Consider the following 57,671-nt stretch of genomic DNA (forward strand, 5'->3'; position numbering starts at 1 on the left):
TTCAAGACTTTAGTCTGCTGGCCGCGCAGCGGCCAGCTTTAAACCACCCGCTACGCGGGTGGAGACAAACGGCTTTACAAAGCCACCCCTCCGACCGATATTGACGATTGTTCAGGCCGTCAAGAATTCGAGTCGAAGGGGTGGTCGCCATGGCCCAGAAGGCCTACAGCCTTTCCCACACGAAGTGGATGTGCAAGTACCACATCGTGTTCACGCCGAAGTATAGGCGCAAAGTGATCTACAACCAAATCAGGAGCGACATAGGGGAGATCCTCAGGAAGCTGTGCGAGTACAAGGGGATCGAGATAATCGAGGGGCACCTGATGCCCGACCACGTGCACGTGCTGCTGGCGATCCCGCCGAAGTACAGCGTCGCGAGCGTCATGGGCTACCTGAAGGGGAAGAGCTCGCTGATGATATTCGACAGGCACGCCAACCTCAAGTACAAGTTCGGCAACAGGAAGTTCTGGGCGGAGGGCTACTACGTGTCCACCGTCGGCCTGAACGAGGCGACGATCGCCAAGTACATCAGGGAGCAGGAGTCCCACGACATCGCGCTGGACAAGCTGAGCGTGAAGGAGTACGAGGACCCCTTCAAGAGGGGGTGATGCTGCCGGTTCGACCGGCGCGCCACGGGTCAAGATGCACTAGGCCTGGACGAAGTCCGGGCCCGCGCCTTTAGACGCGAGCCCGGGGCCCGTGGGTTATACCCTAAGAGCAAACCACCCTTTTTAAGGGTGGTTCTGATTCGATGCGCTGTTTTGCAAGCCGGCTTTCGCAAGGCGCGAACCTGCGAAAATCGCCGCGCGGCAACGCGGGGCGATGAGCTCGGTCGGGGGATAGGGCCCGCTTCGCCCGCCGGCCCGTAAATTGTATCATCCAGTGTGGAACGAGGGTGCCCGTTGCCACGTGCGATGGGCTTGCAATAAGAGGAGAGCCATGTCGAAGCAAGCGGTCGTTGGAATCTTGGCGCATGTCGATGCCGGCAAGACTACGCTGGCCGAGGCCATGCTGTTCAACGCAGGTCGCATTCGCAAGCGCGGCCGTGTGGACGACGGCGACTCGCACCTGGATACCAACGCTATCGAACGCGAGCGCGGCATCACGATTTTCTCGTCGCAGGCCGTGTTCGACCACGGAGATGCCCACGTCATGCTCGTGGATGCACCGGGGCATGTCGATTTTTCTGCCGAGGCAGAGCGCACATTGCGCGCGCTCGACTACGCGATTTTGGTTGTGGGCGCCAACGACGGCGTGCAGGGACACACCGAAACCCTGTGGCGCCTGCTTGCGCGCTATGACATCCCGACGTTCGTCTTTATCAACAAAATTGATTTGGAGAATCCCGGCCGCGATGTTTTGCTGGCGCAACTTGGGCAGCGTCTTTCCGAGGGCTGCCTGGATGCCAGCGAACTGCTGGCGGGCGGTGCCGCTTGGGAGGACGCTGCCGCGTTGGACGAGGCGGCGCTCGAGGAGTTTCTTGAGACGGGTGAGCTTTCCGTTGCAACGCTGTCGCGCATGGTTGCCGAGCGCAGGCTCTTTCCCTGCTTTGCCGGCTCGGCGCTCAAGGACCAAGGCGTGGGCGAGCTGCTGGATGGCATGTGTACACTGATGCGTGAACAGGCGTGGGCCCCGGAGTTCGCCGCGCGTGTCTATCGTGTCAGCCGAGGCGTTCGTGGCGAGCGCTTGGCTTGGGTTAAAGTGACCGGCGGCGCGCTACGTGCAAAACAGATGATCGAGGGGCGCTCCGGTGCCGAGGTATGGGGGCAGAAAGTCGATCAGGTGCGCATCTATAACGGAGAGAAGTACGAGCTCGCCCAGGAAGTTGCTGCTGGCGGTATTTGTGCCGTGACGGGTCTTGCGCACGTTCGCCCGGGGGATGCCTTGGGTGCGGAGCCCGGGTGCGATGCACCCGTCATTGCGCCGGTCCTCACCTATACGGTGCTACCGGGCGAACATGATGTCCATGCGGTGTTTAAAGCGCTGATCGAGCTGGCGGACGAAGACCCCATGCTCGGCGTAAGCTGGAACACGCATCTTGAGCAGATTCACTTGCAGTTGATGGGCGCCGTGCAGCTTGAAGTCGTGCAGCGGGTGTTGGCCGATCGCTTTGGCCTTGCGGTCGAGTTTGAGCCTGGCGGCATTCTCTATAAGGAGACTATTTCGCAGCCGGTCGAGGGCGTGGGCCACTTTGAGCCACTGCGCCACTATGCCGAGGTGCATCTGCGCCTGGAGCCGTTGCCAGCGGGTTCGGGCGTGCAGTTTGGGACCGTGACCTCGACCGACGAGCTCGATCTTAACTGGCAGCGTTTGGCACTCACCAACGCCATGGAGCGCGATCACCTGGGCGTGCTGACCGGCTCGCCCATCACCGATGTGCGCATTGCGCTCACGGGCGGCCGTGCGCATGCCAAACATACCGAGGGCGGCGATTTTCGCCAGGCCACGTACCGCGCGATTCGCCAGGGTTTGATGCAGGCGCGTGAGGCCGGCGCGGCGGTGCTGTTGGAGCCGTGGTACCACTTTGAGCTCGAGGTGCCGGGGGAGTGCGTGGGCAGGGCGTTGTCAGACGCTACGCGCATGGGTGCCGAGTACGAGCCGCCGACGATAACAGGCGACCGGGCGAAGCTTGTGGGTCGCGTGCCGGCATCCGAAGTGCAGGATTATGCGCTGGAGGTGGCTGCCTACACGAGCGGTCGCGGTCATCTGTACCTGGAGTTCGCCGGCTATTCGGCTTGCCATGATGCCGAGCGCGTAATCGAGACGGCCGCCTATGAGCCCGAGGCCGATCTGCCCAACACGCCCGACTCGGTCTTTTGCTCTCACGGCGCCGGTTACACGGTCAAATGGTACGACGTGCCCGCCGCGGCGCACGTAAAGGTCGATCCCGCCACCTTCCGTCCCTATCGCCCCGCCGACGCGGAATTTTTCGGCTACATGTGACAAAGGGACAGTCCCTTTGTCACATCGATAATTGAGAGGTTGAAACGTGGTGATTCATACTGAGCGCTTGGTGCTTCGTCCGTGGCGCGAGACGGATGCGGCGAGCCTGTTTGCATACGCGAGCGACCCGGACGTGGGGCCGGCTGCGGGCTGGCCACCCCATCGAAGCATTGAGGAAAGCAGAGAGATCATTCAGACGGTCTTTACGGCGCCCCATACCTTTGCCATTTGCCTGCCCGAGACAGACGAGCCCGTGGGCAGCATTGGACTCATGCCGCCGCGCTGCGAATCGAACGGCCAAAGCGTTGGACTTGAGCTCGAGGTGGGGTATTGGATCGCCAAGCCGTTTTGGGGTCGAGGCTTTGCTCCGGAAGCAGTGCGAGCTATGCAACGCTATGCGTTTGAAACGCTTGGCTGCAAGGCGCTTTGGTGCGGATACTATGAGGGCAATAACAAGTCGTTACGCGTCCAACAAAAATGTGGGTTCGTGCCACATCACGTTGAGCGCGACGTGCCCTGCGAGCTTATGGGCGATGTGCGTACCGAGTACTTTACCTATTTGACCTGCGAAGACTGGCGCGGGCGAGCACAGTGCGAGTAACGTGACAAAGGGACAGTCCCTTTGCCACGTTCGGCTAACAGGAAGGGGAGCGATGACGGTGTCGCAACAACCAAGTGCTATCGAGGTACGCGGTGCGCGCGTCCATAACCTCAAAGACATCGATATCGATATTCCGCTGGGAAAGCTGGTGGGTATTGCCGGCGTATCGGGTTCGGGCAAGAGCTCGCTGGCGCTGGGGGTTCTTTATGCCGAGGGCTCGCGTCGCTACTTGGAGGCGCTCAGCACCTATACTCGACGTCGCCTGACGCAAGCCGAGCACGCCCAGGTGGACGAGGTGCTGCACGTGCCGACGGCGCTCGCATTGCATCAGCGCCCCAGCGTGCCGGGCGTGCGCTCGACCTTTGGCACCATGACCGAGCTCAACAACAGCCTGCGTCTGCTCTTTAGCCGCTGCGCCCATCACGTTTGCCCGCACTGCGGGACGCGCGTGGAGCCGAGCCTTAACGTCGCCGCGGGCCTGTCGCTCGCGTGCCCCGCATGCGGCCGTGAATTCTACGCGCCGAGTGCCGAGGACCTTGCCTTTAACAGCGGCGGCGCGTGTCCTACCTGCGGCGGTACCGGCGTCATGCGCGAGGTGGACGAGGCGAGCCTGGTGCCCGACGAGTCAAAGACTATCAACGAGGGCGCGGTGCTTCCTTGGGGCACACTCATGTGGGATCTGATGAAGCAGGTAGCCGGCGAGATGGGCGTGCGTACCGACGTGCCGTTTAGCCAGCTCACGCCTCAAGAGCGCGATATCGTGTTCCATGGTCCGGCGGTTAAGAAGCACATTCTCTACGTTCCCAAAAACGGCGAGGGTGCCACGCCGCTCGACTTTACCTATTACAACGCCGTCTATACCGTTGAGAATGCGCTCGCCAAGGTTAAGGACGACAAGGGGCTCAAGCGCGTTGCACGCTTTTTGCACGAGGGGCCGTGCCGCGACTGCGGAGGCACGCGTCTTTCCGAAGCCGCGCGCCAGTCTCAGGTGCGCGGTATCAATCTGGCGCAGGCGGCGGCCATGACGCTGGGCGAGGCGATTGAGTGGGTGCGTGGGGTGCCCGCATCCTTGCCGACCGAGATGCGGCCCATGGCGACGGACATCTGCGATTCGTTTTTGAGTACGGCTCGCCGCCTGGTTGACCTGGGCCTCGATTACCTTTCGCTCGACCGCGCCGGTGCCACGCTCTCCACGGGTGAGCGCCAGCGTGTGCAGCTAGCCCGTGTGGTGCGCAACCGATCGACGGGCGTGCTGTATGTGCTGGACGAGCCTTCGATCGGCTTGCATCTTGCCAATGTCGACGGCCTGGTGGGCGTAATGCGCGATCTGGTGGATGACGGCAACACCGTGGTTGTTGTCGACCACGATACACGTGTGCTGGTGGAGGCTGATTATCTGGTCGAGATGGGCCCCGTTGCCGGAGCAGGCGGCGGCAACGTAATCGCCGCTGGTACGGTAGACGAGGTCGAGCAATCGCAGGACAGCCGTATCGCGCCGTTTTTGCGCGCCGAGCCCAAGCGCTTGCGTCCGCAGGTGACTGACGACGAAATGTTCGACCAGGGTCATATCCGCATGGCGACCGATACCATCCATACCGTCAAGCCACTCGAAGTCGATATCCCGCGCGGCCGTCTCGTCGCGGTTACGGGTGTTTCGGGTTCAGGCAAGACGACGTTGGTACTCGAGACGCTCATCCCGGCACTTAAGGCGCAGGCAGCCGGCGAGCGCCTGCCGCGCCACGTGCGCTGGATCGATGCCGAGGGCATTGCACGTGCCAACCTGATTGACGCCACGCCCATCGGTGCCAACGTGCGCTCGACGGTAGCGACCTATGCCGACATCCATGATGAGCTGCGCCGCGCCTTCGCCCGTACGCCCGAGGCCAAGGCAGCCGGCTACAAGGCGGGCGCCTTTAGCTACAATACCGGCGCCTTGCGCTGCCCTACGTGTGATGGCACGGGCTCGATATCGCTCGACGTGCAGTTTTTGCCCGATGTCGAAATCGTCTGCCCGGCATGTCGCGGCTCACGTTATGCAGACGCGGCTTCGCATATCCATCGCGAGGGCAAGGACGGGAGTCTGCTTACGTTGCCGCAGCTCATGGACATGAGTGTGGACGAGGCCATCGACGCCACGGTGGGGCTCAAGAAAGTTCAGACGCGCTTGCAGACCTTGCACGACCTGGGCCTGGGTTATCTTACGCTCGGTGAGCCCACACCGGCGCTTTCGGGCGGCGAGGCGCAGCGCCTTAAGCTCGCGAGCGAGATGGGCCGCGTGCAGGATGATGCCGTATTCGTATTTGACGAGCCCACGATCGGCCTGCATCCGCTCGATGTTCAGGTGCTGTTGAACGTGTTTGACGGCCTCGTTGCCAAGGGCGCCACGGTTATCGTGATCGAGCATGACCTCGACCTTATCCGTAACGCCGATTACGTGATCGACATGGGCCCGGGCGGTGGCGACGCCGGCGGGCAAATCGTCTGCGCCGGCACGCCGGACGACATCGCGGCCTGCCCCAAGAGCATTACCGGCCGCTACCTCTAACCGAATGTGACAAAGGGACGGTCCCTTTGTCACATTCCGGGAAAGTCTGTCTGACGCAGGGCCTCGTAGAGGACGATGGCGGCGCTGTTGGAGAGGTTGAGTGCGCTGATACGGTAGTCGGCCGGGTTGACGAAGTTGCCGCAGATATCCTGCTGAAGGATGGCCTCGTGGCTGTCCTCGGTATGCCCGAGCGATTCCTCGTGGGCTTCCCAAACCTCGGCATTATCGAGTGAGTCACAATCGCGCAGCATCGGGATGCGCTCGCAGCGCTCAGGCGCCGCGGCAAGCAGTGGCTCGGGAATGCCCGAGCTCTCGCTGCCAAAGACCAGATAGTCACCGTCGCGGTAGGTGCTTTGCGCATAGGTGCGGCGCGCTTTTTTGGTCAGCAGGTGCAGGCGCTCGTCGGCGGGGGAGAGACCGTTGCGCGCAAGGAAATCCTCCCAGCTGGCATATGTCGTCACGTTCAGGTTTTGCCAGTAGCCCAGGCCGGCTCGACGCACCGTCTTGTCGTCGAGCGAAAAGCCCAGCGGCTCTACCAGGTGCAAGCGAGTGCCAGTGACCACGCAGGTACGGCCGATATTGCCTGTATTGGCCGGAATCTCGGGCGCGTATAGCACGATATTGAACATGAATCTCCTTGGCTCAGAATGAAAAACCACCACGAAGGGGACAGGCACCTTCGTGGTGGTTTGGCGGTAACGTGGGCGGTAAATGCCCGCTCGATAACTCTAGGCGCGGTGCCAGTCGGTCAGGCAGGCATCGAGGGCGGCGATGAGCGCGTCCTTGTCCATGTGACGGCCGATGATGCACAGGCTCGTCATGCGATCGCCCGTCTCGTCGTCCCAAATCTGCATGATCTCGGGGTTCTCGTCGATAATCTTCTGCTTCTCATCCTCTGGTGCAGAATCGACAAACAGACCGTTCTCCATCAGGCGCATCTGGTGGCCGGCCTGCTCAAACATGTAGCACATGTCCGGATCGCCGGTCTGCCACAGCGGGCCCTTGACGCGAATGACCTCGTCGGGCCACTCCTGCTCGACAAAATCGGTGAACTTCTGCAGGTCAAATGGCTTGCGGCGCGAGTACACAAAGGTCTCGATGTCGTACTCGAGCACCTCGGGGTCGTCGTGCTCCTCGGGATGCTCCATGGCCTCGATCCAGGCGGCGGAGTTGTAGGCGCGCATAAAGTCGAAGCGGTCGGTGTCGAGCAGCTCCTCCATGGGGACCTCGCCGTTTTGGGCCTCGACAATCACGGCGTCCTTCTGCAGGCTGCGCACGATGGCCTTGAGCTCGGCGATCTGCTCAGGCGTCACGGTGTCGGTCTTGTTGAGGACCAGCGTGGAGCAGAATTCGATCTGCTGGATGAGCAGACTCTCGATGTCGTCCTCGTCGATATCCTCGGCTAGCAGGTCGCGACCGCCGTTGAACTCGTCGTACATGCGGGCGCAGTCGACCACAGCCACGATGTTGTCGAGCGCAAGCTTGGGCTCGCCGCTCACCTTGGCCTCGTCGCAGAAGCTCGAGATGGTGTAGGCGATGGGGATAGGCTCGCAAATCCCCGAAGCCTCGATGATGATGTAGTCGAACTTGCCCGAATCGGCGATGCCCTGCAGCTGGTTGGCCAGGTCGTCCGAAAGCGTGCAGCAGATGCAGCCGTTGGTGAGCGGGATAAGGTCGTCGGTCTCGGAAAGGCCGCCGTCGGCGATGAGGCTGGCGTCGACGTTGATCTCGCCGATATCGTTGACGATCACGGCAGCGCGGATGCCACCGTCGTTGGCGAGGATGTGGTTGAGCAGCGTGGTCTTGCCGGCACCGAGGTATCCGGTAAGCATGATGATCTTCACGGGTTTGTTGGGCATGTGCCCTCCTTTGTTAGACATGGCTTACAGCTGAATCTTATGCCAAACGCCTGCTCTTATACCCACGCACGGGCAAATAACACAGGCTACTCCCAGGCTCCCCATACGTCGGGACAATAGCCGACGGTGGCCTTTTTGCCGTTGCGCACGATGGGTTCGGCCAGAACCTGCTGGTTCTCGAGCAGCTTATCAAAGCGCTGACTGGGGGTGAGATGCTGGATGAGCGCGAGCGTCTCCTCGTCCTTGGCTTTGGGGTTGAGCAGCTTGTCGATGCCGCCGACCGCCTGCATCACGCTCGTGAGCTCGCCCTTGCTCATCTCCTTTTCCTTAAGGTCGATAAACTGCACCTTAATGCGGCGCTCCTTAAAATAGCGCTGGGCCTTCTTGGTATCGAAGGACTTTTTGGTACCGAAGATCTGCACGTTCATTGTTTGGTTCCGCCGTTCTACCTGATGAAGTTGGTCCTAGCGCGATCGGCCTGGGGGGCTTCGATGCCGGCGGCCTTTCCCGCCTCGATGCAACGCAGTAGCCAGGCCATGTTATTGCCGATGTTTCGCATGGTGGCGAGGCCCTCGGCGTCTTGGGTGGCCTCACCCGGCATGGCACCAAAGACGTTGTTCCAGTAGGTGGATGCTACCACGGGCATCTGGTTGATGGTGAAGTACTTGTTGAGCACGTCGAAGGTGGTCGACGTGCCGCCGCGGCGGGCAACGGCGACAGCGGCGCCCGGCTTGTGCGCAAAGGCCTTGCTGCCTGCATAGAATGCGCGGTCGAGTGCCGAGAGGATGCGTCCGCTGGGATGTGCGTAGTAGACGGGCGAGCCAAAGACAAAGCCGTCTGCCTGCTCGGCAGCGGCAATCAGCTCGTTGACCACATCGTCGTCAAAGGTGCAACGGCAATCGAGCTTGCCGCACTGGCCGCAACCGATGCAATCGCGAATAGGCTTGGCGCCCAGCTGAAACATCTCGGCCTCGATGCCCTCGGCGTTGAGCTGCTCGGCGACCTCGGCGAGTGCGCGGGCCGTGTTGCCGTTTGCCTTGGGGCTGCCATTGACCAAAAGAACCTTCATCACAAACTCCATCTGCTATCGGTGAATTCTGCTGAGAATTATCTCACGTTGTGTGCGACGGCGTTGGCACGGTGCAGGCGATGTTTATTTCGCAACGTTCTTAAGGGCGTTCATGCCCAAGGCCATCTAGGGGCATTGCGGTGCGGCATGGGGATACATCGGGAAACGTTCGATAAATGCTTATAAACACGTTTTTGACGGCATACGTTGACAGATATACTTGTTTAGTTCAAAAGCATGAGAACGGAGATGGTTGCATGGCACAGCCAGATACGACGCGCACGGTGGGGCTTGCGCTCGAGGGAGGCGGCTACCGTGGTATGTATACGGCGGGCGTGCTCGACGTATGGATGGAGCACGGCTTGACCTGCGACCATATGGTGGGAGTCTCGGCGGGCGCGGCGTTTGGCTACAACTTTAAATCGCGCCAGATCGGCCGCGCCATTCGCTACAACAAGGCCTATTGCGCCGACAAGCGCTATGCGAGCGTGACGAGCTGGTTGCGAACCGGCGATATGTTCAATGCCGAGTTTGCCTATCATGAGGTACCCATCGAGCGCGATCCCATCGATCTGGAGGCATATCGCGCCTGCCCCATGCGGTTTACGTGCGTATGTACCGATCTTAAGACGGGGCAGGCCGTCTACCATGACCTGCCCTATGGCGACGAGCGCGATATTGAGTGGATCCGGGCGTCGTCGGCGATTCCCGTAGCGACGCGTCCTGTTGCCATCGAGGGTCGTAAGTACTTGGATGGCGGTGTTGCCGATTCCATTCCCAGCACTTGGCTGTTTGAGCAGGGTTATGACCGCAACGTGGTGGTGCTGACGCAGCCGGCGGGCTTTGTAAAGCAACCCAATAGCGTGATGCCCATGCTGCGTCGCGTGTATCGTCACTATCCGGAGTTTGTCGCGGCTCTTGAGCATCGGCACGAGGTCTACAATGCCACGCTCGATGACCTGGCGCGCCGCGAAGCCGCTGGCGAGATCTTTGTGGTGCGGCCGAGCGAATCGGTGAAGGTGCCGTCGCTGTGCCGCGAGCCCGATGAGCTCGAGCGCATCTATCAGATCGGCCGTCGCGATGCGGAGGCGACGCTGCCGGCGCTGGAAGCGTATCTGGCGGGGTAGGGGCCACGGCGGAAAGCGCATCCCAAAATGGACGTCCAAACTGGGATGCGCTTTCCGCTATTGAAGATATGGGGCTGCGGAGCAGCTGCTTGGCATGGGCCTATGCCTGCTGCCAGGTATCGACGAGCTCCTTGGCTGCGGCGTAGGGGTCGTCGGCACTGCAGACGGCGCTCACCACAAAGAAGCCGTCGACGCCGGTGGTCTTGAGCTGCGGAAGATCGGCCGTTTTGACGCCGCCGCCCACCACGATGGGCACGGGGCTTGCCGCATGGAGGGCAGCCAGGTCCTCAAAGCTCTTGGTGATGATGGAGCCGTCGGCAGCACGTCCGCAGTCGCGCTTGGTCTCGGTCTCGTGGAGCGGGCCTACGCCCAGGTAATCGACCAGGCTCATGTCGGCGGTCTTGACGTACTCGAGCATCTCCTCGCAGCGGGCCGAAAGGCCCACGATGGCATCTGGGCCCAAAAGTTTGCGGCAGACCTCGACGGGGATGTCGCTCTGGCCAACATGCACGCCGTCGACAGCGATGCCCTGCTCGCGTGCGGCGAGTACGCAGTCAAGACGGTCATCGATCAGCAGAGCGACCTGTCCGGTTTTGCCGGCCTGAGCGATGGCCTGTGCGGCATCGCCCGTCAGTGCGATGATCTCGCGGGCACTTGCCACCTTGGAGCGCACCTGGATGCAGGTAAAGCCGGCATCGAGCGCCTGGGTCACCACATCGCTCACGGGGCGTCCGAGGGTGTTTTCGGGGCCGAGTACCAGGTAGGCCGAGATATCAAGGTTGTCGCGGATGCTCATCGTGCTTCCTCCTGCTTTTTGATCTGCGCTTCCATGCGCTCGAGTTTGCCGGTCATGGTGTCGGTAAATCCGGGTCGAATATCGGCTTTGAGCACGACTTCGGTGCGGATGCCCTTGCTCGCCAACACGAAGGTCGCGTCGCGCACGACCTGCATGACCTCGTCCCAGTCGCCCTCGATCTCGGTGAACATCGAGGTGGTGCGGTTGGGAAGGCCGCTCTCGCGAATGACGTGTACGACCTCGGCGACTTCGGCAGATAGCTCGTCGCCGGTGCCGCACGGGGCGATGGCCACAGCGACGAGTGTGTTCATGCCGGCATTGGTTGCGGGCTTGGACATGGCTTATGCCTCCTCGAGCTCGAGTTGGTTATCGGCAATGTCCTGGGCGGTTGCGCGGTAGAGCTCGTCGATAAAGGCGACCTTAAAGCTTGCCGGGGCATCGGCGACGGCGGCGGCACGCGTGCCGGCAACGTTGTAGACGGCGGTGCCGCAGATGGCCGCCGTAAACGGGTCGGTGGCGCAGGCGTACACGGCCAGCACGCCGCCCTGCGAACAGCCGCAGCCGGTGATCTTGGACATGAGTGGGCTGCCGCCGTGGGACTTGGCAACGGTCGTGCCGTCGGTAATCAGGTCGACTTCGCCCGAGACCACTACGGCGCCGCCGGTGTAGCGGGCGAGCGCCACGGCGGCATCACGGGCGGCGTCTACCGTGTCGGTGGTATCGACGCCACGCACGCGGCTCAGATCGGCCGCTTCGCCCTCAAGGCCCCACAGACCGGCGAGCGCGATAATCTCGGAGGCATTGCCGCGCACGATGGCGGGCTTGTACTGCTTGAGTTCGTTTACCAGTTGGGTGCGCAGGCTGCCGATGCCCAGGCCCACCGGATCGAGCACCCAGGGCTTGCCGGCGTCATGTGCCGCCTTGGCCGCGCGGGGAATCGTCTGCTCGTAGATGGGGAAGAGCGTGCCCATGTTCAGATAGATGGCGCCGCCGCCGGCAACGAGTGCCTCGCCCTCGTCGGGCAGATAGACCATGGCGGCCGAACCGCCCACGGCGAGCTGCGCGTTGGCGACAAAGTCAATCGTTACCGTGTTGGTGATGGAGCCGGCCATGGGATTGGTGCCACGAATCTCCTCCACGGCCTTGACCACGTTTTGCTTAAGCTGTTCCGAATCGATCACTGCACATGCCTCCTTGGCATAGAAAAGGGGCGCTGTGCATAGACAGCGCCCCTAAAAAGGCGGCATGCTCCCTACGCCAGCATTAACTGACAGGTTCAAAGGATTGGGCCCCATGCCCTCTCAGCCTTGTGGTTTGCACCGCCGGCACTCCCGCATCGAATCTGTTGTTCCCTATACTAGCGCATCGGTACAATGGTTAGGATGAAAACGACTGGGGGACCTTATGATCAAACTCGTGCTGACCGATATGGACGATACGCTGATTCCGGCCGGGCATGACGGCGCCAGCGACTATGCCATCGAGGGCATTCATGCCATGCAGGCGGCGGGTCTGCACTTTGGTCCGGTTTCGGGTCGCCAACCGTCTGCGATGGGCTGGATGTTTAAAAATCATTCCGAGTGTTTTTCGACCGGTGCATTCTGCAACGGTCAGGTCATGTTTGTCGATGGCGAAGTGGTCGCCTCGCGTGCGACCGATAACGATGCGCTTATGCGCTTGGCCGCCTATCTGGAAGAAGAAACCGACGATACCTATCTGAAGGTATACAGCTTGGGTGATGGCTTTTGGGATAACGATGCCTATTGCGTGACACGTGATGCCGAGCGTGTGCGCCGCGCTATGGAATCGGGCGGCAATGCGTGGCTCAAGGGCGAAGAGGCCCCGTGCCGCCCTGTCGTCGATGATGCGCCGGTGTTCAAGGCGAATATCTGGAGCGCCCGTTCGCGTGAGGAACTCGCGGAGCTACGCGAGCACGTTGCCGCCGAGGTGCCGGAGCTCTCGCTTGTGTTTCCCAACAACCGTGTGCGCCTGTTCGACATCCTTCCGGCTGGTTGGGACAAGGGCTGCGCTGCGCTGGAGCTGGCGCGCGCTTTGGGCCTAACGCCCGACGAGGTGGCCGTATTTGGCGATTCCGATAACGACCTGCCCATGATCGATGCCGTTCCCAACTCCGTTGCGGTCGCCAATGCCAACGAGGCCGTCACGGCTGCCGCACGCTGGCATATCGGCGCTGCGGCAGATGATGCGGTTGCCGCAGCGCTGCATCAGATTGCCGCCTGCGCCGCGACGGGTGAGATGCCGTCATTTATGCGTCAGATGAACGCGGCAGACTTCGGCATCGCGAACGTCTAGGGAGAAAGCCATGAAGCTTCAGCAGCTCAGGTACGTTGTAAAGGTTGCCGAATGTGGCAGCATCACCGAGGCCTCGCGTCGCCTCTATGTGTCGCAGCCTTCGATTACCGCGTCGATTCGCGATCTCGAAAACGAGATGGGCGTGCATATCTTTGAGCGCACCAACAAGGGTGTCATTGTGTCCGATGAGGGCGAGACCTTCTTGGGCTATGCGCGCCAAGTGCTCGATCAGGCTGATCTGCTCGAGGACAAGTACAAAGGGGCATCTGAGCAGGTGCCGCATTTTAGCGTGAGCTGCCAGCATTACTCCTTTGCCGTCAACGCGTTTGTCGATGTGATCCGTGAGTTCGATGCCGCGCGCTACGACTTTACCCTGCGCGAGGAGCAGACCCACGAGATTATCGAGGATGTCGCGCACATGAAAAGCGAGTTGGGCATCCTGTACTTATCCGAGCACAACCGCGAGGTTATTGAGCGTATGCTCGCTGCCAATGAGCTTGTGTTTGAGGAACTCTTTTGTGCCGCGCCGCACGTTTTTGTATGCGCCGACCATCCGCTGGCGACCCGCTCCAGCGTGACGCTCGAGGACTTGGAAGATTATCCGTTCCTGTCCTACGAGCAGGGCAGCTACAACTCGTTTTACTATTCCGAGGAGCTGACCTCGACGTTTGAGCGCCGCAAGAATATCCGCGTGCGCGACCGTGCGACGTTGTTCAATTTGGCCATGGGCCTCAACGGCTACACGGTGTGTTCGGGCGTGATTAGCCACGAGCTCAACGGCCCCGGCATTATCTCGATTCCGCTCGACGTGGACGAGTACATGGAGATTGGCATCATCACGCGCAAGAACACGACGCTCACGCGCTACGGTCGGGCCTATATCGACGCGATTCGTCAGCATATCTAGGCTGCTGTGCTCCCCACGGTTCAAGTCCCTTTATGGTAGTCCAGAGTGACATAGGAAGCATCTATATCAAACTGTTATAAACGTATATTTTACGATGGCCATATGAACGCTCATACTCTGTCCCGGTAAAGCAACCAATGCAAAAGGGAGATATCTATGAGCACTTCGATTCAACCGAACGCACCGTTTCGCGCCGATATCGTCGGCAGCTTTCTTCGTCCGCAGGCCGTAAAGGACGCTCGTGCTGCCTATACGGCAGGCACGCTTGATGCCGAGGGGCTTAAGGCCGTCGAGGACGATGCCATCCGCGATTTGGTGGCAAGGCAAAAGGCCGCCGGCCTGCAGGTCATCACCGATGGCGAGTTTCGCCGCAGCTACTGGCACCTCGATTTTATGTGGGGGCTGAACGGCGTCGAGCGTCGCACCTCGCGTACAGGCTATATGTTCCACGATGAGGAGACTACCGCCGACACCGCCGTGGTAACCGGTCCCATTAGCGGCGAGAATCATCCGTTCGTCGAGCACTTCAAATTTGTCAAGGCGCTCGAGGGGGAGGGTCAGGTCGCGCGACAGACCATTCCGGCGCCGATCCAGACGTTCTCCGAAGTCACGCTCGACCGCTGCGATGGCCAGCAGGAGAGCCTGCGCGCCGTCTACAAGACCGACGAAGATCTCGCCGATGCCATCGCCGCAGCATACCGCACCGTTATTGCCGACCTGTATGCCGCAGGCTGCCGCAACATTCAATTTGATGACTGCACCTGGGGCATCTATTGCGATGCCGACTTTGTGTCCAAGACCGGTATGAGCCCGGTTGACCTGCAAAAGGTGAGCGAGCTGGGCGTGGCGCTCAACAACGCCGCAATCGAGGGCAAGCCCGATGACCTTGTCATTAACACGCACGTGTGCCGCGGCAACTACCACTCTACCTATGCTTTTGAGGGCGGCTATGGCCCCATCGCGCCGTACCTGTTCGCACACGAGAACGTCGATGCGTTCTATCTTGAGTTCGATACGCCGCGTGCCGGTGGCTTTGAGCCGCTCAAGTACGTTGCCCCCGGCAAGAAGGTCGTGTTGGGCCTGGTGACCACCAAGGCGGCAGAGCTCGAGAACGAAGACGCCATCGTCGAGCGCATCCGCGAGGCGACAAAGTACGTGCCGCTCGAGAACCTGTATCTGTCTCCGCAGTGTGGCTTTGCCAGCTGCGAGATTGGCAACAAGCTGACCGAGGACGAGCAGTGGGCAAAGATTGCGCTGGTCAAGCGTATTGTGGAGCGTGTCTGGAAATAACGATGCCGTTCGCAGGCAGCGGCGCGTGCGAGGCGCTGCGTATCGCGTACAATGGTTCGGATCGTATCGTTCGGGCAGTTTATCCGATATGCCCGATCGCCCTTCCATTCGAAAGGACATCAATGTCCCAGTCCTCGACGCCCGCCGTTAGCGATGCCATCTACGACGCATTGTCGCTCGGCCGCCCGCGCATGTTCCTGCTCGGTCTGCAACACCTGTTTGCCATGTTTGGCGCCACGGTGCTGGTGCCCGTGCTCACCGGTCTCTCGGTGTCGGCAACGCTTTTGTTTGCTGGCTTGGGCACGCTACTGTTCCACTTCCTATCGCGCGGTAAGGTGCCGGCATTTTTGGGCTCATCGTTTGCCTTTATTGCCGGTTATGCCGCAATTGCGCCCAACGGCGAGGCCGAGTTTTTGCCCTACGCCTGCCTGGGCGTTGCCTGCGCCGGTCTGCTCTATCCGGTGCTGGCAGCGCTGTTCCGCGCATTTGGCGCCAAGCGTGTCATGCGCTTCTTTCCGCCGGTGGTGACCGGCCCCATCGTCATTTCCATCGGCCTGATCTTGGCAAGCTCTGCTATCGCCAACTGCCAGACTAATTGGCTTGTTGCCGTTGTCGCTGTGGCCGTCATCGTCATCTGCAATATTTGGGGCCGCGGCATGGTCAAGATCGTGCCGATCCTGCTGGGCGTCGTGGTGAGCTATACCGTCGCGGCTGCGTTGGGTGAGGTCGATTTTTCGGGCGTTGCCGCCGCTCCGTGGGTCGGTCTGCCCATCGTGTGGGACAACACCGTGTTTGCGCTCTTTGGCCCGCAGTTCGATAGCGGCCTTGCCACGACGGCCATCATTACCATTATGCCGCTGGCCTTTGCGACCATGATCGAGCATATCGGTGACATCTCGGCTATCGGCTCCACTTGCGAGCGTAACTACATCGCCGATCCTGGTCTGCATCGCACGCTGCTCGGTGACGGCCTTGCCACGATTCTGGCTTCGCTCTTTGGCGCTCCGGCCAACACCACCTATGGCGAGAACACCGGCGTGCTCGCCCTGACGCGCGTGTTCGACCCGCGCGTGATCCGCATTGCCGCGTGTTGCGCCATCGTGCTTTCGTTCTGCCCCAAGTTCGCTGCGGTCATCGCAGCCATGCCGGCATGCGTTATCGGCGGCGTGTCGCTCGTGCTCTACGGCATGATCAGCGCTGTGGGCGTCCGTAACCTCATCGAGAACCAGGTCGATTTCCAGAACAACCGCAACGTGCTGGTGGCCGCTCTGGTGCTTGTGCTTTCGCTCGGTATTGCGTACAGCACCGCCGGCGCCATCGTGCTGGAGCTGGGCGGCGTGACGATTTCGCTTTCCGGTCTTGCCGTGGGCTCGCTGGTGGGTATCGTGCTCAATGCGATTCTGCCCGGCAATGATTTTGAGTTCGATACTTCTGAGCTTGAGGAGGCTGTTAAGTAGCAGCTGCGTTCAGCTAAAACAAGATATGGTGCCCATGCGTATGTACGCGTGGGCACCATTTTAATGCGTCAGTATCCAGTGGATGCCGCGTGCCATGCGCAGGTCAGTTTGGGCAAAGTGATTGCCGGGGTTGAGCTCCAGCGTTGTTGGAATGTCGCGCTCGATAAACAGCTCTTCCATCGCGCGCGTATCGTCGAGTACGTGCCGCATCATGCGGTTGGGCGTCTTGGTTTCCTTTTTACCGAGCGACAGATAGGTGGCGTCGGGCGTAGCTGTCATCGTGCGCTCGCGCGCGTAGTCGATAAAGCCGGGGAACCACAGCGACCCCGATGCACTCGCCGCGCGCTCAAAGACATCTGTTTGCCAAAGTGCCCACAGTGCAAAAAGACCCGCCAACGAGTAGCCGGCAACGCCGCGCCAGGCGGGCGGTTGCGGGAGCGATGATTCGGCCTGGGGGATTATCTGCTTCAACAACTCGTCAAGAAAACCAGCAGCCTGTCCGCCAAAGGGCTCGGCATCTCGTATAGCTCCGTCGCATGCCCAGGGGCTCAGCTCGCGATTCCAATCGAGCCCTCCAATGACGACAAGGGTGAACGGCGGGCAGTCGAGCTCTCGGCAGCGCTTGTAGACTTCACTACCGTCGCCCATGACAACGGGGAGGTAGATGACGGGCGCGCCTTCCACACACTCTGAATAAACGGCTATCTGCTTATGATGCGCTTCCAAGGCAGGCTTCTCTCGGTGTTGTGATATTGACAGCCTCAATTGTCGCACGCCGGCACGGGGGCAGACGCTAAAAGAAAGGCGCGGAGCCGCTCGATGCGACTCCGCGCCTTGTTGTTTTGCGTTAGCAGACTATGCCGTTACGCCACGAAGAAGTAGACGAGGAAGGCAAGGGCTGCGATCCACATGAGCGGCTTGATCTTGGAGGCCTCGCCCTTAAAGAGCGCGACGACCACGTAGGCGATAAAGCCCAGGCCAATGCCGGCAGAGATGGAGTAGGTGAAGGGCACGCCGGCGACAATCATGAACGCCGGGAAGCCCTGCGACACGTCGGACCAGTCGATCTCGGAGACCTCGCTCATCATGAGGTAGCCGACGTAGACCAGGGCGCCGCAGGTGGCGGCACTGGAAACGATGGAGACGACGGGGGAGAAGAACGCGGCGAGGATGAACAACACGCCGGTGGTGACGGAGGTGAGGCCCGTGCGGCCACCGTCGGCAGCGCCGGAGGTGGACTCGACGAAGGTGGTGATGGAGGAGACGCCCATAAAGCCACCGGCAGCGGCGGCCACAGAGTCAACGACCAGGATGGGGCGGATGTCCTCGACATTGCCGTCTTCGGTTAGGAACTCGCCCTGCTTGGCGACGGCCATCGCGGTGCCCATGGTGTCGAAGAAGTCACTCATGAGCAGCGAGAAGGCAACGACGAGCAGCATCGGGTCGGTCAGAACCTTCACGATGGCCATGTTGCCGTCGGCGGTGCTGGCAAACGGGGCGCCAAAGGTCGAGAAGTCGAGCGGGGCGATAAGGCCCTCGGGCGCATGGGTGACGCCCAGCGGGATACCGGCGATAACGGCGACGATGATGCCGATGAGCAGCGAGCCCGGCACGTTGCGGGAAGCCAGGGCAACCGTCACGACGATGGAGATGATGCCGACGATAAAGGTGGGGGAGGTGATGTCGCCCAGGCCGACAAGCGTACCGGCGCCAGCGGTGATGATGCCGGCATCGCACAGGCCGATCATGGCGATGAACATGCCCAGACCAACCGAGATGGCGTGGCGCAGGACCACGGGGATGGCGTCCATAATGGCCTCGCGCAGGCCGCAAAGGACGAGCAGCAAGATGACGACACCCTCGAGGAAGATAACGCTCATGGCCACGTGCCAGTCACCGCCGCACATGGTGGTGGTGATGCCCGCAATCATGGCGTTGATGCCCAGACCCGACGCGCAGGCGAGCGGGCGGTTGGCGAAGATGCCCATGCAGATGGTCATGATGCCGGCGCCCAGACAAGTGGCGCAGGCGAGCGCTCCCGCATCGATGCCGGCGCCCGAGAGCACCGCGGGGTTGACGGCGATGATGTAGGCCATCGCCAGGAATGTTGTCAGTCCAGCGCGAAGTTCGGTCCCGATTGTGGACTTGCGCTCACTGACGTGAAAAAGTTCGTCCATGCATACCCTTTCCTTGTTCGGCCCCGAGTTTAGGCCGATTGACACGAACTTCCTTACTATATCGCCTTTTTATAGTTAGTGTTCCTCGCATGTTGATGTTCGGCGCTTTGGGGGCAGACGTGCGGTATTTTTCGTATGAAAATGTGTAGGTACCGTATACTTAAGCGGTTACAACGAACTCTTTGGAGGAACGTATGATTAAAGAGCTCTGCCGCGACGAGGTCATCCTGTCCCAGCGCTGCGAGGTTGCGACTGTCGAGGACGAGTCGGTCGCACAGGACCTGATCGATACCATTAAGTCGCTCGAGGATGCCGGCTGCCTTGCCGCCAACCAGATTGGCGTCACCAAGAAGGTCTGCGTCTATCTGGACGATGCCGGCGAGCCCCACGTGCTCTACAACCCCCGTCTGGTGTTTGGCCTGGGCGCCAGCAAGATGGAGGAGAGCTGCCTGACGCACGACGAGATCACCAAGTCCACGCGCTACATCAAGTGCAAGGTTGCCTTTGACCAGATCGTCGACGGCAAGATGAAGGAGTGCCGCCGCGACTACGCAGGTTTTGAGGCACAGATGATCCAACACATGATTGATCACTGTCTTGGCAAGTTGGTCTAAGGGGACCAAAGCACCGCACCTTGCCGCTCAATCGTCGCTCGCGTACCTTAAGTACGCTTCGCTCCTCTTTCGTGGCAATCTGCGGCACTTTGACCCCTTAGACGACCTGCGGGGTTGACTTGGTTGGGTCTATCTTGCTTGTAAAGTCCGGGTATGACATTGTTGTCATGTCCGGACTTTTTGTTTAGCGCTCCTTTGTTTGGTGACAATGAGCCTAGTAAGAACATTGAGCTAGGAGGCGCTATGTGCACGAGCATTCGATTTACCGATAATTCTGGCCACATGTATCTAGGCCGCAACCTCGACTGGAGCTTTGACTACGGCCAACAGGTTCGTGTGATGCCGCGCGGGTTTCACATTCCGTATTCGTTTATCGACGATGCGTCGGCGGCACACGCGGTAATCGGCATGTGCATCGATTACAAGAACTATCCCATGTTTTTCGACTGTGGTAACGATGCGGGTCTGGCTGTGGCGGGGCTTAACTTCCCCGGCTATGCCGAGTATGCCGAGGGCCCGGTTGATGGAAAGACCAATATCGCGGCCTATGAGTTTCCCCTGTGGGTGGCAGCGACGTTCTCGACGGTCGATGAGGTCGAGGCCGCGCTGCGCGACACGGTGATTGTCGCCAAATCTGCCGGAGAGGGGCTGGGCGTGTCGCTGCTCCATTGGATTATCGGCGACAGCCAGCGCAGCATCGTGGTCGAGATGATGGCTGACGGCCTGCATGTATACGACGATCCGGTCGACACCCTTGCCAACCAGCCGACCTTCCCGTGGCACATGGAAAACCTGCGCACCTATATCACAGCCACAAGCGATTTTCCGCAGACGGCGACATGGCGTGGCGCCGAGCTCAAACCCTATGGCGCGGGTGCCGGCATGCGCGGCATTCCCGGTGACTGCTATTCGCCGAGCCGTTTTGTAAAGGCGGCGTACCTCAATGCCAATTACCCGCAAAAGGAGAGCGAGGCCGAAAACGTCGTCCGCATGTTCCGCTCACTCGAGGGCGTGGTGATGATTGAGGGGGCGTCCAGGATGGGCGATGGCAAGTTCGAGAAGACTATCTACACCGGATGCTTTAGCGCGCGCACGGGCAATTATTACTATGCGATGTATGAGGATCCGTCGATTCGCTACGTGAGCCTGATGGATGCCGAGGGCGCGAGCCCCGATAGGCTCGTGGTTCCCGAGCCGCGTCGTTCGTAGCCGTTAGCTTTACTGCAATGCAAAGCGGCCCTGCGTCTCTCGTGAGGTGCAGGGCCGCTGTCGTTGATTTGTGACGTCGCTAGAAGTTGGCGTCGTTGAGTTGTTCGTTCTCAAGACCGTCGAGCTGTTGCTGTTCGGGCGTATCGGCGACGCTCTCGAGCAGCTCGGTGGGATCGACGTTCATGTCCCTACCGGCCTCGTTGCCGTTGACCAAGTCGTCCGAGAAGATGTCGACTTCCATTTCCTCGGCCTCTTCGATCTGAACCTCGAGCGGCACCTGGGTGCGCACGAGCTTAACGGCCGGGCGCATGCGGGCAAACAGCGGCACGTACTCGATGATGATGGCCGAGTTCTCAAGACCGTACCAGCGTGCCGGGCTTCCGCAGGCGCGGCGGACGGCGTACTTGATGGCCATCACGCGGTGGTCGTTGCGGTTGATGTCCGTTTCGGGGGCGAGCATCTTGCGCAGCATGCAAAAACGGAAGTCGCCCACGTTGCCGCGCGTCTCATAGATGGAGTAGGTGTGGTGCTGCGGCGGCAGCTCGCCCGATGCCATCAGGTCGCCAACGATCTGGCGCAGGTAGGCATTAATGCGCTGGTTGACCTTAAAGCCCAGGTCCAGGCGCACGCGGAACAAAAAGTCCGTGCCAAAGGTCTCGACGGAATACTCGTGCGTATAGGGCTCATCGGTGACATGCACGTTAATGAACCAGTATGCCTTGGCGCGCTTGGGATGTTTGTCCAGGATGGAATAGAGCACGTCGCGGTCGAGTGTGAGCGGATCGGGGCTGTTGGTGAGGAACACCAGGTTGTCGGCGAGCACGGGATAGGTCTCGTCGTTGCGCAGGCGGTTGAGCTGATCGATGTACTTGGAGACCGGCAGCAGGATCGTCTGCGTGCGCTCGATGGCGGTGCCGCGGCGCCACACATACATAAGGCCAAACAGCAGCGAGGCCAGGAAGATCATCACATAGCCGCCGTCAAAGAACATGGTAAGGCACGAGGCGAAGAAGCACAGCTCAATGGCACCGAAGAGCAGGGCGAAGACGCAGGCACCCAGCTTGTGCTTGAGAATGCCGGCGATATAGCTCGTCAAAAGCGTCGTGGTCATGAGCATGGTCACGGTGATGGCGAGGCCATAGGCGCTTTCCATGCGCTCGGAGTTCTGGAACAGCAGCACGATAAAGATGCAGCCGACCCACATGAGTTTGTTGACGAGCGGAATATAGAGCTGGCCCTTGGTGTCGCTGGGGTAGTGGATGCGCAGATGCGGCATAAGGTTGAGGCGCGTTGCCTCGGATACCAGCGAGAACGAGCCGGTGATGAGCGCCTGTGAGGCGATGATGGCCGCCACGGCCGAAAGCACGATGGCAAAGGGGCGTAGGGGCTCGGGGAGCATCATATAGAACGGGTTGACGATATCCATCGCGAGCATCTGGGGGTTGGAGTTATTGGCGAGTAGCCAAGCTCCCTGACCCAGATAGTTGAGGATAAGGGCCGCCTTAACAAATGGCCAGGATGCATAGATGTTTGCCTTGCCCACGTGGCCCATGTCCGAGTAGAGTGCCTCGGCACCGGTTGTCGACAGGAAGACAAAGCCGAGCACCATAATGCCCGAATGGTTGATGGGCGAGAACAGGAACATAATGCCGCGGATGGGGTTGAGCGCGCGCAAGATGGACAGGTTGCCGAGCATGTTGAACAGACCGGCGCCTGCCAGGAACAGGAACCACAGCGTCATGAGCGGGCCGAAGAGCTTGCCGATTGACGAGGTACCGGCGCGCTGCATGGCAAATAGGCCGCAGATAATGATGATGGTGATGATGATGACGTTGGTCTGGCCGTCGCCCAGCAGCGCATGGCCCCATTCGATGGTGCGCAGACCCTCGATGGCTGTGGTGACCGTGACGGCGGGGGTGAGGATGCCGTCGGCAAGCAGTGCCGCGCCGCCGATCATGGCGGGCAGAATCAGCCATGGTGCCACCTTGCGTACGAGGCTGAACAGGGCGAAGATGCCGCCTTCGTTGTGGTTGTCGGCCTTCATGGCGATTACCACGTACTTGACCGTGGTCACGAGCGTCATGGTCCAGATGACGAGCGAAAGCGCGCCCAGGATCATGTCCTCGCTGACGGTACCGATGCCGCCGTTGTTGGCGACGATTGACTTCATGGTGTACATGGGGCTCGTGCCGATGTCGCCATAGACGACGCCGAGCGTTACGAGCAACATGCCAGCGGAGAGGGGGATGGCGCCATGCCCGCCCTGACTATGCTGGTCTTGGAGGCTTGCCTCCAACTTGTTGTGTGCCACGTGGACTCCCTTAGACATCCGGTTATCTGTCCTGAGCAGATAACTTTTATGCCGTCTTTATACATACAAGAGCAGTTTGGCACATCGGGTATTTTTAGACAATAATCCCCAGCTGGGGATTATTTATGTACGCAGGTAGCATTTCAAAACAGGGGCTTTTAAGCGCGTACTGTCTGGGCGATACCGGCCTTGGCGCTTGCGCGCTTGCCAGCGAGTTCGCAAAAAATCGCGCCGCCGATGATAAGTGCGGCGCCCATCAGGCGGACTGGCGTTATGACTTCACCCAAAAGGACGGCGGAGAACACGACGGCCGAGAGCGGCTCGAGGTAGCCGACAACCGCGACGGTCTGCACGGGCAGCTTGGCGACGGCGCTAAAGTAGAGCAGGCAACCGATGCCGGTGTTGACGACGCCGAGCATAGCGACGGCGCGCCAATCGATGCCTGCGGCGATGCCGGGGGAGAAAAACGAGGGAGCGCCTTGGGTGACGAGCGTAAGGACCAGCGCGGTCACAAAGGCGGCGCTCAACTGGAGCGCGGAGTTCTCGAGACCCTCGATGTGTGGCGCACCCTTGCTAGCGATGACCATCAGCGCATAGCAAAATGCCGAGGCGATGCCGCAGACGATGCCCGCAATGGGCATGTTGCCGCCGAGACCTTGCGCTGCAATGAGAAAAGCGCCGCAGGCGACGGCGATAAAGCCGGCGATTTTGCTGCCGGTCAGTTTTTCGCCAAAGATAAACGGCGAGAGGGCCATGACGATGATGGGGCCGCAGTAGTACAGCAGCGAGGATACGCCGACGCCGATCGTCTGGTAGGCGCGGAACAGAAAAATCCAGCTGGCGCCCAGCGCGGCTCCCGAGAGAAGGAGTGCTGCGGCTTCGCGGGGACGAGATGGCGCCTGCAGCTTATGGCGTTGGGTGATAACGAGGATGGTGACAAGCGAGAGGGCTCCCAGAAAGGTGCGCAGCAGCACGATATCGGAGCTCGGCAGCGCGATGGCAGCGGCGATGATGCCGTTGGAGCCAAACAATAGCAATGCTGCTAAGTACGTAAACAGTCCGTTGTTCATGTGCTTCCGTCCCCTTTATATCCGAACATGTTCACTATGGGTGAGGTGGCTATAGAAGAAAAGCGAATATAATGCATGGATAACATGACAAAAACTCATGTAAAGGTGGAGGGGTGCCGTGGAAACGAATATTCAAAAGATGCAGGTGCTGCTCGAGACCGTGCGCGCCGGCAGTTTTACGCGCGCCGCCGAGCGGCTGAGCTATTCGCAGTCGGGCGTGAGCCGTATGGTGGCCGATCTTGAGGCAGACTGGGGCTTTAAAGTGCTCGATAGAAGCCGCGAGGGCGTAGTGCTTTCTGCCGATGGGCGGCAAGTTATGCCGGCGGTCGAGGCGTTATGCGAGGAATTTGTTCGTTTGCAGCGACGGGTGGATGAGATGCGTGGGCTCATGCGCGGCAAAATCTGCATCGGTACGTTTTCGAGTGTGGCGACCCATGTGCTGCCGCCGGTGATTGCGCGCTTTCGTGCCGATCACCCGGACGTCGATTATGAGTTGCTGATGGGCGATTACTCGGAGATTGAGCAATGGGTGGCGGAAGGGCGCTGCGACCTGGGCTTTATTCCGCGTGAGCCCCGAGGAAACGGCATGACATCGCGGGCGTTGGTGCAAGATGAGCTGATGGCGGTGGTGCCGGCAAACTCTTCACTTGCCACTGCAAAGGCCGTTTCTCTTGCTGATTTGGCCAACGAGCAGTTTATTCTGCTGGAACGTGGCAGTGACGATGAGATTACGCCACTGTTCCGTCGTGCGGGCCTGGCGGTGCGCTCGAAGCTGTCAACCTGGGATGACTATGCGATTATGGCCATGGTCGAGGACGGTCTGGGTGTGAGCATTCTTCCGGCGCTCATCTTGCGCCGCTGCCAGTTCGATGTTGCCGTGCGTCCGCTCGAGGGACATCCTCATCGGCTGATCAATGCGATATATCGCACGGCCGATGTTTCGCTTGCCGCCGCTCGTTTCCTCGAATACCTCTAAACGAGCGCACGTCGTTATCGCCTTGGGATAAATCTCGAGGTTTGGCTCATTTTATTTTTGAAATTGAACTTTTCGAAATAGCACGGCGTTATACTGCTGCCTAAATTGAACTCAGGTTCAATTCGTGTTCTACAAATTGAACTTTGCCAGCAAGGAGGTTCTAGTGGCCCAAGAGACGTTTAGCGATCGCCTGCGACAGGCTATGTCCGATCGCGACGTTCGCCAGTCGGACGTGATCCGCGCATCGGAGATGCTCGGCAAAAAACTCGGCAAGAGTCAGATGAGCCAATATGTGAGCGGCAAGACGATTCCGCGGCGCGATGTGGCAGAGCTGCTCGCCCGTATTTTGGAGGTCGATGTTACCTGGCTGCTCGCCAGTGACGCCGATCAAGGCGAGACATCATCGCCCCGCAACGTTTCCAAACCCGAACCCAACCCCTCGGCTCAAATTGCAAGGAGCGCCACCATGCGTACTTTTTCTAAATCCAGCAAGCTCGACAACGTCCTCTATGACGTGCGCGGTCCCGTCGTTGACGAGGCCGCCCGTATGGAGGACGAGGGCGAGCGCATTCTCAAGCTCAATATCGGCAACCCCGCGCCCTTTGGTTTTCGCACGCCCGACGAGGTCATTAAGGACATGCGCCAGCAGCTGCCCGACTGCGAAGGCTATTCCAACTCGCGCGGCCTGTTCTCCGCGCGCAAGGCGATCATGCAGTACTCGCAGATCAAGGGCCTGCCCAATGTTCAGATGGAGCACATCTACACGGGCAACGGCGTGTCCGAGCTCATTCAGCTTTCGATGAACGCACTGCTCGATAACGGCGACGAGATCCTGATTCCCAGCCCCGATTACCCGCTGTGGACGGCGTGCGCAACTCTTGCCGGCGGACATCCCGTGCACTATCTGTGCGACGAGCAGGCGGATTGGTATCCCGATCTGGAGGATATGGAGTCCAAGATCACGAGCGCGACCAAAGCCCTCGTGATCATCAACCCCAACAACCCCACGGGTTCCGTCTATCCGCGCGAGGTGCTCGAGGGCATCGTCGAGATTGCACGCAGGCATCAGCTGATGATCTTTGCTGATGAGATCTACGACCGTCTGTGCATGGACGGCTACGAGCACGTCTCCATTGCATCGCTTGCCCCCGACCTGCCCTGCGTTACGTTTAGCGGCCTGTCCAAGTCGCACATGATTGCAGGCTATCGCATCGGTTGGATGGTGCTTTCGGGCAACCAGCGCTGCATGAGCGACTTCATCATGGGCATCAACATGCTCTCCAACATGCGCCTGTGCTCCAACGTGCCGGCTCAATCGATCGTTCAGACGGCACTCGGTGGACATCAGTCCGTCAACGACTACATCCGTCCCGGCGGCCGTGTCTACGAGCAGCGCAACTTTGTGTATGAGGCGCTCAACAAGATTGACGGCATCTCGGTGGTCAAGCCGCGTGCGGCGTTCTACATCTTCCCCAAGATGGATGTTAAGAAGTTCAACATCACCGATGACGAGCAGTTTGCCCTTGACCTGCTGCACGAGAAGAAGATCCTGATCACGCGCGGCGGCGGCTTTAACTGGGCCGAGCCCGACCACTTCCGCATCGTGTACCTGCCGCGCATGGAAGTACTAAAGGAGTCGCTCGAGGACCTCGCCGACTTCTTCGATCACTACCGCCAGAGCTAGTGGGATAGAAGTTCCGCACTATGAAAGGCTCCCTGCAGTTGCTTGGCTGCAGGGAGCCTTCTTGAATTGGCGGAACTATATAACGATTCCTTGGCAGTGGTCGATTTCGTGTTGGATGATCTCGGCGGTGTAGCCCGAGAAGTTTTTGATGCGGTGGACAAAGCTCTCGTCCAGATATTCCACCTTAATGCGGCGATAACGAGTGCAGGGACGCTCGCCGACGAGCGAAAGACATCCTTCACTCGTCTGGTAGGCGTTGACCTTCTCAAGAATTTGAGGGTTGTACATCAGCAGCGCCCTGTTGTCGTCCTTTACGCAGATGATGCGCTTGCGTACGCCGATCATGTTGGCGGCAAGGCCCACGCACTCGTGCTCGTGTTCGTGCAGCGTGTCCAGAAGATCCTGCCCGGTCGCGGCGTCGTCGGGCCCCGCGTCTTCGGAAGGCAGGCGCAAAAAGAACTCGGATTTCATGATGGGCTTAATCATGGCGGGCTCCTTAAGGTGGATGCGTTTGGTTCAGGCCATGATACCGCGACATGTCGCATTAATGTGTGCACATAGATTCTGCAGCTAGATTGGATGGCGACACCATAAACTAATGGACGTTTTGCCGAGAGGCATGAATGTTTAAAGCGCAAAGAGTGCGCGACGGGCCCCGCGAATGGGGCGATGATGCCCGAGAGGGCCAAGAAGGAGTCTCATGTCCGAGAACGAAGAGATCATGAACGAGACCGAGAACGAGACCATGGCTGCCGAGGTTGAGGCAGTCGAGACCGTGGAGACCGAAGCTGCCGAGGTTGAGGCTGCTGACGAGGTTTCCGCCGAGGAGGAGGCCGAGGTTGTCGAGGCCGCCACTGATTACGATGACGAAGAGCTGATGGACAAGATGCAGAAGGCCGCCCGCCTGCTGCGTAGCCGTCGCTTTGCTATTTCCAAGGAGGAGGAGGCCAAGGCCGAGCGCATGGCGAACATCGAGCGCGCCATCAAGCTTCTTGACCTCAAGCCCAAGATGGAGCAGAAGGAAATGTCCGATCTGCTGGGCATGCGCCTTCGCGAGCTCGATGGCCTGATGGCCGAGGCCGAGGCTGCCGATCTGGTCGGCCGCATCGACGACGCCGAGGGCGATATGCGCAAGATCGTTGTCTTCGCTGCCGAGGATGCCGCTGAGGGCCTGGTCGAGCTTGCCAATAAGAAGGAGAAGCTCCTGCCCGAGCTTTCTTACGAGGAGGCCACCGAGCTGATGGCCGCTCTCGATAAGGTTATCGCTCCGCTCGTCGCCATGGGCCTGGACGAGGACCGCGGTCCTCGCGGTGGCCGTGACGATCGTGGTGGCCGTGGCGGCGACCGTGGCGGCCGCGGCGGCTTTGGCGAGCGCGGTGGCCGTGGTGGTGACCGTGGCGGTCGCGGTGGCGATCGCGGCGGCCGTGGCGGCTTTGGTGACCGCGGCGGCGACCGTGGCGGTCGCGGCGGCTTTGGCGGCAACCGTGGTGGCTATGGCGACCGCGGTGGCAACCGTGGCGGCTTCGGCGGCAACCGTGGTAACGACCGTGGCGGCCGCGGTGGCGATCGTGGCGGCCGCAACGGCGGCGGCTTCCGCGGCAACCGCTTTTAGGGGTTACGCGGTTCTACGAACCGCGTAACTAGTTGACGCTACGCGCCACCCAGGGCGACAATTTGTCATTCAAAAAGCAAGGCATGACCAGAAGGTCTATGCCTTGCCTTTTTCATGCCAACTTGTTCGCCCTGGGCGGCGCTCGCTGGCGTTTCCGAAACATCAGCGTAATTGCTGTTGCCAAAATGATCTGTTGGGTAGCTTATTTCCGGCACTTGGGGACGTTCCTTTTCTGCTGGCACTTGGGGACACTCCTTGTGGTTGCTGGACGTTCTTGTTTGACTAGTTGTTTAAGAACGTCCCCAACGACTACATAGCATGAGAGTGGATAATCTCCCGGTTTGAGCCTGTATTCAAACTCAAAGTGGGAGATTATCCACTCTCATTTGTTGTGTGTCCGAAAATCCACGCTCGTTTCTACTCCGCCTACATTTGTAGGAACAGTTCGTGGAGGCGGGTGTCTTCGTCGAGTTCGGGGTGGAAGGTTACGCCGAGCTGGTTGCCCTGGCGGGCGGCGACGATGCGCCCGTCGACTTTCGCTAAGGCCTTGGCGTCGCCGTGGACCTCGACGATGCGGGGCGCGCGGATAAACGTCAGCGGCACTTCACCGTCGATGCCGGCTATCTGCCCCTTGGTTCGAAAGCTGCCGAGCTGCCTGCCGTAAGCATTACGCTCAACGAGCACATCCATGGTTGCCAAGCGCGGCGTCCCCTTATCGTCGTGGGTGGCAAGGTCGTGAGCCAGCAGAATCAGGCCGGCGCAGGTGCCCAGGACGGGCATGCCTTTGGCGATACGGGCGCGAAGCTCCTCGAGCATGCCCAACTCATCAAGCAGCTTCCCTTGAACGGTAGACTCGCCGCCGGGAAGTACCAGACGGTCAAAGTCCTGCTTCAAATCAGCCGCCTGCCTCAGCTCAATACAACGTGCGCCCAGCTCGGACAGCCTTGCCTCGTGCTCGACAAAAGCACCTTGGACCGCCAGCACGGCGACCGTCTGTTCTGCGTAATCGCTCATGTGCGATCCTTTCTACCGGACTAGCGTCCGCGCTCCTCCATGATGATCTCGATCTCGTCGGCGTTGATGCCGACCATGGCCTCGCCTAGATCCTCCGAAAGCTCAGCGATGAGCTTGGCGTCGGTGAAGTTGGCCACGGCCTTGACGATGGCGGCGGCGCGCTTGGCCGGGTCGCCGCTCTTAAAGATGCCCGATCCGACAAAGACGCCTTCGGCGCCCAACTGCATCATCAGCGCGGCGTCGGCAGGGGTTGCTACACCGCCAGCAGCAAAGTTCACCACGGGAAGCTTACCCGTGGCATGGATATCGCGCACCAGCTCGACCGGAACCTGCAGTTGCTTGGCTGCCTCAAAGAGCTCGTCGTCACGCAGGGCGACAACGTCACGGATCTGCTTTTGGATCTTGCGCATGTGGCGCACGGCCTGGACCACGTCGCCCGTGCCCGGCTCGCCCTTGGTGCGAATCATCGTGGCGCCCTCGGCAACACGGCGCAGCGCCTCGCCCAGATCGCGGGCGCCGCAGACAAACGGCACGTCAAACTGGGTCTTGTCGATGTGGTAGACATCGTCGGCGGGGGAGAGAACCTCGGACTCATCGATGTAATCGATCTCGATGGCCTGAAGGACCTGCGCCTCGACGATGTGACCGATGCGGCACTTTGCCATGACGGGGATGGAGACGGCCTCCTGAATGCCCTCGATCATCTTGGGGTCACTCATGCGCGACACGCCGCCGGCGGCGCGGATGTCGGCCGGGATGCGCTCGAGAGCCATGACGGCGCAGGCGCCTGCCTTCTCGGCGATGCGGGCCTGCTCGGGCGTGGTAACGTCCATGATGACGCCGCCCTTGAGCATCTGCGCGAGCTCGCGGTTGAGTTTGACGCGATCGGCCTTGCTGGTCTGTTCTGCCATGGTCGCTCCCTTGATTGGCATGTGCATTGCTTGACGGAATATCCTATCGGGGAGCTGGGTATGGCGAAATACTCAGTTTTCGAGATAATAACAAGGTCAGACTAATACCAGATTGAATGACTCGATAAGGTCAGATGATAGACTCATGCTTGACTACAATTTGGAACAACGCGGCGAAGCGTCGCTCTATGAGTATGTTTACCAGCAAATTCGAGATGATATCGTTGCTGGACGCATTGCGGCGGGGGAGCATCTGCCGTCTAAGCGCGCCTTTGCCAGTCATCTGGGAATCAGTGTCATTACCATCGAGAATGCATATAGTCAGCTGCTTGCCGAGGGTTATATTCGCTCAAAGCCGCGTCGCGGCTACTATGCGTGCGAGCTTCCGGATGCACCGGTTTTGGCTTTGGTTACAGAGGATATCGACCGGGATACTGTCTCTATGGACCCCGGGGCGCATGACGCCGATGGACAGATCGAGCGATTCGATGCGCTTTCTCCTTCCGCTTTGGAGGCGGCTAGGCTTTGGCAAGGCGCGCTACGGGCAACGCTGACATCCGAAGACGAACGCGAGATCTTTTCGCCCGCACCAGCGCAGGGCACCGCTCGGCTACGACGCGCAATCGCTCGCCATCTGCGCGGGACACGGGGCATGAATGTTAATCCCGACAACATTGTTATCGGTGCGGGCGCCCAGCTGCTCGATACCATGTTGGTTCAGTTGCTTGGCGCGGACAAGGTGTATGCCGTCGAGGATCCGGGTTATTTGCGTCTGACACGCATCTATCAGGCTATGGGTTGCGAAGTTCGCCATATCCCGCTGGATGGTGAGGGCGTGGACTTGAGCGCTTTGCAGAAAACCGGAACAGATGTCCTTCACCTGATGCCGTCCCATCAGTATCCGACCGGCCTTGTGACGAGCATCGCGCGTCGCTATGCGCTGCTGAGCTGGGCTGCCGAGCGGCCAGACCGGTATCTCATCGAAGATGACTTCGATTGCGAGTTTCGCCTTGCTGGCAAGCCGATTCCCGCGCTCGCGTCGATCGATGCCGCTCAGTCGGTTATCTACACCAACACGTTTTCGAAGAGCCTTTCCTCGGCGTTGCGTTTGGCGTATATGGTCCTGCCCGATGACCTGATGGAGCGGTTCGGGCGCGACCTTGGTTTTTATGCCTCGTCGGTGAGCTCTGTTGACCAGGTCACTTTAGCGCGCTTGCTGGATTCGGGTGATTACGAGCGACATGTGAACCGCGTGCGTGTTCGTGCTCGCGAGGCGCGTGATGGCCTGGCGGCGCTTGTACGGAAGACGTTTCCGGCGGGGGAGGTCTCGATCGAACATGCGGATGCGGGTCTTTACTGCATCGTGGTTGCGGAGCGTGGCGCGGGCGGAAGCTCTTTTACGCTGGCCCTCACGCGCTCGAGTATCCCTTTTATCGATATCAGTGACTGCTTTTGGTGTGCCGATGGCGCATCTGTCCCTGAAAGCTCGACTCGAATCCTTGTCCAGTATGACGACTTGAGTTCAAATGCGCTTAGTACCCTGGAATCGCAGCTAATGGGGGTGCCCTCTAGCCTAAGTGAGTAGACCTTTAGCTCTTTGGCGACCAGGCAGTTTTGTAACAAGCTATCTACCTGCGGTTTTGAAAAGCAGGATGACCGGCCTGCTCGGGATGTTCCAAAAAGTCTACTCACTTGCCGCGCAAAGCTTCTCCATAAGAAAAAAAGGTTTTCAACAGGGCTTCGTCCAGTTCTTGGCAAGCTATTGGTCAGTTGGGGAGGGCTGTTGAAAACTTAGCGGTCCGCTCGGTGCCATTTTTGGTGCGTTCGCGCCAATGCGAGACTGGCTGGGTTGAAATTCGTGTTTTCCTGTGCCTATGAAGGATCTACTTTGTGACATATCGGCTTTTAGGTACTGGCGTTTGCCTCCTCAAGCCCTCGCTTTGTGTCCGCCACTTCCACGACCGGAAGAAGACCGGCAGCGATATGGCCTCGCCCGTAACCCGACTGCTGCGGTCGTGCTCGGCTTGCCGTTGCATACATTGGTTGGGACGAGAAATAAGCGGACTTGTCCTGCCAGCGTTAGGCAACGGCTGTTCCTTGGTGAGCTTCCTAGGGAATCCGTGCTGGAAACGGAACATGGGTTTTTGGTCACATCTCCTTTGCTGACGGCATTCATCATGTCGCGGCATCTGACGGATCTCCAGCTGCTTTTGGTATTAGCGGAGATGCGCGGCTTGTTTACGGTTTGTGCCTTGCCAGCAGCACTCGAGGCAGAGCTTTCGCGTGCAATTGAGTCGGGCGCGATTCCGGCAACCTTTGGTTGGGCACGTTGCCCGTCCGAGGACGGTGCCGCCTCAAATATGTGGCGGCGCGACGCTTTGGTTTTGGACGGAGATCTTGACCGTTTTTGTTCAGATGTTTGTGGGATGCGTTACGGCAAGCGATTTGTCGCGGTATCGCATCTCGTTCCACTGGGCGCCGCATCGCCTTTTGAGGTTGAGACGTATTTGTTGCTTGGGTTGCCACGATCACTGGGAGGCGAAGGTTTTTGCGGCATAGAGCTCAATGTCGAAGTGGCGCTAAGCGCAAGTGCTCGGGCGATTGTAGGAAAGTCCCGCGTATACATTGACCTACTTCTGTCTTCGCCGGACGGAGAGCGACAGGTGGCCATTGAATGCCAAGGAAAGGGCTCGCACGGGCGAGCCGGGGATGGTTTGCGTGACGCCGACCGCATGACGGCGCTTCAGGCAATGGGCTACGATGTATTTCTCCTGACACACGGACAGATATCCGATGAGGATAGATTCCGCGCGATCGTTAAGGCCGTATGCAGGTTGCTCGATGTTGAATATCGCGATAAAAGCTCGGAGGAGCAAGGGGCCGAGGCGTTACTCCGGTCTGAGCTATTCGTTGACTGGTCAAAACTGGGAGAAATCGACAAAAAGATGCCCGTTAGATACAAAAAGGCCCGATCGTGGACGGCTGCTAATCTAAGTGAGTAGACTTTTAGCGTGATGGCGACCAGATTGTTTTGCGGCAAGCTATCTACCTGCGGTTTTATAATGCAATACGGGTGGTCTGCTCGACAAGTCCCAAAAAGTCTACTCACTTAGTTTTTGACGCAAAGCCGATGTCAAAGGTGGCCCTATTTTTGGGACGTTAACTGGTTCGTAAGACACGAAAAAGGCCCGAACCATGCGGTCCGGGCCTTATCGAGCTAGAGATTATCTCTCAGGCGATTGGCTTAGCCAAAGTAGCGCTTGAGCAGGCCGGCGAAAGCCTTGCCGTGGCGAGCCTCGTCGCGAGCCATCTCGTGCACGGTGTCGTGGATGGCATCGAGGCCAGCGGCCTTGGCGCGCTTGGCAAGATCGGTCTTTCCGGCGGTGGCGCCGTTCTCGGCCTCAACGCGCATCTCGAGGTTCTTCTTGGTGGAGTCGGTCACGACCTCGCCCAGGAGCTCAGCGAACTTGGCGGCATGCTCGGCCTCCTCGTGCGCAGCCTTCTCCCAGTACAGGCCGATCTCGGGATAGCCCTCGCGATGAGCGACGCGAGCCATCGCCAGGTACATACCGACCTCGGAGCACTCGCCCTCAAAGTTGGCGCGCAGGTCAGCAACGATATCCTCGGAGACACCCTCCATCTTGGCGACGCCCACGACGTGCTCGGCAGCCCACTCGAGCTGGCCCTCCTCCTGCTTCAGGAAACGAGAACCGGGAACGCCGCACTGGGGGCATTTGAAATCCTCGGGCAGCTGGTCGCCGTCGAACTCTTCCACATAACCGCAAACGGGGCAAACAAACTTCATGATTCGATCCTTTCGATCGATGGCGATGGAGCGCTCGTCCGGTCCCGTAAGGGCCCTCTCCGGACGCGCGTCTTGACGAGTTCTATTATCCATAAATGCAACCGAATGTGAAGCCTATTAGGAATGATTTTTAATAAAAATTTGAGCTTGTGAAGATGTTGATTGATTAACGATTGGCAGGCCGCCCGAGACCTCCGATGAGTACAATCGGTCGAGCAAATGTTGACCCATCAACAAATGAAGGAGCTTCCTTTATGCATCTAGCCCGTCGCGCCTGGTGCCGAACGTATCAGATGGTTTTTCGTATCGCATTGCCGGTGCTGCCCTATACCGAGCCGCATATTCTGGAGCATGCCGAGGATGTCCCCGCGGTGCTTCAAAAACGCTCGATACAGCGGGTTCTTATCGTGACGGATCCCGGTATTGCCCGTCTGGGGCTTACGGCACCGCTCGAGACGGCGCTCGCGTCCAAGGGAATCGGCGTTGCGATCTATGCCAAAACATCGGCAAACCCTACGGTCTCAAACGTGGAGGAAGCGGCGTCCCTGTATCGGGAGAACGCCTGCCAGGCCGTTATCGGCTTTGGCGGCGGCTCGGCCATGGACTGTGCCAAGGGTGTGGGCGCACGCATCGCACAGCCAAACAAGCCCATCAACAAGATGCGTGGCCTGCTGCGCGTTCATCGTCGCCTGCCGCCGCTCATCGCCGTCCCCACTACGGCGGGTACGGGTAGCGAGGTCACGCTCGCAGCGGTCATTACCGATGACAAGACGCACTACAAGTACCCCATTAACGACTTTGTGCTTATCCCGCGCTTTGCGGTGTACGACCCCGAGTTTACGCGCGGCCTGCCCGCCTCCATTACGGGACAAACGGGTATGGATGCCCTGACGCATGCCGTCGAGGCCTTTATCGGCCGCAGCACCACGCCCTATACGCGCAAGATGGCGCGTCAGGCGGTACAGCTCATCCACGATTATTTGCTCGAGGCCTATGAGCACGGCGACAACATGCGTGCGCGCCGCAATATGCTTTCTGCAGCGTATAAGGCGGGCGTTGCGTTTACGCGCTCCTACGTTGGATACGTTCATGCCATTGCACACAGCCTGGGCGGACGATACGGGATTCCGCATGGCCTGGCCAACGCCATCATCCTGCCGCATATGCTTCGCGCTTATGGTGACGCCGCCGCCCCCAAGCTCGCCGATCTTGCCCGCATGGCGGACATTGCGCCGGCTACCGCGCAGGACGGTCTTGCGGCCGAGGCCTTTATCGATTGGGTCGACCGCATGAACGTTGCCCTGGGTATCCCCAAATATGTGACAGGCATTCGCCGCTCCGACATTCCCGAAATGGCAATGCATGCCGATGCCGAGGCTAATCCGCTATACCCCGTTCCACTTTTGATGGACCGTTTGGAGCTCGAGCGTATGTACGAGGTCGTAGCGGGTGGTATGTTTGAGGGCGAGAACTAGGAGGGCCCATGAACACCGAGGAAATCGCGCGCATCGTTGCCGATCAGCGCGCCTATTTTAAGACGCATGCCACGTTTGATGTCGATGCTCGCCGTCGCGCGCTCGTGAGCTTGCGTGATGCGGTACAGGCGCACGAGGCCAATATTGCCCATGCGCTCAAGACCGATTTGGGCAAGTCGCACGACGAGGCATATATGTGCGAGATCGGCACGTCGCTTTCCGAGATTCGTCATCAGATTGCGCACGTGGCTCGATGGAGTCGCCCGCGCCTGCGCCCGTGTGACCTCGACAACGCCGTGAGTGTGTGCAAGACGCAGGCCGTGCCCTATGGCGTTACGCTCATCATGGCTCCTTGGAACTATCCGTTTTTGTTGACGCTCGAGCCGCTTGCCGGCGCCCTTGCCGCGGGCAATACCGTGGTCATCAAGCCGAGCGCCTATGCCCCGGCTTCGAGCGCGGTGCTCAAGCAAATCTGCGAAGAGGCATTTGATCCGCGCCTGGTAACGGTTGTCGAGGGCGGGCGCGCCGAGAACGAAGCGCTGCTCGATGAGTGCTGGGACAAGATTTTCTTTACCGGTAGCGTTCCGGTCGGCAAACTCGTCATGGAGCGGGCAAGTAAAAACCTTACGCCCGTGACGCTCGAGCTGGGTGGGAAGAGTCCCTGCATCGTAGATGCAACGGCAAACTTGAAGGTCGCGGCACGGCGTATCGCCTTTGGAAAATGGCTCAACGTGGGGCAGACCTGCGTGGCGCCCGACTACCTGCTGGTCGATAGACGCGTGCACGACGAGCTGCTGGGCCTTATCAAGGAGGAAGTCCGCCGTATGTTTGGCGAGCATCCGCTCGACAACGAGGATTACGGCCATATCGTCAACGCCAAGCACTTTGCGCGCGTGCGCGGGCTGATCGATCCCGATAAGGTTGTGCTTGGTGGCGCGGCGCGCGAGATGTCGCTCAAGATTGAGCCGACGATTCTGGATGGCGTGACCCCCGATGACGCCGTAATGCAGGAGGAGATTTTCGGCCCCATCTTGCCGGTGCTGACGTTTGAGAGCCTGGATGAGGTCGAGGCGTTCATCGCGAATCGCCCGACGCCGCTGGCCCTGTACGTCTTTAGTCAGGACCGTGCGGTTCAGCAGCGCTTTGTGCGCTACGTGCCCTTTGGCGGCGGCTGCATTAACGATACGATCATGCACCTGGCCACGAGCCATATGGGCTTTGGCGGCATGGGCGCGAGCGGCATGGGGCAGTACCATGGCCGCGAGAGCTTCGATACGTTTAGCCACAAGAAGAGCATCGTGAACAAGGCAACCTGGCTGGACGTGCCGTTTCGGTATGCGCCCTACGCAAGCTGGAAACACAAATTCGTGCGCATGTTTGTGCATTAGAATCAGATAAGGATGAATTTATGTCCGCACGGGCCCGTAGACTTCTCGATAAGGTCAAACGCTGGTTTATCCGGCCGTTAGAGGAGTTGCCATGTACGAGCCTTTACGTGTGCTTCTGTCGTTTCATATCGCGGGATTTCAATATGCCGACGGCGCTTTGGTCCTAGGCGATCTTAAAGCGGGCGATAAGCTGACGCTGTGCGCCGAGCGCGATAATCCCCATGACCCCGAGGCGGTTGCAATCTACTACGGCAACACCAAGCTTGGCTATGTTCCGGGAAACGAGGTCGGCCCGCTGTCCTTGATGATGTATTACGGCCACGAGGACGTATTTGAGGCCCGCGTGCAACAGGTTGCCCCCGAGCGCAGCCCGTGGCATCAGGTACGCGTTGGGCTCTATGTGGTGGATGCTCGCTAGTCGGCAATGGAGGCTGCCATGTTTGATGACGATGACCTGTTCGATCTGACAGATGATCCGTTTGAGTGGGATATGCTACTCGATGACGGTGAGTTGGAACAGGACCGTAGGAAACGGCAGGACAAGAAAACTCAGAGTGACGCTTCGAAAAAGCAAGACAAGCGCCGCCGCGGACTGTTCGGCGGGCTCTTTGGATAACCGCTGTATCGCTACGTCTGTATACTTAGCACGAGTTGAACACGTTGCGAAATGAGGGCATAGACGATGATGTGGTTTACCGCCGACCTGCACTTGGGCGATACGAATATCTTGCACGACATGGATCGACCGTTTGATTCGGTCGAGGAGATGAATCGCAAGGTCATCGATGCCATCAATGAGTGCGTGGCTGTGGATGACCGTCTCTACATTCTGGGTGACTTTACCTATCGTTTGCCCCTGGCGGAGGCGGTGCGCCTGCGCGAGCGTATTGCCTGCCAAAACGTGACGCTCATCCGTGGTAACCATGACGGCGATTGGGAAGATCCCGACGTGCCGCAAATTTGGGAAGACGTGCGTGATTATCTGGAGATTGCCCCCGGCTATGCCAAGGGCCATCGTCTGGTTATGAGCCACTACCCCATGCTTAGCTGGAATGGCAAGGCGCGTGGCGCCATCATGCTGCACGGGCATATCCACAGCAGGGGAGACCGCACCAACGCGCGCAACCGCGATCGCGAGCGCCCCATTTACCGCTACGATGTGGGCCTCGACGCCAATGACTACAAGCCCGTAAGCCGCGATCAAATCCTTGGCTTTTTTGGACTGTAATTAGAAGTGCAGGTAGAATGAACGCGCCGTGTGGATGGTCTACACGGCGTGTGTTTGCAGGAACGGTGATTCCATGAGGGCTATCCAGCGCATTAACCACAACGCTGCCATCTGCGAAGATGGTGCGGGGCGCCAGCTTATCGCGTTGGGTCGTGGTATCGGCTTTGGCGAAATGCCGCACGAGGTCGATCTTGACGTTATTACGCGTACCTTTTACGGCATCGATCCAAAGTATCTGGCGTTCATCGACGAGGTCGACCCCGAGGTGCTTGAGTTTTCTGCTCAGCTGGCAGATATTGCGACCGGACAGCTTTCGTACGAATTGAGTCCTAATCTGCCCATTACGCTGGCAGATCATATCCAGTTTGCTATTAAGCGCGCCCGCGAACATATGGTGGTGTCGTTGCCGCTCAAACGCGATCTGGAGCAGCTGCATCCCATTGAATACCGCTTGGGCGAGCTGGCTGTTCGTGGCATTAAGAAAACTTTTGCCGTTCGCATGCCCCAGAGTGAGGCCGCGGGTATCGCCATGTCGATTATCAATGCGGCGATTAAGCCGAGCGAGCGGCGCGTGCTTGCCGAGCAGCACGAGGAGCATCTCCTCGATATGACGGTTGCGATTATTCAAGAAGAGTTGGGCGTGACAGTCGATCGCTCGTCGTTTGCCTTTACTCGCTTTGCCACCCATGTGCGCTATCTGCTCGATCGCGTGGCAAAGAAAGAGCCGATTGACACCGAGAATTCCGGTCTTTACGACGTGCTCGTGGAGCAATATCCTGCGGCATCGCGCTGCGCCCATCGTATCGACGCTCTGATTCAAGAGGCCTTTGGCGAGCCATTGGCCCAAGAAGAGCTCGTCTATCTGATCATGCATGTGAATCGCGTGGCTCCTGCAAGCTTGAATAAATAGGGTCTCTGGCGTTTTATTTCCGTCGTAGTGACCGTTCGCGGACTGTTTGCTACCGTTCGTCGGCAATCTGAGTCACGGAGAACGCATCTGCCGCATATACTCGCCGTGTGTTGGGTGTTACTCACGGCGCAGCTCCGAGAGGCACTACCGATTCTGTCGAGGCCCCCATTGGGTCTCTGTCGGTTGTGCGCGGGGCTTTTTTCATGTCGATCCACCCGGGAATCACATGTAATCAAATCTCTTGCCAACGGGCATCGCGTGCTGCGCAGGCGCGAGCAGAATCGTGCGTCTTGGCGCTGTGAAACCCCACGGGCTTTTAGTTGGAAGAGAAGGGATTCGACATGGCTGTCGATAACAAGAAGATTGCCGAGGACGTGCTTGCTGCCATCGGCGGCGCCTCCAATGTAACGAACGCGACGCACTGCATGACCCGTCTGCGTCTGAACCTTAAGGATCAGTCCATCCCCAATGACGATGAAGTTAAGAAGATCAAGGGCGTACTGGGTGCCCAGTGGTCTGGCGGCCAATATCAGGTCATCATCGGTCAGAACGTACCGAAGGTCTACGACGCCGCCATTGCGCTGGGAGTTAAGGGCGAAGGCTCCATTGACGAGAACCTCGATGGCGGCGCCAAGGAGCCGCTGACGCTCAAGACTGCGGGCAGTAAGACCCTCAACTACCTGTCCAAAACCATGGTCATGACGATCCCCATTATCATGGGTGCTGCCATGTTCCGTACTATCGCCGTGGTTTGCGGTGACGGCATGCTCGGCATTTGGTCTGCCGATTCCGACATCTACAACTTCTTCTACAACTGGATTTACAACGCCGGTTATTACTTCCTTCCCGTTTATTTGGGTTGGGCTGCTGCGAAGCAGCTTGGCTGCAGCCAGCCGCTCGGCATGATGCTCGGCGGTGTGCTCATTGCTCCTGAGTTCATGACGATGGTCAACGCTGCAGCGGATTCGGGCGTAACGACCACCATGGTCTACGGCGTGCTGCCGGCCCAGCTGAACAACTATTCCTCCACGGTGCTCCCCATGGTTCTGTCCATGCCGGTACTCATGGTCGTCGAGAAGTTCATGAAGAAGGTCGTTCCCGACATGCTCTCTACGGTGTTTGTACCCGTGGGCACCATGGCCGTCATGATTCCCGTTTCGCTGTGCGCTTTGGCTCCGATTGGCTCCATCCTGGGCAGCATGGTCGGCAACTTTATGTTCGGTCTCGGTAACGCCGGCGGCATCGTCACCATCCTCTCCCTCGTCGTCATTGCCGCACTTTGGGAGTTCCTGGTTATGACCGGTATGCACCAGGTCCTGCTTGCCCTTGGTATTGTGCAGCTGCTCACCCTGGGCTCCGACTCTTGCGTTATGGTCGCGGCCGGTATCGCTCAGTTCGCTACGTGGGGCATGGCCTTCGGTGCCTTCCTGCGCCTTAAGGAGACCGACGAGAAGGGCGCCATGCTCGGCTTCTCGCTCTCCGGTATCGTGGGCGGCGTGACGGAGCCCGCACTGTATGGCTGTGGCTTTAAGTACACTCGCTGCCTGGGCGCCATGGTTGCCGGCGGTGCTATCGGCGGTTTGATCGCAGCCCTCACCAATGTGACAACGTATGTTCTGGGCGCGACCAATATTCTGGGCGTCACCGGCTTTGTTGCCGGCGGAACGGCTAATCTCGTCTGGGGTTGCGTTGCATCGGGCGCTGCATTTGTTGCCGCCGCTGCCATCGCCTACCTCTTTGGCTTTAGCAAGGATCAGCTCGAGGAAGATGTTGCTGCCGCTAAGGCTTAAGACATCTGTTTAGGTAGGATAATTACCTGGGGCACTTGGCTACACTCCAAGTGCCCCTTTCCATAGATTGGAGTCGTTATGAAGCAATTGCTTATTCGTGCCGATGATATCGGTTATTCGTATGCTGTTGACCTGGGGATTGCCCGAAGCGTCAACGAGGGCCTGGTGCGCTCGGCGGGCCTTATGCCAAATATGCCCGAGGCCGAGCGTGGGTGGTCGCTCGTGGCGGATGCCGATATTGCAGTGGGCCAGCATACCAACGTGTGCCTGGGCAAGCCGTGCGCCGATCCGGCGCTCATCCCGAGCATGCTCAACGAGAGCGGCGAGTTCCATAGCAGCCGTACCTTCCGTGAGCATTTTAAGCGCGGTGAGGAGCTGATAGACTTCGACGAGGCCTGCATCGAGATCCGCGCACAGCACGACCGTTTTGTCGAGATTGTGGGCCGCGAGCCCGATTACTTTGAGGCCCATGCCGTCATGAGCGAAAACCTTAACCGAGCGATCTCGGCGGTTGCCCAGGAGCTGGGCCTTAAGGAGCAAAAGGCAAGCTTCGACCCCACGGCGGTGGTGCATTGCGGAGATACCGACCTGCGCATGGTGATGCATTCGATGGAGCCGGGCTACGAACCCAAGGACTCGATTATGCAGACGGTTCGCGAGATATCCGACGGCGAGACGGTCGTCTTTGTGTGCCACCCGGGCTATCTCGATCGGTTTATCCTCGAGAACAGCTCGCTTACGACCGATCGTACCAAGGAAGTCGACGCGCTGATCGACCCTGAGCTGCGCGCTTGGCTCGGGTCTCAACCTGATCTTCGCCTGGTCGACTATCGCGACCTGTAGTGACCCATGCCACCACAAAGGGGACAGGCACCTTTGTGGTGGTTCTGGCGCTGTTGCCATTATGGCGGCGGCGTCTTTTTTGTCCGTGCAGCGCGGTAGAGTGTAAGCGGTTGAAATTTGCGTCCATCGAGGAGCTGCCATGAACGAGATTAAGTGCCCGCATTGCGGCGAAGTTTTTAAGGTCGATGCGTCCGGCTATGCGGATATCGTCAAGCAGGTGCGCGATACCGAGTTCTCGCACGACCTGGATGAGCGTGTGAAGGCGGTCCAGCGCGAGGGCGAGCGGGCGCTGGAGCTTGAGCGCTCGCGTTCGGCGGCCGCTTTGCAAAAGGCGGAGTCCCAACGTAACGCCCAGCTTGTCGAGCAGAAGAATGCCGCAGCTCAACAGCTGGCGCAAGAGGTCGCCAAGCGCGATGCCGAACTTGCCGAGCTGCGCGCCAAGCTCGAGGGCGCTGCTGCAGAGCGCGAGAGCGCAAGCCAGCGCGCGGCGGTAGAGGCCCGCGCCGATGCTCAAAAGGAGAACGCCGAGCTCCAGCGCGAAATCGACAGCTTGCGCGCACAGCTGGGACGTAAGGATGACGAAGCCAAGCTTGCCGAGTCGGCGGTGCGTAACGCTGCTCAAAGCGATCTGGCCGCACGCGATGCGCAGATTGCCGAGCTGCAGGCCAAGCTTGCCGCGGCGGACAAGGCCCAGGAGATGGCGCTTGCCGCGGCCGCGGCCGAGTCGCAGCGCGCGCTTGATACTGCTCGCAGCGAGGCTGAACGCACATTTGCTGACTATCAGGCGAAGGTGCAGGAGAAGTTTTCCGCCGCAAAGGCTCAGTCTGAGCAGGAGGCTGAGGGCCTGCGCGCCCAGCTGCGCGAGCAGGAGCTGACAGCAAAAATGAACCTGTCGGAGGCGGTTGCCGCGGCGGAGCGAGAGCGCGACGAGGCGCGTGCCAAGCTGACGAGCGAGCTGGCGGTGCGCGATTCGCGCGAGGAGCAGGCCAAGGCGGCACACGAGCTCGAACTTGCGCAGACCAAGCGCGCGAACGAGGAACTGATTCGCTATAAGGATGAAGAGATTGAGCGCCTTAAGGACATGAAGGTCCGCCTGTCCACCAAGATGGTGGGCGAGTCGCTCGAGCAGCACTGCGAGACCGAGTTTAACCGCCTACGCATGACGGCGTTTCCCAACGCGTACTTCGAGAAAGACAACGATGCGTCCGAGGGCACCAAGGGCGACTTTATCTTCCGTGAGTGTGACGCGAGCGGCAACGAGATCATTTCGATTATGTTCGAGATGAAAAACGAGAACGACGAGACCGCGACCAAGCATAAGAACGAGGACTTCTTTAAGAAGCTCGACCACGATCGTCGCCAGAAAGGCTGTGAGTACGCGGTGCTCTGCACGTTGCTCGAGCCCGAGAGCGAGCTTTATAACGCAGGAATCGTGGACGTGAGCTATCGCTACGAGAAGATGTACGTGATCCGCCCACAGTTTTTCATTCCCATGATTACGCTGCTGCGCAACGCCGCTATGGGTTCGCTTCGCTATAAGCAGGAACTGGCGGAGTACAAACAGCAGAATATCGATGTCACGAACTTCGAAGCCAAGATGGAGAAGTTCAAGGATGGCTTCTCGCGCAACTACAACCTGGCGAGCAAGCAATTCGAGTCGGCAATCAAGGAGATCGATGCCGCCATTAAGCAGCTCGAGAAGACCAAGGACGACTTGCGCCGCAGCACCGAGAACCTACGCTTGGCCCACAACAAGGCCGATGAGCTTACCATTCGCAAGCTCACATGGGGCAACAAGACCATGAAGACAGCGTTTGACGAGGCGCGCGAGGCTGCGCCAGAGTCAAGCAATGAGCCGGCCGAGGCGGATTCGTATGAGGTTGAGGATGCCGAGTAGGGCATAGTCGATAGCGCAAAAGCGGGGCCGCTGGCGATGTTGCCAGCGGCCCCGCTTCATTTCGTTCCAGTATGTACGGCTACTCTTCGAGCAAGTCCTCGATAAAGCCGACGCGGTAGTTTTTGAAGATGACCTCGCCGCCGTCTTGCGTGGCATCCAGGTCGACATCGCCCATGATGCCAAAGTCGTGGTCGCCGTCCTCGTCGGCAAAGATCTGGTGCACGTGCCACACGTGCGCGGTCTTCTCGTCGGATTCATCGATGGAAAACATTGCGGCGCTGCGCGCGTCGCCGTTGGTGAGAATCTCCTCGTGCTGCTCATGGTAGGCATCGAGCGCTTTTTGCCAACGGATTTCGCTCATGCCCCAGTCGTCGTCGAGCTCACCCAGGTCGCGCACGTGCCCGCGGGCGGCAAGGGTCACGCGGCGGAAGAGGGCGTTGCGCACCAGTAGCGTGCAGCCGCGGCGGTCCGCCACGACCTCGTCGATGCCTTGCGGCGGCGCAGCGTCGAGTGCCGCCGGGTTGCCGGCGTTTTCCCACTCGTCCACCAGGCTCGAGTCCACCGAGCGCACCACAAAGCCCAGCCACGAGATAATGTCGCGCAGGCGCTCGTCGCGCTTCTCGATGGGTACGGTGCGGTCGAGCGAGCGGTAGGCCTCTGCCAGGTAGCGCAGCAAAATGCCCTCGGAGCGGGCGATTCCGAGCTTTTGGATATAGCCCTTAAAGTCGCTCGCGCTCTCCAACATGTCGCGCAGGACGCTCTTGGGCGAGAGCTGGTAGTCGTTTGCCCAGGGCACTTCCTGGCAGTACTTGTCAAAGGCGGCATCGAGCAGCTCCTCGAGCGGCTTTTCGTACGTGACGTCCTGAATGCGCTCTAGGCGTTCCTCATATTCGACGCCGTCGGCCTTCATCTCGGCCATAGCGCGGTCGCGCGCGGCACGCTCCTGGGCGCGGAGCACCTGCTTAGGGTCTTCGAGTGTGGCCTCGACCATGCTGATGAGATCCATGGTATAGGTCTCGCTCTCGGGGTCGAGCAGCTCCAGCGCGGCAAGCAAAAATGGCGAGAGCGGTTGATCGAGCGCGAAGTCCTCGGGCAGATCGACCGTCAGCGCATAGTCGATGTCTGGCGTGGCGTCGGCCGGGGCGTTGGGTGCGGGCGGCACCTCGGTACGAACGACGACGCCGGAATCGATGAGCGTGGCGAAGATTTCGTCGGCGCGAACCTCGAGCTTAGCCTTTTCCTCGGGAGTCTGCAGGCTCGTCTCGATGAGGTCGTGTACGCGGGCGCGGGCATCGCCGCCCTGCTCGACCACGCTAATCACCATGGAGTGTGTGATGCGCAGGCGCGGCTTGAGTGTCTCGGGCTGCGTCTCGATCAAGCGCTCAAAGGTCTGCTTGTTCCAGGTGACAAAGCCCTCGGGCGCCTTCTTCTTTTTAATCTTGCGAAGCTTCTTGGGATCGTCGCCCGCCTTTGCCATGAGCTTGGCGTTTTCAATCTCGTGCTCAGGTGCCTCGGCAATCACCATGCCCTCGGTATCGAAGCCCGAGCGGCCGGCGCGGCCGGCAATCTGATGAAACTCACGGGCGCGCAGACGACGCATCTTGTAGCCGTCGAACTTGGTGAGCGCGGTGAGCACCACGGTATGGATGGGCACGTTGATGCCGACGCCGAGCGTATCGGTGCCGCAGATGACGGGCAACAGGCCCTGTTGTGCCAAGCGCTCGACCAGCAGACGATAGCGCGGCAACATGCCAGCATGGTGCACGCCGACGCCGCATCCGAGCAAGCGCTTAAGAATCTTGCCAAAGGCCGTCGAGAAGCTCGTGCCCTTGGCCGCCTCCTTGATGGCCTCGCGCTGCTCCTTGCTGGCAATACCAAAGTTGGCGAGGGATTGCGCCGTCGCAAGTGCGGCATCCTGGCTAAAGTGCACGATATAGAGCGGGGCCTCGCCGCGGCGCATGGCGAGCTCGACCGTGCCCTCGAGGGAGGTCGTTACATAGTCGTAGCTCAGCGGAACAGGGCGCGGGGCATCGACGACCAAGTCGCAAGCAGCGCTGGTGTGCTCCTCGAGTGAGGCGGCGATGGCGGTGACATCGCCGAGCGTGGCGCTCATGAGCATAAACTGCGTGTGGGGCAGGGTGAGCAGCGGCACCTGCCAGGCCCAACCACGATCGGGGTCGGTAAAGTAGTGGAACTCGTCCATGGCTACGCAGCCCACATCGGCATCTTCGCCCTCGCGCAGTGCGTCGTTGGCCAGGATCTCTGCCGTGCAGCAGATGACGGGCGCCTTGGTGTTGATGTGCGTGTCGCCGGTGATCATGCCTACGTTATCGCGGCCGAGCACCTGCACCAGGTCGAAAAACTTTTCGCTGACCAGGGCCTTGATGGGGGCCGTGTAATAACAGCGCTTGCCCTGCGCCATGCCCATAAAGAGCATGCCCAGCGCGACAAGTGACTTACCCGAGCCGGTCGGCGTGCCTAAGATGACGTGATCGCCGGCGGCCAGGTCCATGAGGGCCTCTTCCTGGTGGCCCCACAGCTCAATGCCGCGGTCGCTCGTCCATTCAAAGAAGCGCTCGAAGGCCTGATCGGGCGTGAGCCACGGTTCGGGCTCGCTGCCATCCTCGGGCTCCCACCAAGTGGGGGAGAGCGCGCCGAGCGAGCCGAACTCTGCCTCGGTTCCCGTGCCGCCCGAGAATGAGCTGGCAGCGCCGGCGCCGGAGACGGTGCTGGCGGCGGTATCTGTTGTGGTCTGTGCCATGTGGTTGCTTTCTCTCGCGTTTGTCCGCCAACTATTATGGCGTAGCGTCGCATCGATGCGTTCGCAGGCAAGAAAATGCAGGAAATGGGCGTTCTGCCCAGCCGTTTGGTGCAGTCGCCAGCTAAGTGAGTAGACTTTTTGCGATATCGCGAGCACATGGCTTTTGCGCAAGGGCTCTACCTGCGGTTTTAGTTTTCGTTATGCGGGTTGTGCTTGGCTATTGCAAAAAAGTCTACTCACTTAGGTTTGAGGGTCGTTCGTCGGCGCCTATTTGCGTTTGGCTACCGGCGCCGCGACTGCCAAAAGCCCCTAGGACTCTTGCGGCAGGCGCTTCTTGCCCTTGCGGGCGCGGTTTTTAAAATTCTCGACGGCCTCTTCCATGCCCAGGGGCACGTACGTGAGCTCATTAAGGTCGTCGGGCAGGTAGCAGGCAAGACTTTGCTCCTGCATGCGCCCCGCCGTGAGCTCATCGTCACTGGGCTGTGCGCCGGGTGTGGCGCAAATGCCGTAGACAACGGCACCCATCTCGCGCGTGCGGCACTCATATTCGGTCTCGGGATACTCGGGATGGTCGCGGCGGACGTCGTCACTTACCCAAAGCGTGTCGTAACCGGCCGCGGCAATCTGCCCCAGGGCATAGTCGCGCAGCGGTTTGCTGTCGGTGCGCAGCGTGACGGTGGCGCCGGCTGCAAGGAGCGGGCGGTAGAGCATCAGATGGTCGACATGGACGAGCCGCTTTTTGGCGTACTTGGCTTTGGGCTGCGGCGTGGGAAAGTTGATGGTGATGGCATCGAGCTCGCCTGCGGCAAACAGCGCGGGCAACGCTGCAGCTCCGCGCGGGAGTACGAGCGCGTTGGGCAGCCCCTGCTCGCAGATTTTCTGTGCGGCATAGGCGATGCAGATGGGCTCCTGGTCCATACCGACAAAGAGCGTGTCGGGTTCACGGCGAGCTCGCTCAACCAGATAGGTGCCTTTGCCGCAGCCTAGATCCAGATGAAGGCGGGTAAAGGACAGGCCGCCGGCTGGCGCGCAGGCTTCGCCCCAATTCCCGGCATAGGCCTCGGGGTTCGTCTCAATCGCATCGGCGTAGCGCTCCAGGCGCTCTTCGAGCACAAAGTTCTTAGGCGTGCGAACGTGGACGGCTCCCATGAGGCTCCTTGGTTATACGCATGGAACGCATGACTGCGCGTTCGGTCAACGGGCTGGAAAAGGTGGGCATGGTTTGCCCGGAAGTTGCGGCGCGACTCGGCGGCGGGTCGCCGATGCCTACAGGCGCTTGAGGATCACATAGCGGTTGAGCTCGCCGCTGCGACCGTCGGCGTGGAAACGCTCGAGCTCGCGTACGGGAACCTCGCCACTCTTGTAGAACGTACGAACGCCGCGCACCAGGTCGGTGATCTGCTGATCGTCAAAGTGGTGGCAATAGCGGTAGGCATGGCGGTCGTTTTGCCATCCAATGAGGTGGTCGCCGGCTTCGAACTGCGCGGAATCGTAGTCCTCAAACGGCGGGGTGAGCTCAGCGCGGGCCTCGGCGCGAACGGCTTTGCGTGCCATACGCTCGTCGTTCATAAACTCCCAAAAGCTGATGGCGATGATACCGCCCGGGCGCGTCTGGCGCACCAGGGCGTCGAGCACGCGCACGCGATACTCGCACGACGGCACGTGGTGCATAAAGCCAAAGCAGACCGAGATGTCGGCGAGCGGGGCGTCGAAAAGCGCGTCGGGTGTCTCGGCGGGGTTGAGCTTCATGAGGGCATCGAGCACGTCGAGTTCCTGGAAGTGCAGGTTGGGGATGCGCAGGGCGTGGCCATGAGCATCGATGGCCAGGTCTTGGCACGAGTCGACGCCATAGAACTCAAGCGGGCAGCTGGCGTCTGCCGAGGGACTCGTGCCGTCGACGCCTTTGGCGGCAAGTGTGCCGCCGGCGGCAAAGTTCTCGAATCGCATATTGCCGCAGGCGAGATCGAAGACGCGGACGGGATGCTCGATCGTGGCGACGTCGAGCTGCCCGAGCGCGATGTCCATAGTGCGCACCCAGCCGGGCCACGGGGCCTGGCGCGTATCGGAAAAAGAGGCGGAGTGCTCGCGATAGAACGTATTGTTGAGCTTGATGAGCGATGAGGCGAAATCGCGGTTCACGGCGCGGAACTCCCTCCGTTGGCGGTGCGGAATAAACAGTACGACCATACTACCGTTAACGCCGCAACGGGGACAACCGAGCTGCGGGCCATTGCTTTGTTTGGACGCATTTTCGCAGCTCATATGTGCCCGCAACCGTCGGTTGTCAAAAATCTCACTAGAATAGGTGGCATGCTTTTGGCGGTGGCGGATAGATTTTTAACTGTGCAAGGCGCCTTAAGAAAAAACGGTCCGGCGGCACGGCTGGCATCGCATAGGAGGAACCATGAATGTAGAAACTGCGCAGCGGCTCGCCGACCTTCGCCGCAGCAAGGGCTTTAGCCAAGAGGGATTGGCGCGAAAGCTGGGACTGTCGCGCCAGGCGGTCAGTAAATGGGAACGCGCGGAGAGCTCGCCCGATACCGAGAACCTGATCTCGCTCGCCAAGCTCTATGGTGTGAGTCTGGACGAGCTGCTCAATCCGAGCGACGAGATCGAGGACGATATCGAGTTTGAGAATGAGGACCGCGCCCGCCAGCGCGAGGCCGAGGCGGCGGAGCGAGCCCGTACCCACGAGGCGGCGGCACGCGCTACCGAGGCCGCAACGCAGGCGAGTGATGCCGCGGCTAAGGCGGCGCAGGCTGCAAGCTGGAGCGCGCAGGCGGCTAACGCCGCGACGGCGCAAGCGACGAACGCCGGTGCGGTCAATCCGACTCCGGTGAAAGGACCGTTCCAGTCGTTCCCGTATTGGGCTGTGTGCTGGATGCTGTTCTTTTTGCTGATGTTCCTGTTTGGCGCCGGTCCCTTTGCCGCGCTGATCTTCTTTACGATTCCCATCTATCACTGGGTGGCGCGTGCGCTCGATGGTGATTGGGCGCGCGGGGATATTCAGGTTGGTCCGGCGCCGGTGGCAGCCAGGGCTCAGGATGATTCCCCTGCGGTTGATACCGACGTGGCTACCGCGACCCCCGCTGATCCGAGCGCCAAAGAAGGTGATGAATAATGAAACTCTCGCATGAATCTAAGGTGCGTCTGGGCGTTGGCATCGGAGCGTTTGTGCTTATTGTTGGGCTTGTATTTGGCGTTTCGCGGACATTGATTCATTTTGATGGCCCGTGGGATCTCGACGATGTTGTATCCAGCTTGTCCGGTAGGGACGATGTGGTGCGCGAGGGCGATCTTTTGGATGACGGTAACTATTCCGCTCAGCCTCAGCAGCTTTCGAGTACGACTTTTGATGCCGATATGTTCCGCTACCTCGATTTCGATATCAATGCGGCTTCGGTGGACGTCAAGGTTGTTGATGGCAACAAGGCTCGCGTTATCGAGCGGGGGCGCGTTGCCAAGGGTATGGATGCCTCCAAGGCCGCGGCGCAAAACATCGCATCCGTCGAGGACTCGACGCTCAAGGTTTCCCAGTTTGGAAGTGATGACGGTAAGGCAATCGATCGCTCGGTTACGGTTGAGCTGCCGCGCCGTGTTGCCGAACATCTGAAGGGGATCAACGCGCACGTGGGCTCGGGTGATTTGCAGATTGCCGGTGTCATCTGTGATGGTTTTGACCTTTTCCTGGGTGCGGGAGATGTAGAGTTTACAGGCAGCGTGACTGATGCGCTCAGTGCTGAGGTCGGTTCGGGTGATGTGACGTTCGAGCTCTACCAGGCCCCCGCGAAGTCGATGAACGTAAGCGTGGACTCGGGCGATGTGGAGGTAACGGTTCCGAACTCTACGGGCTTTACGGCGAGCCTTACTCTGGGTAGCGGTGACTTCGAGAGCGATTTCCTTCCGGATAGCTACGACGACGAGGCGATTTCGAGCCTCGAGTTCGAGAATGGCGATAAGTCCGCCACGTATCGCTTTGCGGTTGGTTCGGGCGACATGTCGTTCAATCCGGAATGACGACGGCGGGCTAAGTCCGCAAACATAGATGCTTATACGCGCTGTTTGATGAAGGCGCCGAAGCCGAGATCGGCTTCGGCGCCTTTGCCTTTACAATGGGGGCATGGAACAGATTATCTTGAACATACTCGAGGCTCTGCGTCGCGGCGAGACCGTGGACGACAAAGCGCTCGTCAAACTGATACATGCCGAGGCGCGCCGCGAGGGTGCCGACAAACGTGACCTGGCCAAGCGCCGTCTGCTGCCGTTCTACCAGCGGGTAAAACGTGAGGAGCCGGCTCGTTGGGCTGGGTGGAACATCGATGCCGAGCTGGAACGTCAGCTGCTGCAGGTGTTGCGTATGAAGCCGCGCCGCACGGCTTCGGGCGTGGCGACCATTACCGTCATCACCAAGCCGTGGCCGTGCTCGGGCGATTGCCTGTTTTGCCCCAACGACCTGCGCATGCCCAAAAGCTATCTGCACGCCGAGCCGGCGTGCGCCCGTGCGGAGCAAAACTGCTTTGATCCGTATCTGCAGGTGAGCGCTCGTCTGACCGCGCTTTCGCAAATGGGGCATGCGACCGACAAGATCGAGCTCATCGTACTTGGCGGTACTTGGAGCGACTATCCGCAAGGGTATCAAACATGGTTTGTGTCGGAGCTTTTCCGTGCGCTCAATGACGATGCCGTGGCCGGCGTGGCAGCCAACCCCATGTTGGCGCGTCCGGGCATCAGCCGTGCCGAGGCGGGGCGCCTGCTCGATGACGCTCCCGCCGATGCCCTGCCGCCGGTGGTGGCGGTGCGTCGCGAGCGCTATAGGACTGCCGGCATTGCGACCGATGAGGCTGAGCTTGCCGCCGGTGTTGCCGGCGAGCAAGGGCGTGTGGATGCTGCCGTGGGTGGCTATAACCGCGCGGTGCGAAAGCTCTATGGCCCCGGCACGCCGTGGGGCCGGGTTGCCGAGTGGCAGACGGCAACGATGGAGGAGCTTGAGCGGCAGCAGCGCATCAACGAGACGGCGAAGCATCGCGTGGTGGGACTCGTTATCGAGACGCGCCCCGATGCCGTGACGTCGCAGGCGCTCACGCTCATCCGCCGCCTGGGCTGCACCAAGATTCAGGTGGGCATCCAGAGCCTCGACCAGCATCTGCTCGATATCAACGAGCGCCGCATTGCTGTGGCGCAGATTGAGCGAGCGTTTTCGCTCGTGCGCCTCTTTGGCTTTAAGATCCACGCGCATTTTATGCTCAACTTGCTGGGCGCCACGCCCGTGGGGGACAAGCGCGACTACGAGCGCTTTATGACCGAGGGCGCCCTTATGCCCGACGAGGTCAAGGTCTACCCGTGTGCGCTCATTGAGGGCTCGCGTCTGGTGGGCTGCTATGAGCGTGGCGAGTGGCGCCCCTATACCGAGGACGAGCTGCTCGATGTGTTGGCCGATGACATCGTGGTGACGCCGGCGTTCTGCCGCATTAGCCGTATGATTCGCGACTTTAGTTCCGACGACATTATGGTGGGCAACAAGAAGCCCAACCTTCGCCAGCTGGTCGAGAATCGCCTGGCGGCGCAGGGCAAGGGCGCCAAGGTGCGCGAGATTCGGTATCGCGAGATTAGCACGGCGGGCACCGACCTGGGCGAGTTGACCCTTAACGAGGAGGTGGCGTACGAGACGCCGGTGACGCATGAGCGCTTTTTGCAGTGGGTAACGCCGCAGGGCAAGATCGCGGGCTTTTTGCGCTTGTCGCTGCCCGACCGCGCATTTGTTGCCGCGCATGCGGACGAGTTGCCGACGACGCCGGACGAGGCGATGATTCGTGAGGTGCACGTGTATGGTATGGCCGCGCGCGTGGGCGATCAAGGCCAGGCGGCTCAGCATCATGGATTGGGGCGCTCACTGGTGGAGCGCGCGTGCGAAATTGCTCGGGATGCGGGCTATGCGCGCATCAACGTGATTAGCGCGATTGGCACGCGTGAGTACTATCGCCATTTGGGTTTTTATGATCATGGACTCTATCTGCAAAAGGAGCTCTAGATGAACAAGCCGAGTGTTTCTGCCGGTGTCGTTGCCGGCGTTGCTCTGGGAGCCGCGGCGCTCGGTGCGGCCGCCGTTGCTGTTCGCGCTGCCTGTCTGCAGGTCGCGAGGACCCGCAATGGGCTGGCGCGCGTGAAGCGCGTGCACGATGAGAACGGCGACGAAGTCCGCGTGTTGGTGCAAGGCGGCGTGTACCAAAGCGCGACCTATGTTGGCGAGCGTTGGGCAGAGCCCGTCTTTGCGTACTATCGTGCGTTTGACGATGTGTTTGAGGCCGAGGATGCCATGCGCGATGCTTGCGGTCATGGCATCGACCGCATGCTTATGCTGGGCGGCGGCGGGTTTGCCTATCCCAAGTTTGCGCTGATGTCGCACGAGAACTTGCGCATGGACGTCATTGAGTACGACGCCGAGATTACGCGTCTGGCACGTCGTTGGTTCTATCTGGACGAGCTGGAGCGCACGGTGGGCGACCGCTTGCGGGTGATTACCGCCGAGGCTCGCTCGTATCTGGGCGTGACGAGCGTGGGGCATCGTCGCTACGATGTCGTCGTGAGCGATTGCTTTGGCGGTGCCGAACCCGTGCGCGAGCTGGCGACGATTGAGGCGCTGCGTTTGGTGCGGGGCAGCCTGAACCCCGGCGGTATCTATGCTGCCAATATCGTGAGTGCAAATGAGGGGAGCGATGTGACGTTCCTGCGCGATTGCGTTGCCACGGCGCTCGAGGTGTTTGCGCATGCTTGGGTGGTTCCCTGCGGCGACGCGGAATTTGGCGGCGAAGAGAACTACCTGCTCATTGCCAGCGACGGTGACTACACCTTTGCCGAAGCCGTGCCCTTCGATGCCGACTTCTTCGGCGCGGCCCTCCGCGACTAGCCTATTCGGGGCGGGCCTCTTTCGACCAGTCTTTTTGGGCTTTTTAGCTACCCCGGCAGGTATCGCGAACGGTTTGGCTGATTAACGGCAGGGATAGCTAAAAGAGCCCCGTCCCAAATTAGCTGGTCCAGCTGCGGATGCGCTGCTTCATGCCCTCGATATCGAGTACGCCTTCGGCAAAGCCCTTGCGCACGAGTTCCTCGGGAACAAATTCGTCGTAACGATCAAAGTAAGGCACCTCGCCGGGATAGACGAGCTCAATGGGATCGAAGTCCTTCTCGGCCTCGGCGGCGAGCACCTCAAAGAACGTCTCCTCGTCGGCCTTCATCTTAAACTGCATATAGTACGGTCGCGACGGGTCGAGTCCGCGAAGGCCCAGCTCAGCGGCACATTTAATCTTGAGCATGCGCTCGAGCGCCAAAAAGGCGTAGCTGCCCAGCCAGGGGAAGAACGCCCAGGTATCGCCGCCCAGGTTGATGAGCGGCTTGGTTCCTGCGCCCGAAATCTCGGCCGTATGACGAGCCTGCGCCAAGCGGGCTCTCGCGTTACCCATGAGGTACGGATATGCCGCGTGCTCGTTAAGCGCTTTGCGCATACGCTCGAGTACGTGTGTATTAATGTCGCCGGGGCAGTCGCCAAAGTAGGCCGGCACGCGACCTTTGACCTGTGTGGCAAAGACGGTATGACGCTTCCAGTCCACTTCCTCGACAATCCAGCAGTGTCCGGCGATGGCGATGCGCTCACCGGGCGGTGGCGGATTGACGATCGTGCCCAATTCGGCCGACTCGTTGCGAACGGTGAACTCCTCGTTTTCCTGAAACACGGCGTAGAACTTAAAGTTGTTAATGATGCGCTCGCCTGCGAGACCTACGATGAGCCCGCCGCCCTCGGTGATCTGAATATGGTCGATGGTAATGAGGTGACGGAGCAAGACGCGATAGTCATCGGCCGAGATGCGGTGAAAATAGCTGAGCGTGAGCACACGCTGGGCAAGTTCTGCCGGCGTGAGCTCACCGGTGCTGGCAAGTGTCGACATGGTCTGGTGATAGAGCAGACTATAGGGGAGTCGATCGAGCTCGGGTGGCTCGACCCACTTTTCCTCACGATAGAGTTGTACGAGCGCGATGCCCTGCAGGAGCTTCCACGGAATGGTCTCGGGCATCATCGTGCGCGGCTCGGGCTCTTCCTCGCGCATGACAAACCACATCTCGGGTGGAAGATCGCGGCGTCCTGTGCGGCCCATGCGCTGCAAAAAGGAGCTGACGGTAAACGGTGCATCGATCTGGAACGCGCGCTCCAGACGACCGATATCGATGCCGAGCTCCAGTGTGGAAGTGGTGACGGTTGTCTGTGCCTGCTCCTCGTCACGCATCAGCTCCTCGGCGGTCTCGCGCAGCGATGCCGAAAGATTGCCGTGGTGGATGAGAAAGCGGTCGGGCTCGTGTCGGCTCTCGCAGTAGCTGCGCAGCATGGAGCATACGGCCTCTGCCTCCTCGCGCGAGTTGGCAAAGACCAGGCACTTGCGGCCGCGCGTATGTTCAAAGATGTAGCCCATGCCGGGGTCGGCGTTTTCGGGCGCGGTGTCGGTGGGGTTGAGAAGCGCCTGCTCGGTCGCCCGCGGGATATCGACTTCGCCCTCGGGGGCCGAGGAAGTGCGACGATCCCTGGAGGTAACCTTGCCCCGTGCCTGTTCGCGACGCTGACGGCGCTCCTCCTGCGTGAGCTGTCCGCTGTGACGTCTGTCTTGGGTGCCGGCGGGCAGTGCCGTGGACGCTGCCGCCTCGATGCGCTCGCACGCAAGCACCTCGGCCTCTTGGGGACCAGCACTCTCGAATCCTCGCTGCTGCGCCTGGGGGCCCGAGTTGTAGAAGTGCTCCATGGAGATGCGCCACACGCGACGCGGTTCCTCAAAACGGGGGATAACGCAGCTGCGTCCCGTTCCCTGCGAGAGAAAGGCGCCCGTGCGCTCGGGGTCGCCGATGGTAGCCGAAAGGCCAATGCGTCGGGGCTGCACACCTGCCATGCGCGAGAGGCGCTCGATAAGGCAGAGCGTCTGCCCGCCGCGGTCGCCACGCATAAGCGAGTGAACCTCGTCGATGACCACATAGCGCAGGTCGCAAAACATGCGCGGGATCGCCATGTGCTTATGGATCAGGAGCGCCTCGAGCGATTCGGGCGTAATCTGCAAGATGCCGCTCGGCTTTTTAATGAGCTTTGCCTTGTGCGACTGCGAGACGTCGCCATGCCAGTGCCAGACGGGGATATCGGCCTCTTCACACAGGTCGTTGAGGCGGACGAACTGATCATTGATGAGTGCTTTGAGGGGACCAATGTAGAGGGCGCCTACGCTTGTGGGCGGGTTTTCCCAAAACTCGGTCAGGATGGGAAAGAAGGCCGCCTCGGTTTTGCCGGACGCTGTGGATGCCGTCAGGAGCACGTTGTCTTGCGTGTTAAAGATGGCGTCTGCTGCTGCAACCTGGATAGAGCGTAAGCTCTCCCAATCGTGGGAGTAGATGAAGTCCTGGATAAACGGGGCGTAGCGGTCAAAGGCGTTCACGGGGCCTCCTTTCAACAACGGGTTATCAAACGCAACGGGCAATGGGTCGTCGAATTGCAATATCGGCATTTGCCCAGATAAAACCTGCCAAAATAAACCTGTCCCTTTTTGGCAGGTTAGATGGTGAACTCGGCGAAGTTGCGCGCATCGGATGACGCGGGCGATTCGCCGGCTGGCGCGAGAGTATCGCCACCGACGCTTTGCAGCAACTCGGCTACGCTAGCGTCGGGGTTCTGACACAGGATATCGAGCAACTCGATAAAGTCACGAATGACTTCACGCGGCGTCAGGTGCGTATCGGCTCCCACGCGACCGAACTCAATCTTGAGGAAGTCCACCAGGTCGTTCTCGGTAAGCGTGGGCGTCCAGCCAAAGTAGCCGGCATGGATCTGCATGAGTTTTTCGATGAGCACCAGCAGCTCCTCATAGGTGAGTGGCTGCAGGCGGATGATGGGCGCGAGCATGTCCTTAAGGTCCTCGCGTGCAAAGCGGCCCTGGGCGAGTCGGCTGCGTAGGGCCTCGTAGGAAAACACACCGCGGCGGCGGTCCTCGATGGAGGTCGGCGTGCCACCCATGATCATGCCCAGGTACTGCGCCTTGCCCTGAAGTGTGTCGTTGTACATGGTCAGGATTTTCTCGTAGTTGTACTGGCGCGTGATGGCGTTGGGAATCTTATACAGATTCACGAGCTCGTCAATGAGCACCAGCATGCCTTTGTAGCCGCTGCAAACCAAAAAACGCGCGATGAGTTTGACGTAGTCGTACCAGTCGTCATCGCTGATGATGGTTGAGGAGCCCAGCTCGGCGCGAGCCTCGCTCTTGGTGCGGTATTCGCCGCGGATCCATTTGGTCACGCGGCTCATGGCCTCTTCGTCGCCCTCGGATACGGCCGCGCGATAGCGGCGAAGCATGCGGGTGAAGTCGAAGCCGTGGACCATCTCCTCGAGCGGGGCTAGTTGGGCATTGACGACCGACTCGTCGACGTCGGCACACGAGGCGACCCAACGATCCAGGATAAGGTTGAGCGCACCGCCCTCGGGGCGCGTTTTAGTCGATATATTGCGGATGAGCTCGCGGTAGGTGGCAAGGCCCTGTCCCTGACCGCCCTGGAGACGGCGCTCAGGGGATAGATCGGCATCGGCGACGACGAACCCCTCGCCCATGGCGTGCGTGCGGATGGTTTGGAGTAAAAAGCTCTTGCCGGCGCCGTAGCGACCGACCAGAAAGCGGAAGCTCGCGCCACCGTCGGCGATGAGGCTAAGATCGGTGAGCAGGGCGCGGATCTCGACCTCGCGTCCTACGGTGATGTAGGGAAGGCCGATGCGCGGGACCACGCCGCCCTTGAGCGAGTTGAGAATGACGGCGGCGACGCGCTTGGGCACGCGGGGTGCTGCGGATGCGGTATCACTCATGGTCTAGGTATCCTCTCACGTCTGCTTCGTAGTCCTCAATAATCTGCGGTCCTGCCGCGCTAAATTCAATTACGGTGTCGCCCACCAGATCAAAGAGCGCCTCGTTGATGGTATCGACGAGCATGTCCTCGCTCTGCTCCGATTGCGCTACCGCCGATTCCGCCTGTACTGCATTGTGCTCGAGCAGCGCGCGGAGATAGGCGTCTGCAACAGGCG

At 59.9% G+C, this 57,671-nt stretch carries 51 protein-coding genes and 1 riboswitch (1 of these 52 running past the window's edge); of the genes, 29 read left to right on the plus strand and 22 right to left on the minus strand.

Features of this window, described 5'->3' with window-relative positions; all coding sequences use genetic code 11:
• Positions 1-149: 149 nt before the first annotated feature.
• The 4 genes from tnpA to DW123_RS03010 all read left to right on the plus strand — a co-directional run bounded on the left by tnpA (position 150) and on the right by DW123_RS03010 (position 6,089).
• Positions 150-608 (plus strand): IS200/IS605 family transposase, encoded by a 459-nt coding sequence (tnpA, locus tag DW123_RS02995; protein WP_055287554.1) that lies wholly within the window; start codon positions 150-152, stop codon positions 606-608.
• Between the two features lie 331 nt (positions 609-939).
• On the plus strand, positions 940-2,943 hold the full coding sequence (locus DW123_RS03000) for a translation factor GTPase family protein (protein WP_118273574.1): 2,004 nt from the start codon (positions 940-942) through the stop codon (positions 2,941-2,943).
• Between the two features lie 46 nt (positions 2,944-2,989).
• Positions 2,990-3,544 (plus strand): GNAT family N-acetyltransferase, encoded by a 555-nt coding sequence (locus DW123_RS03005; RefSeq protein WP_117743304.1) that lies wholly within the window; start codon positions 2,990-2,992, stop codon positions 3,542-3,544.
• 52 nt (positions 3,545-3,596) lie between these two features.
• A complete protein-coding gene (locus tag DW123_RS03010) occupies positions 3,597-6,089 on the plus strand; it encodes an excinuclease ABC subunit UvrA (RefSeq protein ID WP_118273573.1) in 2,493 nt (830 codons plus the stop codon).
• A 29-nt stretch (positions 6,090-6,118) separates the two neighbouring features.
• Here DW123_RS03010 and DW123_RS03015 read toward each other — a convergent pair whose 3' ends face one another.
• From DW123_RS03015 to DW123_RS03030, 4 genes are all read right to left on the minus strand, one after another.
• The gene (locus DW123_RS03015) at positions 6,119-6,718 is read right to left on the minus strand and encodes a tRNA (cytidine(34)-2'-O)-methyltransferase (protein ID WP_117763683.1); all 600 of its coding nucleotides are present in this window, start codon (positions 6,716-6,718) and stop codon (positions 6,119-6,121) included.
• A 99-nt stretch (positions 6,719-6,817) separates the two neighbouring features.
• Positions 6,818-7,948, minus strand: a complete 1,131-nt coding sequence (locus DW123_RS03020; protein ID WP_117763684.1) for a GTP-binding protein — start codon at positions 7,946-7,948, stop codon at positions 6,818-6,820.
• Positions 7,949-8,034: 86 nt separating this feature from the next.
• Entirely contained in the window at positions 8,035-8,376 is a 342-nt protein-coding gene (locus DW123_RS03025) for an arsenate reductase family protein (protein WP_055252194.1), read from the minus strand.
• Between the two features lie 17 nt (positions 8,377-8,393).
• Positions 8,394-9,017 (minus strand): flavodoxin family protein, encoded by a 624-nt coding sequence (locus DW123_RS03030; protein ID WP_117763685.1) that lies wholly within the window; start codon positions 9,015-9,017, stop codon positions 8,394-8,396.
• A gap of 257 nt (positions 9,018-9,274) precedes the next feature.
• On the opposite strand from DW123_RS03030, the gene DW123_RS03035 reads away from it, so the two are divergent.
• Positions 9,275-10,144, plus strand: coding sequence for a patatin family protein (locus DW123_RS03035; protein WP_117743299.1), 870 nt, complete (start codon positions 9,275-9,277; stop codon positions 10,142-10,144).
• Between the two features lie 100 nt (positions 10,145-10,244).
• On the opposite strand, the gene DW123_RS03040 is transcribed toward DW123_RS03035, so the two are convergent.
• The 3 genes from DW123_RS03040 to thiM are packed head-to-tail and all read right to left on the minus strand — an operon-like array spanning position 10,245 to position 12,121.
• A complete protein-coding gene (locus DW123_RS03040) occupies positions 10,245-10,940 on the minus strand; it encodes a thiamine phosphate synthase (protein WP_117743298.1) in 696 nt (231 codons plus the stop codon).
• Positions 10,937-11,278 carry a thiamine-binding protein gene (locus DW123_RS03045; RefSeq protein WP_233505090.1) on the minus strand — a complete coding sequence of 114 codons (342 nt, stop codon included), beginning with the start codon at positions 11,276-11,278 and terminating at the stop codon, positions 10,937-10,939. Before DW123_RS03045 ends, DW123_RS03040 begins: the two co-directional genes overlap by 4 nt.
• A 3-nt stretch (positions 11,279-11,281) precedes the next feature.
• Positions 11,282-12,121, minus strand: coding sequence for a hydroxyethylthiazole kinase (gene thiM, locus DW123_RS03050; protein ID WP_118273572.1), 840 nt, complete (start codon positions 12,119-12,121; stop codon positions 11,282-11,284).
• Positions 12,122-12,172: 51 nt separating this feature from the next.
• A riboswitch (TPP riboswitch) is annotated at positions 12,173-12,283 on the minus strand.
• Between the two features lie 61 nt (positions 12,284-12,344).
• On the opposite strand from thiM, the gene DW123_RS03055 reads away from it, so the two are divergent.
• From DW123_RS03055 to DW123_RS03070, 4 genes are all read left to right on the plus strand, one after another.
• Positions 12,345-13,253: an HAD-IIB family hydrolase gene (locus DW123_RS03055; RefSeq protein ID WP_117798948.1), complete on the plus strand. Its 909-nt coding sequence runs from the start codon at positions 12,345-12,347 to the stop codon at positions 13,251-13,253.
• 10 nt (positions 13,254-13,263) lie between these two features.
• Positions 13,264-14,160: a LysR family transcriptional regulator gene (locus tag DW123_RS03060; RefSeq protein WP_118273571.1), complete on the plus strand. Its 897-nt coding sequence runs from the start codon at positions 13,264-13,266 to the stop codon at positions 14,158-14,160.
• Between the two features lie 156 nt (positions 14,161-14,316).
• The gene (locus DW123_RS03065) at positions 14,317-15,450 is read left to right on the plus strand and encodes a 5-methyltetrahydropteroyltriglutamate--homocysteine S-methyltransferase (RefSeq protein WP_118273570.1); all 1,134 of its coding nucleotides are present in this window, start codon (positions 14,317-14,319) and stop codon (positions 15,448-15,450) included.
• 122 nt (positions 15,451-15,572) lie between these two features.
• On the plus strand, positions 15,573-16,907 hold the full coding sequence (locus tag DW123_RS03070) for a uracil-xanthine permease family protein (protein ID WP_118273569.1): 1,335 nt from the start codon (positions 15,573-15,575) through the stop codon (positions 16,905-16,907).
• A 60-nt stretch (positions 16,908-16,967) separates the two neighbouring features.
• Here the strand turns inward: DW123_RS03070 and DW123_RS03075 are convergent, their stop codons facing one another.
• Together DW123_RS03075 and DW123_RS03080 are read right to left on the minus strand one after the other, a co-directional pair.
• A complete protein-coding gene (locus DW123_RS03075) occupies positions 16,968-17,633 on the minus strand; it encodes an alpha/beta hydrolase (protein WP_147351607.1) in 666 nt (221 codons plus the stop codon).
• Positions 17,634-17,770: 137 nt separating this feature from the next.
• Entirely contained in the window at positions 17,771-19,084 is a 1,314-nt protein-coding gene (locus DW123_RS03080) for an NCS2 family permease (protein WP_117734547.1), read from the minus strand.
• A gap of 194 nt (positions 19,085-19,278) precedes the next feature.
• Here DW123_RS03080 and DW123_RS03085 point away from each other — a divergent pair, with 194 nt between their 5' ends.
• Positions 19,279-19,698 (plus strand): peptide deformylase, encoded by a 420-nt coding sequence (locus tag DW123_RS03085; RefSeq protein ID WP_117734546.1) that lies wholly within the window; start codon positions 19,279-19,281, stop codon positions 19,696-19,698.
• Between the two features lie 243 nt (positions 19,699-19,941).
• Positions 19,942-20,907: a choloylglycine hydrolase gene (bsh, locus tag DW123_RS03090; RefSeq protein ID WP_117743292.1), complete on the plus strand. Its 966-nt coding sequence runs from the start codon at positions 19,942-19,944 to the stop codon at positions 20,905-20,907.
• A 79-nt stretch (positions 20,908-20,986) separates the two neighbouring features.
• Here bsh and DW123_RS03095 read toward each other — a convergent pair whose 3' ends face one another.
• Together DW123_RS03095 and DW123_RS03100 are read right to left on the minus strand one after the other, a co-directional pair.
• Entirely contained in the window at positions 20,987-23,236 is a 2,250-nt protein-coding gene (locus tag DW123_RS03095) for a KUP/HAK/KT family potassium transporter (RefSeq protein ID WP_118273567.1), read from the minus strand.
• 140 nt (positions 23,237-23,376) lie between these two features.
• The gene (locus tag DW123_RS03100) at positions 23,377-24,288 is read right to left on the minus strand and encodes a DMT family transporter (protein WP_117734543.1); all 912 of its coding nucleotides are present in this window, start codon (positions 24,286-24,288) and stop codon (positions 23,377-23,379) included.
• 118 nt (positions 24,289-24,406) lie between these two features.
• Here DW123_RS03100 and DW123_RS03105 point away from each other — a divergent pair, with 118 nt between their 5' ends.
• Both DW123_RS03105 and DW123_RS03110 read left to right on the plus strand, forming a co-directional pair.
• A complete protein-coding gene (locus tag DW123_RS03105; RefSeq protein WP_117734542.1) occupies positions 24,407-25,264 on the plus strand; it encodes a LysR family transcriptional regulator in 858 nt (285 codons plus the stop codon).
• A 202-nt stretch (positions 25,265-25,466) separates the two neighbouring features.
• A complete protein-coding gene (locus tag DW123_RS03110; protein ID WP_117734733.1) occupies positions 25,467-26,948 on the plus strand; it encodes an aminotransferase class I/II-fold pyridoxal phosphate-dependent enzyme in 1,482 nt (493 codons plus the stop codon).
• A gap of 75 nt (positions 26,949-27,023) precedes the next feature.
• Here DW123_RS03110 and DW123_RS03115 read toward each other — a convergent pair whose 3' ends face one another.
• Positions 27,024-27,434 carry a peptide deformylase gene (locus DW123_RS03115; protein ID WP_117734541.1) on the minus strand — a complete coding sequence of 137 codons (411 nt, stop codon included), beginning with the start codon at positions 27,432-27,434 and terminating at the stop codon, positions 27,024-27,026.
• A gap of 214 nt (positions 27,435-27,648) precedes the next feature.
• Between DW123_RS03115 and DW123_RS03120 the strand changes: the two genes are divergently transcribed.
• Positions 27,649-28,560 (plus strand): hypothetical protein, encoded by a 912-nt coding sequence (locus DW123_RS03120; RefSeq protein WP_118295709.1) that lies wholly within the window; start codon positions 27,649-27,651, stop codon positions 28,558-28,560.
• Between the two features lie 65 nt (positions 28,561-28,625).
• Here the strand turns inward: DW123_RS03120 and DW123_RS09555 are convergent, their stop codons facing one another.
• The 3 genes from DW123_RS09555 to pdxS all read right to left on the minus strand — a co-directional run bounded on the left by DW123_RS09555 (position 28,626) and on the right by pdxS (position 30,485).
• Positions 28,626-28,802 carry a hypothetical protein gene (locus DW123_RS09555; protein WP_158570846.1) on the minus strand — a complete coding sequence of 59 codons (177 nt, stop codon included), beginning with the start codon at positions 28,800-28,802 and terminating at the stop codon, positions 28,626-28,628.
• A gap of 184 nt (positions 28,803-28,986) precedes the next feature.
• Positions 28,987-29,574, minus strand: a complete 588-nt coding sequence (pdxT, locus tag DW123_RS03125) for a pyridoxal 5'-phosphate synthase glutaminase subunit PdxT (RefSeq protein WP_118273566.1) — start codon at positions 29,572-29,574, stop codon at positions 28,987-28,989.
• Between the two features lie 20 nt (positions 29,575-29,594).
• Positions 29,595-30,485, minus strand: coding sequence for a pyridoxal 5'-phosphate synthase lyase subunit PdxS (pdxS, locus tag DW123_RS03130; RefSeq protein ID WP_118273565.1), 891 nt, complete (start codon positions 30,483-30,485; stop codon positions 29,595-29,597).
• A gap of 145 nt (positions 30,486-30,630) precedes the next feature.
• Here pdxS and DW123_RS03135 point away from each other — a divergent pair, with 145 nt between their 5' ends.
• Positions 30,631-32,070 carry a PLP-dependent aminotransferase family protein gene (locus DW123_RS03135; RefSeq protein ID WP_118273564.1) on the plus strand — a complete coding sequence of 480 codons (1,440 nt, stop codon included), beginning with the start codon at positions 30,631-30,633 and terminating at the stop codon, positions 32,068-32,070.
• Positions 32,071-32,605: 535 nt separating this feature from the next.
• Positions 32,606-33,487, plus strand: a complete 882-nt coding sequence (locus tag DW123_RS03140; RefSeq protein WP_118273563.1) for a hypothetical protein — start codon at positions 32,606-32,608, stop codon at positions 33,485-33,487.
• Between the two features lie 242 nt (positions 33,488-33,729).
• Here the strand turns inward: DW123_RS03140 and DW123_RS03145 are convergent, their stop codons facing one another.
• Positions 33,730-34,293: a ferritin family protein gene (locus tag DW123_RS03145; protein WP_070097113.1), complete on the minus strand. Its 564-nt coding sequence runs from the start codon at positions 34,291-34,293 to the stop codon at positions 33,730-33,732.
• A 290-nt stretch (positions 34,294-34,583) separates the two neighbouring features.
• Here DW123_RS03145 and DW123_RS03150 point away from each other — a divergent pair, with 290 nt between their 5' ends.
• The 9 genes from DW123_RS03150 to DW123_RS03190 all read left to right on the plus strand — a co-directional run bounded on the left by DW123_RS03150 (position 34,584) and on the right by DW123_RS03190 (position 43,821).
• The gene (locus DW123_RS03150; RefSeq protein WP_233542436.1) at positions 34,584-35,765 is read left to right on the plus strand and encodes an iron-containing alcohol dehydrogenase; all 1,182 of its coding nucleotides are present in this window, start codon (positions 34,584-34,586) and stop codon (positions 35,763-35,765) included.
• 8 nt (positions 35,766-35,773) lie between these two features.
• Entirely contained in the window at positions 35,774-37,153 is a 1,380-nt protein-coding gene (locus DW123_RS03155) for an aldehyde dehydrogenase (RefSeq protein ID WP_118273561.1), read from the plus strand.
• A 91-nt stretch (positions 37,154-37,244) separates the two neighbouring features.
• Positions 37,245-37,571: an HIRAN domain-containing protein gene (locus DW123_RS03160; protein WP_117743393.1), complete on the plus strand. Its 327-nt coding sequence runs from the start codon at positions 37,245-37,247 to the stop codon at positions 37,569-37,571.
• 18 nt (positions 37,572-37,589) lie between these two features.
• On the plus strand, positions 37,590-37,769 hold the full coding sequence (locus tag DW123_RS03165) for a hypothetical protein (RefSeq protein ID WP_117743394.1): 180 nt from the start codon (positions 37,590-37,592) through the stop codon (positions 37,767-37,769).
• Between the two features lie 66 nt (positions 37,770-37,835).
• Positions 37,836-38,381: a metallophosphoesterase gene (locus DW123_RS03170; protein ID WP_117794346.1), complete on the plus strand. Its 546-nt coding sequence runs from the start codon at positions 37,836-37,838 to the stop codon at positions 38,379-38,381.
• A 73-nt stretch (positions 38,382-38,454) separates the two neighbouring features.
• The gene (locus DW123_RS03175) at positions 38,455-39,291 is read left to right on the plus strand and encodes a PRD domain-containing protein (RefSeq protein ID WP_158553152.1); all 837 of its coding nucleotides are present in this window, start codon (positions 38,455-38,457) and stop codon (positions 39,289-39,291) included.
• A gap of 341 nt (positions 39,292-39,632) precedes the next feature.
• Positions 39,633-41,081, plus strand: a complete 1,449-nt coding sequence (locus tag DW123_RS03180; RefSeq protein WP_117743397.1) for a PTS transporter subunit EIIC — start codon at positions 39,633-39,635, stop codon at positions 41,079-41,081.
• 78 nt (positions 41,082-41,159) lie between these two features.
• The gene (locus DW123_RS03185) at positions 41,160-41,924 is read left to right on the plus strand and encodes a ChbG/HpnK family deacetylase (RefSeq protein WP_117743398.1); all 765 of its coding nucleotides are present in this window, start codon (positions 41,160-41,162) and stop codon (positions 41,922-41,924) included.
• A 139-nt stretch (positions 41,925-42,063) separates the two neighbouring features.
• Entirely contained in the window at positions 42,064-43,821 is a 1,758-nt protein-coding gene (locus tag DW123_RS03190) for a DUF2130 domain-containing protein (RefSeq protein WP_118273560.1), read from the plus strand.
• A gap of 79 nt (positions 43,822-43,900) precedes the next feature.
• Here the strand turns inward: DW123_RS03190 and DW123_RS03195 are convergent, their stop codons facing one another.
• The 3 genes from DW123_RS03195 to DW123_RS03205 all read right to left on the minus strand — a co-directional run bounded on the left by DW123_RS03195 (position 43,901) and on the right by DW123_RS03205 (position 48,721).
• Entirely contained in the window at positions 43,901-46,582 is a 2,682-nt protein-coding gene (locus DW123_RS03195) for an RNA helicase (protein WP_118273559.1), read from the minus strand.
• Between the two features lie 309 nt (positions 46,583-46,891).
• Positions 46,892-47,731 carry a tRNA (guanosine(46)-N(7))-methyltransferase TrmB gene (locus tag DW123_RS03200; RefSeq protein WP_118273558.1) on the minus strand — a complete coding sequence of 280 codons (840 nt, stop codon included), beginning with the start codon at positions 47,729-47,731 and terminating at the stop codon, positions 46,892-46,894.
• Positions 47,732-47,848: 117 nt separating this feature from the next.
• Complete coding sequence (locus tag DW123_RS03205; protein WP_118273557.1) at positions 47,849-48,721, minus strand: class I SAM-dependent methyltransferase; 873 nt, start codon at positions 48,719-48,721, stop codon at positions 47,849-47,851.
• Positions 48,722-48,986: 265 nt separating this feature from the next.
• Between DW123_RS03205 and DW123_RS03210 the strand changes: the two genes are divergently transcribed.
• The 4 genes from DW123_RS03210 (at position 48,987) to DW123_RS03225 (ending at position 53,486) form a co-directional block, all read left to right on the plus strand.
• Positions 48,987-49,703 carry a helix-turn-helix domain-containing protein gene (locus DW123_RS03210; RefSeq protein WP_118273556.1) on the plus strand — a complete coding sequence of 239 codons (717 nt, stop codon included), beginning with the start codon at positions 48,987-48,989 and terminating at the stop codon, positions 49,701-49,703.
• Entirely contained in the window at positions 49,703-50,599 is an 897-nt protein-coding gene (locus tag DW123_RS03215; protein WP_118273555.1) for a DUF4097 family beta strand repeat-containing protein, read from the plus strand. Before DW123_RS03210 ends, DW123_RS03215 begins: the two co-directional genes overlap by 1 nt.
• Before the next feature lie 103 nt (positions 50,600-50,702).
• Positions 50,703-52,610 (plus strand): elongator complex protein 3, encoded by a 1,908-nt coding sequence (locus tag DW123_RS03220; protein ID WP_118297903.1) that lies wholly within the window; start codon positions 50,703-50,705, stop codon positions 52,608-52,610.
• A complete protein-coding gene (locus tag DW123_RS03225) occupies positions 52,611-53,486 on the plus strand; it encodes a spermidine synthase (protein ID WP_118273553.1) in 876 nt (291 codons plus the stop codon). It abuts the gene before it with no gap.
• A 118-nt stretch (positions 53,487-53,604) separates the two neighbouring features.
• Here DW123_RS03225 and DW123_RS03230 read toward each other — a convergent pair whose 3' ends face one another.
• The 3 genes from DW123_RS03230 to DW123_RS03240 all read right to left on the minus strand — a co-directional run.
• Entirely contained in the window at positions 53,605-56,043 is a 2,439-nt protein-coding gene (locus DW123_RS03230) for a DEAD/DEAH box helicase (protein WP_118273552.1), read from the minus strand.
• A 116-nt stretch (positions 56,044-56,159) separates the two neighbouring features.
• Positions 56,160-57,455 (minus strand): ATP-binding protein, encoded by a 1,296-nt coding sequence (locus DW123_RS03235; RefSeq protein ID WP_118099099.1) that lies wholly within the window; start codon positions 57,453-57,455, stop codon positions 56,160-56,162.
• Positions 57,448-57,671, minus strand: the 3' portion of a protein-coding gene (locus tag DW123_RS03240) for a TerB N-terminal domain-containing protein (RefSeq protein ID WP_233540167.1). The gene runs 1,537 nt beyond the window's last position; only the last 224 of its 1,761 coding nucleotides appear in the window; its start codon lies beyond the right edge, outside the window; it ends in the stop codon at positions 57,448-57,450. Before DW123_RS03240 ends, DW123_RS03235 begins: the two co-directional genes overlap by 8 nt.

This window comes from Collinsella sp. AM10-26 (assembly GCF_003472525.1).
Lineage (GTDB): Bacteria > Actinomycetota > Coriobacteriia > Coriobacteriales > Coriobacteriaceae > Collinsella.

Bases quoted from the DNA above. Each gene is read 5' to 3' on its own strand.
- pdxT (WP_118273566.1), bottom strand. From the start codon at position 29,574: ATGAGCGATTACGCAGAACAGACGGTCGCCGTGCTGGCGGTCCAAGGT.
- DW123_RS03190 (WP_118273560.1), top strand. From the start codon at position 42,064: ATGAACGAGATTAAGTGCCCGCATTGCGGCGAAGTTTTTAAGGTCGAT.
- bsh (WP_117743292.1), top strand. From the start codon at position 19,942: ATGTGCACGAGCATTCGATTTACCGATAATTCTGGCCACATGTATCTA.
- DW123_RS03195 (WP_118273559.1), bottom strand. From the start codon at position 46,582: ATGGCACAGACCACAACAGATACCGCCGCCAGCACCGTCTCCGGCGCC.
- DW123_RS03020 (WP_117763684.1), bottom strand. From the start codon at position 7,948: ATGCCCAACAAACCCGTGAAGATCATCATGCTTACCGGATACCTCGGT.
- DW123_RS03220 (WP_118297903.1), top strand. From the start codon at position 50,703: ATGGAACAGATTATCTTGAACATACTCGAGGCTCTGCGTCGCGGCGAG.
- DW123_RS03155 (WP_118273561.1), top strand. From the start codon at position 35,774: ATGAACACCGAGGAAATCGCGCGCATCGTTGCCGATCAGCGCGCCTAT.
- tnpA (WP_055287554.1), top strand. From the start codon at position 150: ATGGCCCAGAAGGCCTACAGCCTTTCCCACACGAAGTGGATGTGCAAG.
- DW123_RS03160 (WP_117743393.1), top strand. From the start codon at position 37,245: ATGTACGAGCCTTTACGTGTGCTTCTGTCGTTTCATATCGCGGGATTT.
- DW123_RS03000 (WP_118273574.1), top strand. From the start codon at position 940: ATGTCGAAGCAAGCGGTCGTTGGAATCTTGGCGCATGTCGATGCCGGC.
- DW123_RS03215 (WP_118273555.1), top strand. From the start codon at position 49,703: ATGAAACTCTCGCATGAATCTAAGGTGCGTCTGGGCGTTGGCATCGGA.
- DW123_RS03100 (WP_117734543.1), bottom strand. From the start codon at position 24,288: ATGAACAACGGACTGTTTACGTACTTAGCAGCATTGCTATTGTTTGGC.
- DW123_RS03150 (WP_233542436.1), top strand. From the start codon at position 34,584: ATGGTTTTTCGTATCGCATTGCCGGTGCTGCCCTATACCGAGCCGCAT.
- DW123_RS03045 (WP_233505090.1), bottom strand. From the start codon at position 11,278: ATGTCCAAGCCCGCAACCAATGCCGGCATGAACACACTCGTCGCTGTG.
- DW123_RS03035 (WP_117743299.1), top strand. From the start codon at position 9,275: ATGGCACAGCCAGATACGACGCGCACGGTGGGGCTTGCGCTCGAGGGA.
- DW123_RS03065 (WP_118273570.1), top strand. From the start codon at position 14,317: ATGAGCACTTCGATTCAACCGAACGCACCGTTTCGCGCCGATATCGTC.
- DW123_RS03185 (WP_117743398.1), top strand. From the start codon at position 41,160: ATGAAGCAATTGCTTATTCGTGCCGATGATATCGGTTATTCGTATGCT.
- DW123_RS03135 (WP_118273564.1), top strand. From the start codon at position 30,631: ATGCTTGACTACAATTTGGAACAACGCGGCGAAGCGTCGCTCTATGAG.
- DW123_RS03055 (WP_117798948.1), top strand. From the start codon at position 12,345: ATGATCAAACTCGTGCTGACCGATATGGACGATACGCTGATTCCGGCC.
- DW123_RS03175 (WP_158553152.1), top strand. From the start codon at position 38,455: ATGAGGGCTATCCAGCGCATTAACCACAACGCTGCCATCTGCGAAGAT.
- DW123_RS03110 (WP_117734733.1), top strand. From the start codon at position 25,467: ATGTCCGATCGCGACGTTCGCCAGTCGGACGTGATCCGCGCATCGGAG.
- DW123_RS03025 (WP_055252194.1), bottom strand. From the start codon at position 8,376: ATGAACGTGCAGATCTTCGGTACCAAAAAGTCCTTCGATACCAAGAAG.
- DW123_RS03040 (WP_117743298.1), bottom strand. From the start codon at position 10,940: ATGAGCATCCGCGACAACCTTGATATCTCGGCCTACCTGGTACTCGGC.
- DW123_RS03180 (WP_117743397.1), top strand. From the start codon at position 39,633: ATGGCTGTCGATAACAAGAAGATTGCCGAGGACGTGCTTGCTGCCATC.
- DW123_RS03165 (WP_117743394.1), top strand. From the start codon at position 37,590: ATGTTTGATGACGATGACCTGTTCGATCTGACAGATGATCCGTTTGAG.
- DW123_RS03170 (WP_117794346.1), top strand. From the start codon at position 37,836: ATGATGTGGTTTACCGCCGACCTGCACTTGGGCGATACGAATATCTTG.
- pdxS (WP_118273565.1), bottom strand. From the start codon at position 30,485: ATGGCAGAACAGACCAGCAAGGCCGATCGCGTCAAACTCAACCGCGAG.
- DW123_RS03070 (WP_118273569.1), top strand. From the start codon at position 15,573: ATGTCCCAGTCCTCGACGCCCGCCGTTAGCGATGCCATCTACGACGCA.
- DW123_RS03120 (WP_118295709.1), top strand. From the start codon at position 27,649: ATGTCCGAGAACGAAGAGATCATGAACGAGACCGAGAACGAGACCATG.
- DW123_RS03115 (WP_117734541.1), bottom strand. From the start codon at position 27,434: ATGATTAAGCCCATCATGAAATCCGAGTTCTTTTTGCGCCTGCCTTCC.
- DW123_RS03095 (WP_118273567.1), bottom strand. From the start codon at position 23,236: ATGTCTAAGGGAGTCCACGTGGCACACAACAAGTTGGAGGCAAGCCTC.
- DW123_RS03060 (WP_118273571.1), top strand. From the start codon at position 13,264: ATGAAGCTTCAGCAGCTCAGGTACGTTGTAAAGGTTGCCGAATGTGGC.
- DW123_RS03030 (WP_117763685.1), bottom strand. From the start codon at position 9,017: ATGAAGGTTCTTTTGGTCAATGGCAGCCCCAAGGCAAACGGCAACACG.
- DW123_RS03015 (WP_117763683.1), bottom strand. From the start codon at position 6,718: ATGTTCAATATCGTGCTATACGCGCCCGAGATTCCGGCCAATACAGGC.
- DW123_RS03225 (WP_118273553.1), top strand. From the start codon at position 52,611: ATGAACAAGCCGAGTGTTTCTGCCGGTGTCGTTGCCGGCGTTGCTCTG.
- DW123_RS03235 (WP_118099099.1), bottom strand. From the start codon at position 57,455: ATGAGTGATACCGCATCCGCAGCACCCCGCGTGCCCAAGCGCGTCGCC.
- DW123_RS03080 (WP_117734547.1), bottom strand. From the start codon at position 19,084: ATGGACGAACTTTTTCACGTCAGTGAGCGCAAGTCCACAATCGGGACC.
- DW123_RS03210 (WP_118273556.1), top strand. From the start codon at position 48,987: ATGAATGTAGAAACTGCGCAGCGGCTCGCCGACCTTCGCCGCAGCAAG.
- DW123_RS03010 (WP_118273573.1), top strand. From the start codon at position 3,597: ATGACGGTGTCGCAACAACCAAGTGCTATCGAGGTACGCGGTGCGCGC.
- DW123_RS03085 (WP_117734546.1), top strand. From the start codon at position 19,279: ATGATTAAAGAGCTCTGCCGCGACGAGGTCATCCTGTCCCAGCGCTGC.
- DW123_RS03200 (WP_118273558.1), bottom strand. From the start codon at position 47,731: ATGGGAGCCGTCCACGTTCGCACGCCTAAGAACTTTGTGCTCGAAGAG.